The sequence below is a fragment of the Cupriavidus sp. 05N38 genome, from assembly GCF_056397345.1.
Genome location: NZ_JBFTNF010000002.1, coordinates 111,936 through 166,365, shown reverse-complemented (window position 1 = coordinate 166,365; position 54,430 = coordinate 111,936). Strand labels below are relative to the sequence as shown.

Annotated in this window: 57 protein-coding genes (2 of these 57 only partly in view); 37 read left to right on the top strand and 20 right to left on the bottom strand. The window is 67.4% G+C overall.

From position 1 onward, the window contains the following. Positions 1-1,065: the 3' portion of a DUF1501 domain-containing protein gene (locus AC1DK4_RS01730; RefSeq protein ID WP_441612091.1), read on the top strand. Its footprint begins 285 nt before the window's first position; the window shows 1,065 of its 1,350 coding nt (coding positions 286-1,350); its start codon lies beyond the left edge, outside the window; its stop codon occupies positions 1,063-1,065. Between the two features lie 103 nt (positions 1,066-1,168). On the opposite strand, the gene AC1DK4_RS01725 is transcribed toward AC1DK4_RS01730, so the two are convergent. Then, a complete protein-coding gene (locus AC1DK4_RS01725; RefSeq protein WP_441612092.1) occupies positions 1,169-1,753 on the bottom strand; it encodes a gamma carbonic anhydrase family protein in 585 nt (194 codons plus the stop codon). 131 nt (positions 1,754-1,884) lie between these two features. Between AC1DK4_RS01725 and AC1DK4_RS01720 the strand changes: the two genes are divergently transcribed. The 12 genes from AC1DK4_RS01720 (at position 1,885) to AC1DK4_RS01665 (ending at position 13,100) form a co-directional block, all read left to right on the top strand. Next, positions 1,885-2,433, top strand: a complete 549-nt coding sequence (locus AC1DK4_RS01720; protein ID WP_441612093.1) for a BON domain-containing protein — start codon at positions 1,885-1,887, stop codon at positions 2,431-2,433. An 85-nt stretch (positions 2,434-2,518) separates the two neighbouring features. Next, positions 2,519-3,442, top strand: coding sequence for a hypothetical protein (locus AC1DK4_RS01715; protein WP_477115705.1), 924 nt, complete (start codon positions 2,519-2,521; stop codon positions 3,440-3,442). Between the two features lie 84 nt (positions 3,443-3,526). Continuing rightward, the gene (locus AC1DK4_RS01710) at positions 3,527-4,021 is read left to right on the top strand and encodes a MarR family winged helix-turn-helix transcriptional regulator (protein ID WP_441612095.1); all 495 of its coding nucleotides are present in this window, start codon (positions 3,527-3,529) and stop codon (positions 4,019-4,021) included. 272 nt (positions 4,022-4,293) lie between these two features. Next, complete coding sequence (locus AC1DK4_RS01705) at positions 4,294-4,719, top strand: organic hydroperoxide resistance protein (protein WP_441612096.1); 426 nt, start codon at positions 4,294-4,296, stop codon at positions 4,717-4,719. 82 nt (positions 4,720-4,801) lie between these two features. After that, positions 4,802-5,716 carry a LysR substrate-binding domain-containing protein gene (locus tag AC1DK4_RS01700; RefSeq protein WP_441612097.1) on the top strand — a complete coding sequence of 305 codons (915 nt, stop codon included), beginning with the start codon at positions 4,802-4,804 and terminating at the stop codon, positions 5,714-5,716. Positions 5,717-5,867: 151 nt separating this feature from the next. Continuing rightward, complete coding sequence (locus tag AC1DK4_RS01695) at positions 5,868-6,254, top strand: CzcE family metal-binding protein (RefSeq protein ID WP_441612098.1); 387 nt, start codon at positions 5,868-5,870, stop codon at positions 6,252-6,254. 363 nt (positions 6,255-6,617) lie between these two features. Beyond that, the gene (locus AC1DK4_RS01690; protein WP_441612099.1) at positions 6,618-7,622 is read left to right on the top strand and encodes a tripartite tricarboxylate transporter substrate binding protein; all 1,005 of its coding nucleotides are present in this window, start codon (positions 6,618-6,620) and stop codon (positions 7,620-7,622) included. Further along, positions 7,619-8,065: a Zn-ribbon domain-containing OB-fold protein gene (locus tag AC1DK4_RS01685; protein ID WP_441612100.1), complete on the top strand. Its 447-nt coding sequence runs from the start codon at positions 7,619-7,621 to the stop codon at positions 8,063-8,065. The genes AC1DK4_RS01690 and AC1DK4_RS01685 overlap by 4 nt, the downstream gene beginning before the upstream one ends. Continuing rightward, positions 8,062-9,234, top strand: coding sequence for a thiolase (locus AC1DK4_RS01680; protein ID WP_441612101.1), 1,173 nt, complete (start codon positions 8,062-8,064; stop codon positions 9,232-9,234). The genes AC1DK4_RS01685 and AC1DK4_RS01680 overlap by 4 nt, the downstream gene beginning before the upstream one ends. 28 nt (positions 9,235-9,262) lie before the next feature. Then, complete coding sequence (locus AC1DK4_RS01675) at positions 9,263-11,422, top strand: 3-hydroxyacyl-CoA dehydrogenase NAD-binding domain-containing protein (RefSeq protein ID WP_441612102.1); 2,160 nt, start codon at positions 9,263-9,265, stop codon at positions 11,420-11,422. Positions 11,423-11,612: 190 nt separating this feature from the next. Then, complete coding sequence (locus AC1DK4_RS01670) at positions 11,613-11,993, top strand: DUF1090 domain-containing protein (RefSeq protein ID WP_441612103.1); 381 nt, start codon at positions 11,613-11,615, stop codon at positions 11,991-11,993. A gap of 33 nt (positions 11,994-12,026) precedes the next feature. Beyond that, positions 12,027-13,100 carry an FUSC family protein gene (locus AC1DK4_RS01665; protein WP_441612104.1) on the top strand — a complete coding sequence of 358 codons (1,074 nt, stop codon included), beginning with the start codon at positions 12,027-12,029 and terminating at the stop codon, positions 13,098-13,100. A 13-nt stretch (positions 13,101-13,113) separates the two neighbouring features. Here AC1DK4_RS01665 and AC1DK4_RS01660 read toward each other — a convergent pair whose 3' ends face one another. Beyond that, positions 13,114-14,016: a LysR family transcriptional regulator gene (locus AC1DK4_RS01660; RefSeq protein WP_441612105.1), complete on the bottom strand. Its 903-nt coding sequence runs from the start codon at positions 14,014-14,016 to the stop codon at positions 13,114-13,116. Positions 14,017-14,149: 133 nt separating this feature from the next. Here AC1DK4_RS01660 and AC1DK4_RS01655 point away from each other — a divergent pair, with 133 nt between their 5' ends. The 5 genes from AC1DK4_RS01655 (at position 14,150) to AC1DK4_RS01635 (ending at position 19,446) form a co-directional block, all read left to right on the top strand. Continuing rightward, complete coding sequence (locus tag AC1DK4_RS01655) at positions 14,150-15,145, top strand: hydroxyacid dehydrogenase (RefSeq protein WP_441612106.1); 996 nt, start codon at positions 14,150-14,152, stop codon at positions 15,143-15,145. Positions 15,146-15,194: 49 nt separating this feature from the next. After that, positions 15,195-15,899 carry an RraA family protein gene (locus AC1DK4_RS01650; RefSeq protein ID WP_441612107.1) on the top strand — a complete coding sequence of 235 codons (705 nt, stop codon included), beginning with the start codon at positions 15,195-15,197 and terminating at the stop codon, positions 15,897-15,899. Between the two features lie 50 nt (positions 15,900-15,949). Next, positions 15,950-16,924 carry a Bug family tripartite tricarboxylate transporter substrate binding protein gene (locus AC1DK4_RS01645; RefSeq protein WP_441612108.1) on the top strand — a complete coding sequence of 325 codons (975 nt, stop codon included), beginning with the start codon at positions 15,950-15,952 and terminating at the stop codon, positions 16,922-16,924. A gap of 60 nt (positions 16,925-16,984) precedes the next feature. After that, positions 16,985-18,199, top strand: a complete 1,215-nt coding sequence (locus AC1DK4_RS01640) for an SMP-30/gluconolactonase/LRE family protein (RefSeq protein WP_441612109.1) — start codon at positions 16,985-16,987, stop codon at positions 18,197-18,199. Positions 18,200-18,330: 131 nt separating this feature from the next. Next, the gene (locus tag AC1DK4_RS01635) at positions 18,331-19,446 is read left to right on the top strand and encodes an NAD(P)/FAD-dependent oxidoreductase (protein ID WP_441612110.1); all 1,116 of its coding nucleotides are present in this window, start codon (positions 18,331-18,333) and stop codon (positions 19,444-19,446) included. A 59-nt stretch (positions 19,447-19,505) separates the two neighbouring features. Here the strand turns inward: AC1DK4_RS01635 and AC1DK4_RS01630 are convergent, their stop codons facing one another. From AC1DK4_RS01630 to AC1DK4_RS01620, 3 genes are all read right to left on the bottom strand, one after another. Beyond that, positions 19,506-20,300 (bottom strand): enoyl-CoA hydratase, encoded by a 795-nt coding sequence (locus AC1DK4_RS01630; protein ID WP_441612111.1) that lies wholly within the window; start codon positions 20,298-20,300, stop codon positions 19,506-19,508. 9 nt (positions 20,301-20,309) lie between these two features. Then, on the bottom strand, positions 20,310-21,281 hold the full coding sequence (locus AC1DK4_RS01625) for a Bug family tripartite tricarboxylate transporter substrate binding protein (RefSeq protein WP_441612112.1): 972 nt from the start codon (positions 21,279-21,281) through the stop codon (positions 20,310-20,312). Positions 21,282-21,361: 80 nt separating this feature from the next. Continuing rightward, entirely contained in the window at positions 21,362-22,525 is a 1,164-nt protein-coding gene (locus AC1DK4_RS01620) for a CaiB/BaiF CoA transferase family protein (protein WP_441612113.1), read from the bottom strand. Between the two features lie 273 nt (positions 22,526-22,798). Between AC1DK4_RS01620 and AC1DK4_RS01615 the strand changes: the two genes are divergently transcribed. Next, positions 22,799-23,218 (top strand): phasin family protein, encoded by a 420-nt coding sequence (locus AC1DK4_RS01615; protein WP_441612114.1) that lies wholly within the window; start codon positions 22,799-22,801, stop codon positions 23,216-23,218. Between the two features lie 291 nt (positions 23,219-23,509). Here AC1DK4_RS01615 and AC1DK4_RS01610 read toward each other — a convergent pair whose 3' ends face one another. Continuing rightward, positions 23,510-23,944: an ester cyclase gene (locus AC1DK4_RS01610; RefSeq protein WP_441612115.1), complete on the bottom strand. Its 435-nt coding sequence runs from the start codon at positions 23,942-23,944 to the stop codon at positions 23,510-23,512. 130 nt (positions 23,945-24,074) lie between these two features. Continuing rightward, positions 24,075-24,854 carry an SDR family NAD(P)-dependent oxidoreductase gene (locus AC1DK4_RS01605; protein ID WP_441612116.1) on the bottom strand — a complete coding sequence of 260 codons (780 nt, stop codon included), beginning with the start codon at positions 24,852-24,854 and terminating at the stop codon, positions 24,075-24,077. Positions 24,855-25,078: 224 nt separating this feature from the next. On the opposite strand from AC1DK4_RS01605, the gene AC1DK4_RS01600 reads away from it, so the two are divergent. From AC1DK4_RS01600 to AC1DK4_RS01570, 7 genes are all read left to right on the top strand, one after another. After that, a complete protein-coding gene (locus AC1DK4_RS01600) occupies positions 25,079-25,621 on the top strand; it encodes a VOC family protein (protein ID WP_441612117.1) in 543 nt (180 codons plus the stop codon). Positions 25,622-25,928: 307 nt separating this feature from the next. Beyond that, the gene (locus AC1DK4_RS01595; RefSeq protein ID WP_441612118.1) at positions 25,929-26,963 is read left to right on the top strand and encodes a LacI family DNA-binding transcriptional regulator; all 1,035 of its coding nucleotides are present in this window, start codon (positions 25,929-25,931) and stop codon (positions 26,961-26,963) included. A 170-nt stretch (positions 26,964-27,133) separates the two neighbouring features. Further along, the gene (locus AC1DK4_RS01590; RefSeq protein ID WP_477116119.1) at positions 27,134-28,111 is read left to right on the top strand and encodes a quinone oxidoreductase family protein; all 978 of its coding nucleotides are present in this window, start codon (positions 27,134-27,136) and stop codon (positions 28,109-28,111) included. Between the two features lie 176 nt (positions 28,112-28,287). Then, the gene (locus AC1DK4_RS01585) at positions 28,288-29,364 is read left to right on the top strand and encodes a Bug family tripartite tricarboxylate transporter substrate binding protein (RefSeq protein WP_441650033.1); all 1,077 of its coding nucleotides are present in this window, start codon (positions 28,288-28,290) and stop codon (positions 29,362-29,364) included. Between the two features lie 89 nt (positions 29,365-29,453). Further along, positions 29,454-29,960 carry a 2,4'-dihydroxyacetophenone dioxygenase family protein gene (locus tag AC1DK4_RS01580; protein ID WP_441612121.1) on the top strand — a complete coding sequence of 169 codons (507 nt, stop codon included), beginning with the start codon at positions 29,454-29,456 and terminating at the stop codon, positions 29,958-29,960. A 125-nt stretch (positions 29,961-30,085) separates the two neighbouring features. Beyond that, positions 30,086-31,057: a Bug family tripartite tricarboxylate transporter substrate binding protein gene (locus AC1DK4_RS01575; protein WP_441612122.1), complete on the top strand. Its 972-nt coding sequence runs from the start codon at positions 30,086-30,088 to the stop codon at positions 31,055-31,057. Between the two features lie 163 nt (positions 31,058-31,220). Next, the gene (locus AC1DK4_RS01570) at positions 31,221-32,246 is read left to right on the top strand and encodes a LacI family DNA-binding transcriptional regulator (protein WP_441612123.1); all 1,026 of its coding nucleotides are present in this window, start codon (positions 31,221-31,223) and stop codon (positions 32,244-32,246) included. Here AC1DK4_RS01570 and AC1DK4_RS01565 read toward each other — a convergent pair. Further along, positions 32,234-33,034 carry an SDR family NAD(P)-dependent oxidoreductase gene (locus AC1DK4_RS01565; protein WP_441612124.1) on the bottom strand — a complete coding sequence of 267 codons (801 nt, stop codon included), beginning with the start codon at positions 33,032-33,034 and terminating at the stop codon, positions 32,234-32,236. The genes AC1DK4_RS01570 and AC1DK4_RS01565 overlap by 13 nt on opposite strands. A 24-nt stretch (positions 33,035-33,058) precedes the next feature. Then, the gene (locus AC1DK4_RS01560; RefSeq protein ID WP_441612125.1) at positions 33,059-34,315 is read right to left on the bottom strand and encodes an MFS transporter; all 1,257 of its coding nucleotides are present in this window, start codon (positions 34,313-34,315) and stop codon (positions 33,059-33,061) included. Between the two features lie 463 nt (positions 34,316-34,778). Between AC1DK4_RS01560 and AC1DK4_RS01555 the strand changes: the two genes are divergently transcribed. From AC1DK4_RS01555 to AC1DK4_RS01540, 4 genes are all read left to right on the top strand, one after another. Further along, positions 34,779-35,342, top strand: a complete 564-nt coding sequence (locus AC1DK4_RS01555; protein WP_441612126.1) for a VOC family protein — start codon at positions 34,779-34,781, stop codon at positions 35,340-35,342. 4 nt (positions 35,343-35,346) lie between these two features. Then, positions 35,347-36,948, top strand: a complete 1,602-nt coding sequence (locus AC1DK4_RS01550; RefSeq protein WP_441612127.1) for an AMP-binding protein — start codon at positions 35,347-35,349, stop codon at positions 36,946-36,948. A gap of 98 nt (positions 36,949-37,046) precedes the next feature. Beyond that, the gene (locus tag AC1DK4_RS01545) at positions 37,047-38,018 is read left to right on the top strand and encodes a quinone oxidoreductase family protein (RefSeq protein WP_441612128.1); all 972 of its coding nucleotides are present in this window, start codon (positions 37,047-37,049) and stop codon (positions 38,016-38,018) included. Positions 38,019-38,050: 32 nt separating this feature from the next. Next, complete coding sequence (locus tag AC1DK4_RS01540; protein ID WP_441612129.1) at positions 38,051-39,289, top strand: thiolase family protein; 1,239 nt, start codon at positions 38,051-38,053, stop codon at positions 39,287-39,289. A gap of 172 nt (positions 39,290-39,461) precedes the next feature. On the opposite strand, the gene phaP is transcribed toward AC1DK4_RS01540, so the two are convergent. Next, on the bottom strand, positions 39,462-40,022 hold the full coding sequence (phaP, locus tag AC1DK4_RS01535; RefSeq protein WP_441612130.1) for a TIGR01841 family phasin: 561 nt from the start codon (positions 40,020-40,022) through the stop codon (positions 39,462-39,464). Between the two features lie 320 nt (positions 40,023-40,342). On the opposite strand from phaP, the gene AC1DK4_RS01530 reads away from it, so the two are divergent. Further along, positions 40,343-41,551: a GNAT family N-acetyltransferase gene (locus AC1DK4_RS01530; RefSeq protein WP_441612132.1), complete on the top strand. Its 1,209-nt coding sequence runs from the start codon at positions 40,343-40,345 to the stop codon at positions 41,549-41,551. A 37-nt stretch (positions 41,552-41,588) separates the two neighbouring features. Here the strand turns inward: AC1DK4_RS01530 and AC1DK4_RS01525 are convergent, their stop codons facing one another. The 3 genes from AC1DK4_RS01525 to AC1DK4_RS01515 form a co-directional block, all read right to left on the bottom strand. Next, entirely contained in the window at positions 41,589-43,244 is a 1,656-nt protein-coding gene (locus AC1DK4_RS01525) for an AMP-binding protein (protein ID WP_441612133.1), read from the bottom strand. 158 nt (positions 43,245-43,402) lie between these two features. Continuing rightward, entirely contained in the window at positions 43,403-44,182 is a 780-nt protein-coding gene (locus AC1DK4_RS01520; protein WP_477131376.1) for an SH3 domain-containing protein, read from the bottom strand. A gap of 107 nt (positions 44,183-44,289) precedes the next feature. Further along, a complete protein-coding gene (locus AC1DK4_RS01515) occupies positions 44,290-44,457 on the bottom strand; it encodes a hypothetical protein (RefSeq protein WP_441612135.1) in 168 nt (55 codons plus the stop codon). A gap of 324 nt (positions 44,458-44,781) precedes the next feature. Here AC1DK4_RS01515 and AC1DK4_RS01510 point away from each other — a divergent pair, with 324 nt between their 5' ends. After that, the gene (locus AC1DK4_RS01510; protein WP_441612278.1) at positions 44,782-45,255 is read left to right on the top strand and encodes a YbhB/YbcL family Raf kinase inhibitor-like protein; all 474 of its coding nucleotides are present in this window, start codon (positions 44,782-44,784) and stop codon (positions 45,253-45,255) included. 62 nt (positions 45,256-45,317) lie between these two features. On the opposite strand, the gene AC1DK4_RS01505 is transcribed toward AC1DK4_RS01510, so the two are convergent. Beyond that, positions 45,318-45,569: a hypothetical protein gene (locus tag AC1DK4_RS01505; protein ID WP_441612136.1), complete on the bottom strand. Its 252-nt coding sequence runs from the start codon at positions 45,567-45,569 to the stop codon at positions 45,318-45,320. A 62-nt stretch (positions 45,570-45,631) separates the two neighbouring features. Here AC1DK4_RS01505 and AC1DK4_RS01500 point away from each other — a divergent pair, with 62 nt between their 5' ends. Continuing rightward, a complete protein-coding gene (locus AC1DK4_RS01500; RefSeq protein WP_441612137.1) occupies positions 45,632-45,886 on the top strand; it encodes a DUF3175 domain-containing protein in 255 nt (84 codons plus the stop codon). Positions 45,887-45,910: 24 nt separating this feature from the next. Here the strand turns inward: AC1DK4_RS01500 and AC1DK4_RS01495 are convergent, their stop codons facing one another. Continuing rightward, entirely contained in the window at positions 45,911-46,306 is a 396-nt protein-coding gene (locus AC1DK4_RS01495; protein WP_441612138.1) for a copper resistance protein CopQ, read from the bottom strand. Between the two features lie 108 nt (positions 46,307-46,414). Next, positions 46,415-46,864, bottom strand: a complete 450-nt coding sequence (locus AC1DK4_RS01490) for a cupin domain-containing protein (protein WP_441612139.1) — start codon at positions 46,862-46,864, stop codon at positions 46,415-46,417. Positions 46,865-47,307: 443 nt separating this feature from the next. Here AC1DK4_RS01490 and AC1DK4_RS01485 point away from each other — a divergent pair, with 443 nt between their 5' ends. Then, positions 47,308-48,513, top strand: coding sequence for an NAD(P)/FAD-dependent oxidoreductase (locus tag AC1DK4_RS01485; protein WP_441612140.1), 1,206 nt, complete (start codon positions 47,308-47,310; stop codon positions 48,511-48,513). A 199-nt stretch (positions 48,514-48,712) separates the two neighbouring features. Here AC1DK4_RS01485 and AC1DK4_RS01480 read toward each other — a convergent pair whose 3' ends face one another. From AC1DK4_RS01480 to AC1DK4_RS01470, 3 genes are all read right to left on the bottom strand, one after another. After that, positions 48,713-49,264 (bottom strand): RrF2 family transcriptional regulator, encoded by a 552-nt coding sequence (locus AC1DK4_RS01480; RefSeq protein ID WP_441612141.1) that lies wholly within the window; start codon positions 49,262-49,264, stop codon positions 48,713-48,715. 221 nt (positions 49,265-49,485) lie between these two features. Further along, positions 49,486-50,007, bottom strand: a complete 522-nt coding sequence (locus AC1DK4_RS01475) for a LysR family transcriptional regulator (RefSeq protein ID WP_441612142.1) — start codon at positions 50,005-50,007, stop codon at positions 49,486-49,488. A 91-nt stretch (positions 50,008-50,098) separates the two neighbouring features. Then, positions 50,099-50,893, bottom strand: a complete 795-nt coding sequence (locus AC1DK4_RS01470; RefSeq protein WP_441612144.1) for an SDR family NAD(P)-dependent oxidoreductase — start codon at positions 50,891-50,893, stop codon at positions 50,099-50,101. Positions 50,894-51,190: 297 nt separating this feature from the next. Here AC1DK4_RS01470 and purT point away from each other — a divergent pair, with 297 nt between their 5' ends. Further along, entirely contained in the window at positions 51,191-52,396 is a 1,206-nt protein-coding gene (gene purT / locus AC1DK4_RS01465; RefSeq protein WP_441612145.1) for a formate-dependent phosphoribosylglycinamide formyltransferase, read from the top strand. Positions 52,397-52,474: 78 nt separating this feature from the next. Next, positions 52,475-53,191: an aspartate/glutamate racemase family protein gene (locus tag AC1DK4_RS01460; RefSeq protein ID WP_441612146.1), complete on the top strand. Its 717-nt coding sequence runs from the start codon at positions 52,475-52,477 to the stop codon at positions 53,189-53,191. Positions 53,192-53,260: 69 nt separating this feature from the next. Here the strand turns inward: AC1DK4_RS01460 and AC1DK4_RS01455 are convergent, their stop codons facing one another. Beyond that, positions 53,261-54,064, bottom strand: coding sequence for a GntR family transcriptional regulator (locus AC1DK4_RS01455; protein WP_441612147.1), 804 nt, complete (start codon positions 54,062-54,064; stop codon positions 53,261-53,263). Positions 54,065-54,229: 165 nt separating this feature from the next. Here AC1DK4_RS01455 and AC1DK4_RS01450 point away from each other — a divergent pair, with 165 nt between their 5' ends. Then, a protein-coding gene (locus tag AC1DK4_RS01450) for an isocitrate lyase/PEP mutase family protein (protein WP_441612148.1) crosses the window boundary here: on the top strand, positions 54,230-54,430 show its 5' portion. Its footprint extends 699 nt past the window's final position; the window shows 201 of its 900 coding nt (coding positions 1-201); it begins with the start codon at positions 54,230-54,232; its stop codon lies off the right edge, out of view.

Genomic DNA, 54,430 nt, shown 5'->3' with positions numbered 1-54,430 from the left:
AGGGGCATCGACACCTGGGCGCTGCATCCCGCGCTCAGGGACAGCATGCTGCCGCTGTGGCAGAGCCAGCAGCTTGCCTTCGTGCCGTTCGCCGGCACCGATGATCTCTCGCGCAGCCACTTCGAAACGCAGGATGGCATGGAGGCGGGCCTGCCGCAGCCCGGCGGCAAGGGCGTGCGTATCGACGCATCGCTGCGCGGCACGGGCTTCCTCAACCGGCTGGCCGTGGCCATGGGCGGGCGCGCCGCGCCGGTGGCTTTCACCGATGGCTTGCCGGTGGTGCTCGGCGGCTCGCTCGGCGTGCCCAATGTCTCGCTCAAAGGCACCGGACGCACGCCCTTCGATGAACGCCAGGCGCGCGTGCTGGCGCAGATGTACCGCGGCACGCGTTTCGAGTCGCTGATCGACGAGGGTTTCGAGCTGCGCCAGACCGTGGCGCAGGAGGCCGAGGCCATGCAGCACCGCGACAGCATGCAGAGCGCCGGCATGGCGGCGCAGGGCGACGCCGACCCAGCCACGGCCGGGCGCATGCAGGAGATGCAGGCCGCCAGCCGCCGCGCGCTCAGCGCCAGGGGCTTCGAGCTGGAAGCGCGCCGCATGGCAGGCCTGATGCGCGAGCGCTTCAACCTGGGCTTCATCGATGTGGGCGGCTGGGATACGCACGTCAACCAGGGCGGCGCGCAAGGGCAGATGGCCAGCCTGCTCGACAACCTCGGACGCGGCATTGCCGGTTTTGCCGGGGAGATGGGCCCGGCATGGAGCAAGACCACGCTGGTGGTGGTATCCGAGTTCGGCCGCACCTTTCGCGAGAACGGCACGCGTGGCACCGACCATGGCCACGGCACGGTGTACTGGGTGGCCGGCGGCACGGTGCGCGGCGGGCGCATTGCGGGCGAGCAGGTGGCGGTGGAGCAGCGCACGCTGAACCAGAACCGGGACTGGCCGGTGCTCAACGAATACCGCGCGGTGCTCGGCGGCATCTTCAGGCGTCTCTACGGGCTGGACGATGCGCGCCTGGCGCAGGTGTTTCCCGGCACGCGCGCGCTGGACATCGGGCTGGTCTAGCGATTGCGGGAGCCGGGGCCCGATCCCCCGCGAACGCGAATCGCCCCCCGGTTCGCACCGCTTGGCCGATCTGGACGCGCTGCGCCGCCGGTACGAGCGGATGTCAGTCGCCTGGCGCCGCCAGTTCCGCCCGCAGCTTTTCCATCTCCCGCGTCACCTCTGCGGTAAATGCCGGACCGTCCCACGCGCGGTAGTTCTGCTGCGCGTAGGCCAGCGCGTTCTTGTAGTACAGGAAGGCGTTGAGGCGGTTGCGCACGTAGTTGTTCTGCGTGCGCGTGACCTTGCCGGGGCTGCCCATCACGATGGAGTTGGGCGGGATCACGGTGCCTTCCTTGAGGAAGGCATGGCCGGCGACGATGCTGTTGTCCCCGATCACGCAGCCGTCCATGATGGTCGCGTTGATGCCGATCAGGCAGTTGTCGCCGATCGTGCAGCCGTGGATGGTGCAGTGATGGGTGATGGAGCAATGGCTGCCGATGATGGTCGGCGTACGGTCGCCGACATGCAGCATGGCGAAGTCCTGGATGTTGGTGTACGCGCCGATCACGATTTCCGTGTGCTCGGCGCGCGCGGCCGCGTTGATCCAGATCGAGGCGTTCTCATGCACCGTGATCTTGCCGTAGAGGTAGGCCGATTCGTGCACGTAAGCGCTCGGGTGCAGGCTCACGTCCGGTCCGATCACTGCCATCGCTGTCTCCTTGGGGTTATGGTTGGCATCGGCCGATTGTAAGCGCCCCGCCTGGCCGCGCGGGCAGCCTTCATCTCGCCCCGCGCAGCGCCTATGCTGGGCGCAGGTCACCGCGATTTCCGGAGCCCGCCATGCCTGAGCCGCTCTTGCCTGCCGCCGCCAATGCCGTGTCGGTCGTGTTCGCCTGCGCCGTGCTTGCGGCCGCGCCTGCCGGCGCCGCCGACGCCAGCGCCGCTGCCGGCCGCTATCAGAACCGCGACAACGATCCGTTCTTCCAGGTCTCCGCGAAGATCGCCAATTGCCCCGAGCCGCTGGGCCCGCGCGTGGACGAGGCCGAATGGCTGCGCGATTCGCACCACCGCATCGAGCACGGCAACCACTGCTGGCTGGAGGGGCGCTGCCGCCTGCCCAGTGCCTACCAGTACGACCGGGAGATTGCCGAAGGCGCGCGGCGGCGCCTGCAGGCGATATCGACCGCCATGCCGGGCTGGCGGGATTCGACGCTGTGGTTCACGGTGCGGCAGCGCTGGCTGCTGGTGCAGGGCTGCGTGGGACGCGGGTTCGCGCGCGAGGACTTCTTCAAGGCGCTGCGCGAGGTGGCTGACGTGGAACGCGTGATCGACCAGACCACGGCGGACCCGGCGCGCGGGGTGCCGTATCCCGTTTTCGGCGGGCCCTAGTTGTGCGGCCCGCGCAGCAGTGCTACCTTGCGTGCAGACCGGCGGCAGGTGCCGCCATAGCCCGCTTGCCCGCTTGCGATACGACATGACTGTTCACCCCCACCGGCCGGCGCCCGCCAGCGGAAGGCCTGGCGCATTGCGACTGGCGTGCCTGTCGGCGCTGCTGCTGTGCGGCACCCCGCAGGCCGCGCAGGCACAGGCGCCCGTGCCGGCCGATGCGGCGGCAATACCCGCCGCCGCAACCCCCGCCGAGCCGCCGCCGCGCGCGCCCGGCACCATCTGCGACACCGACTGGTTCCAGTCCGGCGCGCGCACGCAGATGGAGGCCAGCGGCGACATGCCGATGTCCATCACCATGGTCATCCGGCATCCGGTACGAACCGAGACCGGCTGCAGCGCCTGGCTGTCGATCCACTCGAAATCGGCGCTGGCAGCCATGATGGGCCCGCCCGTGGTGATGGATCAGGTGCACCGCATGAACTTCGACCGCGACGCCAGCGGCACCGGCGGCTCGGTGAGCAGCCAGCGCGCCACCATCAACGCGCAGGCGCGCTATACCAGGCTGTTCGGCGAAGCTTCGTTCCAGGGCCACGGCGTGCTCAGCTATGCCGGGCTGACCGTGCGCGAGGGCATCGTTCTGCCGGGCCAGACGCTCACCTCCAGCCTCGACCTGGAGATCCACAGCCTGGCCACCGGCGAGTTCGTCACCACCATCCGCGCACCGGCGGCCTCTGTGACCATCGGCGAGCGGCGCGTCGGGCGCGCGCGGTCCATCGAGACCGTGATGGGCCGCCGCCAGTGCATGCCGATCACTTATCAGAAGCGCAGCGCGCTCGGACCGCTGATGATGGGCGACGACGTGATCCAGACGGAACCCGCCGTCATGGAAATCACCGACTGGTACTGCCCGACGGAGGCGTTCGTGATGCGCACCGAGGTGCGCCAGAAGGGCAAGGTCGAGCGGATCGACACCACTGCGCTCGGCGACCAGGGCGAGGATCCTCCCTGAGGCCTGCGCATGCCGTTGCGGCAACATCTTGTGCCGGTAAAAAATAGCTTGCAATTAAATCGCGCACAATCTAAATTACGGCCCATGGACACGAAACGCACCTCCCGGAACAAGCAGGCAGCGCCCGGCGCCGGCATCGACAGCGCCTCCTCGCTGTTGCTGGACCACCAGTTCTGCTTTTCCGTGTATGCCACTTCGCTGGCCCTGAACAAGCTTTACCGCAAGTTGCTGGCACCGCTGGGCCTGACGTATCCGCAATACCTCGTGATGATGGTGTTGTGGGAGGCCGATGGCCTGACTGTGTCGGATATCGGCGCGCGCCTGCATCTGGATTCGGCCACGCTGACGCCGCTGCTCAAGCGCATGGAGGCCCAGCAACTGCTGCGCCGCGAGCGCGCCGTGGAGGACGAGCGTCAGGTCATCGTCACGCTGACCGCGCAGGGGCGCGCGCTGCGCCAGCAGGCGGAGGCCGTGCCGCGCGCGGTCTTGTGCGCGGCGGATTGCGGCATTGACGAGATCGTGTCGGTCAAGGCGGAACTGGACAAGCTGCGCGGGCGGTTCGCCGACGCGGGCGGCTGAAGCGGAACAAGGCGCGGCCGCACGGGCGGCATGTGCGTGATCCGTGTGATCCGTGTGATCCGTGTGATCCGTGTGATCCGTGCGATTCGTGCGATTGGTTCGAGTCGCGGGTCAAATGAATAGTGTGCTATTTAATAGATCGCGATGCAAAATGCAACGCGAGGAGCAGGCAGCAGCAAAGTCGCAAAGCCGGAAACACGCAGTAGGCAGCAACCCCAAAAAGGCTCCATGAGCCGGCATTTCCACTCTCATCACCAAACCGGAGAATCAACATGTCGATCGAACAAGTCCTCTATCGTGCCAGCGCCACCGCCACCGGAGGCCGCGACGGCCGCGCGGTGTCTTCCGACAACGTGCTCGACGTCAAGCTGGCCACCCCGCGCGAGCTGGGCGGCGCAGGCGGTGCCGGCACCAACCCCGAGCAACTCTTCGCCGCCGGCTACTCGGCTTGCTTCATTGGCGCAATGAAGTTTGTCGCCGCGCGCGACAAGATCGCGCTGCCCGCCGATACCAGCATCACCGGCCAGGTCGGCATCGGCCCCATCCCCAATGGCTTCGGCATCGAGGTGGAGCTGACCATCGCGCTGCCCGGCATGGACCGTGCCGCCGCGCAGTCGCTGGTGGACAAGGCCCACATCGTCTGCCCGTACTCGAACGCCACGCGCGGCAATATCGACGTGCGCCTCACGCTGGCCTGAGGCAGGCAGCGGGGTTGTTCTAGAATCGTGGCGCGGCCTTGCCGGATGGCGGGCCGCGCCACGAAAACAGAACGGAGACACCTTGCGCTACGAATTGACCGACCTGCGCCTGTTCCAGGCCATCGCCGAAGCGCAGAACCTGTCCAACGGGGCATCTGCCGTCCATATCACCGCCTCCGCCGCCAGCTATCGCCTGAAGAACCTCGAGCATGCGATGGGCACGCCGCTGTTCGTGCGCAACGCGCGCGGCATGGAGCTCACGCCCGCCGGCGAGACGCTGCTGACCCATGTGCGCGAACTGCTGCAGGGCGTGGAGCGCATGCACGGCGAAGTGGGGCGCTTCTCGGCGGGGTTGAAAGGCCATATCCGGCTGCTGGCCAACAGCAGCTCGCTCAACGGCTTCATCATTCCCAGCGTCAGCCGCTTCCTGGCGGGCAACCCTGACGTCAACATCGATCTCGAAGAGCGCGCCAGCCAGGCCATACCTTCCGCGGTGGCGGCGCAGGAAGCCGACATCGGCATTCTCGCGGGCGACATCGACGCGCGCGGCGTGCGCATCGAACGCTATGCCGTGGACGAGTTGATCCTGGCCGTGCCCGCGGACCATCCGCTCGCCAGGCAGGACGAACTGCGCTTCGGCGCGGCGCTGGATTTCGATTTTGTCTGCATGAGCCGCGCCAGCAGCAACTTCCTGTTCCTGCGCGACATGGCGCAGCGCGCCGGCAAGAGCCCCAACGTGCGCCTGCACGCACACAGCTTCGAGGCCGCGCTATCGCTGGTGGAGGCCGGCGTTGGCGTGGCGCTGGTGCCGCGCAGCGTCGCCGCGCAGGCCTTGCGCGAAGCCCGCGTGGCGGGCGTGCGGCTGGCCGAGCCGTGGGCGCGCCGCGAACTGAACCTGATCGTGCGCGCGGACCGCAAGCTGCCGTCCTTCACTGCCGCCTTCGTGCAGTTCCTGCTCGATGACCCGCGGGTGGCCGCCACGCGCGAGCGTGTTTGAGCCGGGCGCATGGCCGATGCGCCCGTGGCAGCCTGGGGTCATGAAAAAAACGACTTGATATTTAGCTTATATATCATTTTTAGAATGCCATGGGCATGGCTACACTTTCCTCGTGTACCCAGGACGACACGGGTAGGCACAAGGAAAAGCAATGATCACGAAGCAAAAGCTGGCCGCCGCGCTGGCTCTCTCCCTCCTCAGCATGTCGCCGGCGTGGAGCGCCGGCATCCCCGCATCCGCCTCTGCGCCAGCCACCGCGCCCACCGCCATTGCCAGCCGGGTCGCGGCCTTGTTCGGCAGCCCCGCCGAGTTGCGTACCACCACCCGCACCGTGACGCTGACGCCGGGCATGAACTACATCGAGGTCGCCTCGGGCGAGTCGGTGGCCTTCCGCGCCGGCGACAAGACGGTTGGCTGGACCTTCCTGCAGGCGATCGGGGGCACCTCGCTCGACCTCAGCCTGATCGCTCCCGAACTGGCGCAAGCCAGGGGCATCCGCGTGTACGTGGGCGCCAGCGAAATCTTCAAGGGAGGCTGAAGACGGCGGCGCGCCATGCGCCGCAAGCCTGTTCCCCGCCTCGCCCCGGCCCGTCAGGGCCGGGCACCCGCGCCATCCAGCCTGCCCGCAGGCGACCGATGGCCGCCCGCCGATAGCACCCGCCGATAGCCCCCATCGATAGCCCCCATCGATAGCCCGCGACAGCGCCTCGCGATGGCGCGCATTTCCCGCGGCACCAGGGCAGCGTTCCAATTCCGCGAACCGCCGGTTCGAATTTTTCGGATGGCCTGACGCGCGCGGCCAAAAATATACTGGCCCCCAGCCTCAGGCTGTCGGTGGCGGATCCTTCGTCTCGCGACGGTCCTTCGGCGACATACAAAAACGAACGATCCGGAGACCGCCATGAATTCCATCCAGGGCCGCGTGCGCCTGCCCGTCTTGTGTTGCAGTGTCCTTGCTTGCCTCCTGGCCGCCGGCCACGCGCACGCGCAACCGGCCAAGGCCGACGCCTATCCGGCCAAGCCGGTCACCATCGTGGTGGCATTCGCGCCCGGCGGCATGACGGATATCGTGGGGCGGCTGCTGGCGGCGGAATTGTCGCAGGCGTTCAAGCAGAGCTTCGTGGTGGAGAACCGCCCCGGCGCGGCCGGGCAGGTCGCGACCGAGTACGTGGCACGCAGGCCCAATGACGGCTACACGCTGCTGCTCAGCGCCACGGGCCATGTGATCGGGCCGGCGGTGCAGAAGAGCGTGCGCTACCAGCCGGTGAAGGATTTCGAGCCGATCGCCCTGATCGCCAAGGCGCCGAACATGCTGGTCGTGAATCCTTCGGTGCCGGCCAGGACCTTGCCGGAGTTCATCAAGTGGGCCAGGGCGCAGCCGAGCGTGCCGTACGGGTCCGCCGGCGTGGGCGGCTCCACCCACCTGGCCGGCGAACTGTTCCGGCAAGTGGCGGGCGTGCCGCTGGTGCATGTGCCGTACAAGGGCGCATCGCCCTCCACCAACGACGTGGTGGCCGGGCAGATCCCGATGGTGTTCCAGGATTCCATGAGCGTGTCCGCCTTCATTGCCGCCGGCAAGCTGCGGCCCCTTGCGGTCACCAGCGCCGAGCGCAGCAAGCTGTTCCCCGACCTGCCCGCCATCGCCGAAGCGGGCTTCAAGAACTACGACCTCTACACCTGGCTCGGCCTGTACGCGCCTGCCGGCACCGCGCCGGAGATCGTGGCGCGCCTGAACCACGAGGCCAACCGCATCATGGGCTCGCCCGAGATGGCCGCCAAGCTGCGCAAGCAGAGCGCCGAGCCCGGCGGCACGCTGGACCCGGCGGCATTCCGCCAGTACGTGGAGGCCGAAGTGGCCAAGTGGCAGCGCACGGTACAGGTCACGGGCGTGAAGGTGGACGAATGACGCCGGCGGAAAACACCAATCGCGCAGCGAATGCCCTGCGTGACGATCCGAATGGCCCCGGCGCCCCTGCAAGCGAGGCGGCCCAGGGCGCGGACGCCTTCTATTTCGGCAAGCTGGCCCAGGGCAGCTTTGTCATTCCCCGCTGCGAGGACTGCCGCCGCTGGCATTTCTTCCCGCGCGTGCTGTGCCCGCACTGCGGCTCGGACGCGCTGGCCTGGCACGCGCCCGCAGGCAGCGGCACGGTCTATTCCACCACCACGGTGCGCCGGCCGGAAGGCGACTACAACGTCAGCCTGGTCGATCTCGACGAAGGGCCGCGCATGATGAGCCGGGTTGCCGGCGTTGCGCCGGATGCCGTCAGGATCGGCTTGCGCGTGCAGGCGCGCGTCGCGCAGGAGGCGGCCGGGCCGCTGCTGGAGTTCATTCCCATGGAGTCGCAATGACGGGCAGCACACAAGCGAAGCGGCGCGGCGCCATCGCCATTCTCGGCACCGGGCTGGCGGGCATGGGCCACGCCGGCGGCCGCACCGAGCAGGAGATCATCGCGCAGGCGGCGCGCGCGGCGGTGACAGCCAGCGGCCTGCGCATGCGGGATATCGACGGCATCATCACCTCCAGCCTGACATCGCCCTGGTGGGTGATGCGCATGGCCGAGTATCTCGGCATCCGGCCGCGCTTCTCCGACAGCACCATGTTCGGCGGCTCCTCCTTCATCGCCGACCTGAACGTCGCGGCGATGGCCATCGAAGCCGGCCAGTGCGACAACGTGCTGATCTGCTACGGCAGCACGCCGCGCAGCGTGCCGAGCAGCTCGCGCATCAACCAGATGCGCGCCGAGCTGGACCCGCAGCCCTACGAGCATCCGTACAAGCCCTTCAACCCGGCGAGCAGCTACGCGCTGGCGGCGGCGCGCCACATGCACCAGTACGGCACCACGCGCACCCAGCTGGCGGAGGTGGCGGTGGCCGCGCGCAAGTGGGCCCGGCTCAACCCGGATGCCTTCTCGCGCGGGCCGCTGAGCGTGGACGACGTGATCAGCGCCAAAATGATTTCCGACCCGCTCACGGTGCGCGATTGCTGCCTGGTCACCGACGGCGCGGGGGCTTTCGTGGTCGCGCGCGCCGACCGCGCGCGCGGCCTGCATGCCAGCCCGGTCTACGTGCTCGGCTGCGGCCATGCGCACTGGCACCGCCAGATCTCCTGCATGGATGACCTGACCGTGACCCCGGCCGCGGCATCGGGGCGCACCGCCTTCGCCGAAGCCGGGCTGACGCCGGCCGATATCGACGTGGTGGAACTGTACGACGCCTTCACCATCAACCCGATCCTGTTCCTGGAGGACCTCGGCTTCTGCGCCAAGGGCGAGGGAGGCGCCTTCGTTTCCGGCGGGCGCATCGAGCCGGGCGGGGCCTTGCCGATGAACACCAACGGCGGCGGGCTGTCCTGCACGCACCCGGGCATGTACAGCATCTTCCTGGTGATCGAGGCAGTCACGCAACTGCGCCGCGAAGCCGGTGCCCGCCAGGTGCGGGACGCCGAGGTCGCCCTGGTCCATGGCAATGGCGGCGTGCTGTCGAGCCAGGCCACGGCCATTCTTTCCACCGCCCTCTGATCTCTCCCTGGGTCTTTCCGAGCCTGACATGACTTCGCATTCCGCCGGTACCACAGCCCCCGCCGTCCTTGCCCCGAGCCCGGACTTCCTCGCCCTGACCCCCGCCGTGCGCTACGGGCGCCATGGCCGCGTGGCGGTATTGCTGATCGACAACCCGCCGGTCAATGGCCTGGGCGACACCGTGCGGCGCGGGCTGTTCGAGGGCCTCGGCATGGCCGCGCAGGACGAAGCCGTCGCGGCGGTGGTCATCCTCGGGGCCGGCAAGGTCTTCTGCGGCGGCGCCGATATCCGCCAGTTCAACACGCCTGCCGCCGCGGCACGGCCCACACTGCGCGAGGTCATCGCGCGCATCGAGGCGTGCGCCAAGCCGGTGGTGGCGGCCATCCACGGCGTGGCGCTGGGTGGGGGCATGGAGCTTGCCCTCGGCTGCCACTACCGCATCGCCACCGCCGATGCCAGCCTGGGCCTGCCCGAAGTCAACCTCGGCCTGGTGCCGGGCGGCGGCGGCACGCAGCGGCTGCCGCGCCTGATCGGCGTGGCCGCGGCGCTGGCGCTGATCCAGTCCGGCCAGCCGGTGCGCGGCGACAAGGCCGTGGCGCTGGGCATGGCCGACGCACTGATCGCGGGCGAGCCCCTGCCTGCCGCCGTGGCGTTTGCCGGGCGCGTGGCGGGTTTGCCGGGCGCCCATCTCGTGATCTCGCGCAAGCCGTGCGCCGATGCCGCGGGCGTGGACTTTGCCGCGTGCCTGGCGGCGGTGAGCCCCAGGGCGCGCAATGCACGGGCGCAGCGCGCCGCCATCGCCTGCGTGGAGGCGGCGGCGCGCTTGCCGGTGGAAGCGGGGCTGGATGCGGAACGCGCGCATTTCGACGAACTGGTGGCGGGGCAGGAATCGAAGGCGCTGCGCCATCTGTTCTTTGCCGAGCGCACGGCGCCCAAGGTCGCCGCCCTGCCTGCCGGAGTCGCCCCGCGCGTGGTGGCGCGCGTGGGCATCCTGGGGGCCGGCACCATGGGCGCGGGTATCGCCATGGCCTTCGCCAACGCCGGCTTCCCGGTGGTCCTGTGCGAGCAGCAGCAGGCCGCGCTGGAGCGCGGGCTGGCACTGATCCGCCACAACTACGGGGTCAGCGCCGCCAGGGGCAAGCTCACGGAGCAGGAGGTCGCGCAGCGCATGGCGCTGATCACGCCAACGCTCGCCGACACGGACCTGGCGCATGCCGACCTGGTCATCGAGGCCGTGTTCGAGGACATGGCCGTCAAGCAGGCCGTGTTCAGCCGGCTCGATGCCATCTGCAAGCCGGGCGCGATCCTGGCCACCAATACCTCCCGCCTGAACATCGATGTCATCGCGGTGGCCACCGCGCGCCCGCAGGACGTGATCGGGCTGCACTTCTTCAGCCCGGCCAACGTGATGAAGCTGCTGGAGGTGGTGCAGGGCAAGCGCACCGCGCCAGAGGTGATCGCTGCCTGCATGACGCTGGCCCGGGCGGTCGGGAAGATTCCAGTGCTGGTGGGCGTATGCGAGGGCTTCGTCGGCAACCGCATGCTCACGCCATACTGGCGCGAAGCCGGCTTCCTGCTGGAGGAAGGTGCTTCGCCGCAGCAGGTGGACGGCGCGCTCACGCGCTTCGGCATGGCCATGGGCCCGCTGGCCATGGCGGACCTGGCCGGCATGGATATCAACTGGGCCACGCGCAAGCGGCTGGCGCCCGCGCGGCCCGCGCACTTGCGCTATTCCAGCGTGGCCGACCGCATCTGCGAGATGGGCCGCTTTGGCCAGAAGACCGCTGCCGGCTACTATCGCTACGAACCGGGCAGCCGCGTGCCGCTGCCCGATCCGGTGGTCGACGAGATCATTCGTGGCTGCGCCGCCGAGGCCGGCATCCGGCGCCGCGATATCAGCGACGAGGAGATCGTGGAGCGCTGCATGCTGGCGCTGGTCAACGAAGGCGCGCGCATCCTGGAGGAGGGAATCGCGCGCTGCGCGGCGGATATCGACGTGGTCTACGTGCACGGCTACGGCTTCCCGGCATGGCGCGGTGGCCCGATGTTCCATGCGCAGTCCGCCGGCCTGGCGCCGACGCTGGAGAAGATCCGCGCGCTCGAGGCCGCCCATGGCGCGCACTGGGCGCCGGCACCCTTGCTGGCAAGGCTGGTAGCGCAGGAACAGCGTGCGTTCGACGCCGGCTGACGGCCTGCCGCGGCGATACCGCGCCCATACCGCGCCCATACCGCGCCGCGCCTGGCTGCTGACCGATCCCCGCGGCCGGGAGCGCTGGCGCGTGCGCGGCGCCGGCCTTCGGTGGCCGGGTTGCCTTCCCGCGCAAGGCGCGCGACACTAGCAGGCATCTTGCTGGTTCATCGTCGTCCGGGGAGACACAATGCAGCGCGCCGCCATGACCGTGGTCCTCTGCCTGTTCGCAGGCATCGCCTCAGCGCAGTCCACCGGCGAGTCGTGCCGGGACAAGATGCAGCGCATCAGCCGCCAGATCGACGCCGCGCGGGCGCATGGCAACCAGGAGCAGCTCGCCGGGCTGGAAACGGCGCTGGCGCAGACCAGGAAGCACTGCACCGACGCCGCGCAGGAACACAAGCACCAGCAGAAGATCGCCCGGCTGCGCGCCAAGGTAGGCGAGCGGGAGGCTGACCTGCAGAAGGCCCAGGACAACCACAGCAGCGCATCCAAGATCGCCTCGCGCCAGCGCAAGCTCGACGATGCGCGCGCGGAGCTGGCCCGCGCCGAGGCGCCCGGTGCGCATTGATCCGCGGCGCGCGGGCCGTTGCCGCGTGCCGGCATGACGGCGTCGCCGCTGCACTCGCGCCTGCCGCCGCCGCTGCGCCGGCTGCTGCGCCCCTTGCTCGATCCGGCCAGGCGCTACCGCCATGCCCGCCTGATCCACGCGGTGCGCGTGGCGCTCGGGCTGCTGGCGTCCATCGTGCTGACCACCGGCATGCGCATCCCGCACGGCGAGTGGGCATCGATCACCCTGCTGGTGGTCATCGGTGGCCTGCAGCACCACGGCAATATCCGCCGCAAGGCGGCTGAGCGCGCCCTCGGCACGCTGATCGGCGCGGCCGGGGGGCTGGCGATCATCGTGCAGCAATCCTATTTCCACATGCCGGTGCTCAGCTATGCGCTGATCGTGATCGCCTGCTCCGTCTGCGCGTATCACGCGATCGGCAAGGGCGGCTATGTCGCGCTGCTGTCGGCCATCACCATTTTCATCGTCGCCGGCCACGGCGAGAACGCCGTCGCCGACGGCCTGTGGCGCGCGGGCGATGTGCTGATCGGCATCGCGGTGGCGCTGCTGTTCTCCTTTGCCTTGCCGCTGCATGCCACCTATACCTGGCGCTACCAGCTGGCCGAGGTGCTGCGCAGCTGCGCGCGCATGCATGGCGCCATCGCCACGGATGCATGCCTGGACCAGGCCGCCCTGCAACGTGCGATGGTCCTGCAGGGCGGCTTGCTGGTGCAGCTGCGCTCGCTGATGCCATCGGTGGCCAAGGAGACCAGGATGCCGATGGCACAGCTGGAGTCGATCCAGCATGCGCTGCGGGTGTGCATCAGCCTGCTCGAGGTGCTGGCGGCGGTCCGCCCGCCGCTGGACGGGGGCGCCGATGACGCGGCCGCGGTCCGGCGCCAGCTGCGCGCGCGGGCGCGGCGCATGCAAGCCATGCTGATCGGGATGGCGCGTGCCCTGGCCTACGGGGTGACCGGGCGGCTGGAGGCGCGGGGCAAGGCCGTGCGCGAAGCGCCGGAAGCAGCGGGCCCGTGGGCGGGCTATATGTCGCTGAACTCGCGGCTGGAGCAGGAGTTTGCGTTGCTCAGGGACGCGCTGGCGGCGGACGCGGACAAATGGAATATCTGAGCGCGGCCGGCGCTCAGTCCACCTGGTCGAACAGCAGCTTCCCGTGCTCGTGCAGCAGTCCCACCAGCCGGTCCGCCACCGGAGAGAGCGCGATGTCCTTGCGGTAGGTGATGCCGAAATTGCGCACCAGCGTGGCAGCCCCCAGCCTGACTTCGACGAGGTCGCCGCCGCTGGCGCGCAGGGTGCGCCGGGAGACGAAGGTCAGCAGCTCGGTGTCCGCCACCACGCGCGGAATCAACGGAATCGAGTTGGTTTCGATCTGCACCACGGGCCGCGGCAGGCTGCGCGATTCCAGCGCATGGTCGAGCCAGGCACGGCTTGCCACGGCCCGGTTCGGCAGCGCCCACCGGTAGCCGGTCAGCGACTCGGGCACCGGCTTGCGGATCCGGAAGATCGGATGCCCCTTGACCGCCGCGACCACCACGGTGTCTTCGAGCAAGGTCTCGCAGTGGAACTCGTCTTCCTGTTCGGGAACGAAGCCGAGCACCACGTCGAGCCGGCCTTCGCGCAATTCGTCGCGCAATTCGTAGTTGTTGCGAATGGTCAGTTGCAGCACCACGTCGGGGGCCTGGCCGAGCAGCATCTTGCAGATGCGCGGCAGCAGGTACTCCGCGCCCAGCGGCCCGCTGCCCAGCCTCACCGTGCCGGCCACGCCACGGGCGATGGCGCCCACCTCGTCGCGCAGCAGGTCCGCTTCCTGCAGCAGGGAGGCCGCGCGGGCGCGCAGCGCGATGCCGGCGGCGCTCAGCTTCTGGCCGCGGCCCTCACGCTCGAACAGCGCCGCCCCAAGGGACGATTCGAGCCGGTCGACGGCCTTGGTCAGGGTTGGCTGGCTGCGATGCACCAGCTCGGCGGCGCGGCGGAAATTGCCGGCATTGGCCACGGCAAGAAAGTACTTCAGGTCGCGCAGATCCATCTCGGCACCTCGGTTGCAGCCGCGGGGGCGATACCCCAACTGATTACTTTTATTTAACAAACGACAAAAATTATAAGCTGGACGGCATCGGTCTGCGGGACAAGAATTCAGCATCGATCCAACGTTCGCTGCCATGTCCTACACCATCCTTGTCACCGCAACCCGTCTCGCACCCGCCGGCGTGCGCCTGCTGGAGGCCGCAGATGCCCGCGTGCACTACCTGGCCAATGCCGACGATGCAGGCGAGGTCGAACGCTTGCTCGCCAGTCTTCCCGTCGACGCCGTCATCTCCCGCACCGTCACGCTCGGCAGGGCTGCCATCCGTTCCTGTCCCACGCTCAAGGTGATCTCCAAGCATGGCGTCGGCGTCAGCAATATCGACGTCGATGCCGCCACGGAGCTGGGCATCCCGGTCTATGTCACGCCCGGCGCCAACGCGCAGTCCGTCGCGGAGCTGACGCTTGGCCTGATGTTCGCCGCGGCGCGTCGCCTCGCGTGGATGGACCGCGAGCTGCACGCCGGCCGCTGGTCGCGTGCGCAGGACGGGATGGAGCTGCACGGCCGCACCATCGGCCTGGTCGGGTTTGGCCAGGTCGCGCAGCGGGTCGCCCGCGTGTGCCTGGCGCTCGGCATGCAGGTCGCTACCTTCGATCCGGGCCTGGTCCGGGGCCCGCTTCCTGTCGGCGACGTGGTGCGCTGCGAGGCGCTCGATGCGCTGCTCGACATCAGCGACGTGGTGAGCCTGCACGTTCCCCTGAACCGCCACACGCGCAATATGCTCGGCGCGCCGCAGTTCTCCCGCATGAAGCGCGGCGGCATTCTCATCAATACCGCGCGTGGCGAAGTCGTCGACGAAGCGGCGCTGGTCCACGCGCTGCGCGGCGGCCAGCTCCATGCGGCCGGGCTGGACACCATGGCCGTCGAGCCGTTGCCCGCCGACAGCGCGCTGCTGACGCTCGACAACGTGGTGCTCACGCCCCACGTGGGCGGCTCCACGCCGGCGGCGCTGGCCGCGATGGCCAGTGAAGCGGCGCGCAATGTACTCGGCTTCCTGCAGGGCACCCCGCCGCCGATCCACGCCTGCGTCAACCCGGGCGCGCTCGACCCGCAAGACCTGCTTTCCGCATGAGGCCGCCGCCTCTGCCAATCCCCACGCAATGCATTCCAAGGAGACCCCGATGAACGCCGAACAGAACCCCACGCCGTCATGGCCGGCCGGATACCGCATCAACCCGGTTGCCGATGGCCCCGCGCCCGCGCTCGTCGCGGCCTTCCGCGAGATGCCGGTGGCAGCCATCGGCGATGCCATGAGCCGCCATATCGGCACCATCGGCCTGCGCCCCTATCACCGGCGCCCGGAGACTGTGCTGTGCGGCCCCGCCGTGACCGTGCGCGTGCGCCCCGGCGACAACCTGATGATCCACAAGGCCCTGATGATGGTCCGGCCGGGCGACGTGCTCGTCATCGACGGCGGCGCGGATGTGACGCAGGCGCTGGTCGGCGGCCTGATGCGCACCACCTGCCTGGCAAAGAAGCTCGGCGGACTGGTCATCGACGGCGCGATCCGCGATGTCCTCGAATGGGCAGAGGACGGCATGCCGGTCTTCGCGCGCGGCAACACGCATCGCGGCCCGAGCAAGGACGGCCCCGGCGAAATCAACGTGCCGGTCTCGTGCGCGGGCATGGCGGTCATGCCGGGCGACCTGATCGTGGGCGACGCGGACGGCGTGATTGCCGTGCCGGCGGCGCAGGCCGCCGACATCCTGCTGCGCACGCGTGCCCACCTGGAGAAGGAGGCGAAGATCCGCGCCGGCAATGCCGCCGGTACGTCGGACCCCGAGCGCTTCGACGCCACCTTGCGCGCCAAGGGCTTGCCGGTCTGAAGGCAGTCCGCCCCCGCAGAGGGGCGCATCCAACACAAGCGGAGACACTCATGCAACGCCGTCGATTTCTTCAAGCAGGCGCCGCGGTCGCGCTGGCCGCCGCGGGCCTGGCTCGCGCGCAAGGCCCCTGGCCGCAGAAGCCCCTTCGCCTGGTGGTGCCGTTCCCGCCGGGCGGCGGCACCGATGCCACTTCGCGCCTGATCGCCGAGAAGCTGACCGTGCTGGAGCGCTGGACCCTGGTGGTCGACAACAAGCCCGGCGCCGGCGGCAACATCGGACTGGACGCGGTCGCCAAGGCGGCAGCCGATGGCTACACGATCGGCATGGGCCAGGCGGCCAACCTCGCCATCAATCCGGCGCTCTATCCGAAGATGCCCTTCGACCCGCTCAAGGACTTCACGCCCATCGTCGGCGTGGCGGCGCAGCCCGTGGTCCTGGTGGTGCGCCAGGACTCGCCGCTGCGCACGCTGGCCGATTTCGTCAAGGCCGCGAAGGCGCGCAATGGCGAGATGGGCGTTGCCCAGGCCGGCAACGGCACGGTCGGGCATCTTGCCGGGGAGATGCTGGCACGGCGCGCCGGGGTGCGGGTCCTGCAGGTGCCATACAAGGGGGCGGGCCCCGCCATGACCGACCTGCTCGGCGGGCAGGTGGACGCGTACTTCGGCAATACCGTGTCGGTGATGCCGCAGCTGCTGGCAGGCAAGATCCGCGCGATCGCGGTCACCTCCGCGCAGCGCCTGCCTGCGCTGCCGTCGGCTCCCACGATCGCCGAGCAGGGCTTCGCCGGCTTCGAGGCGACCACATGGCTGGGGCTGGTCGGCCCCTCGGGCCTGCCGGCCGAAATCACCGCAAGGCTTTCCGCGTCGACCATCAAGGTGCTGGCACGCCCCGATGTGCAGCAGAAGCTGGCGCAGGAGGGCAGCATCGCCACGCCCACCACGTCGTCGCAGTTCGCCGCCCATATCCGCGCGGAACACGCCAAATGGGGCGCGCTGATCCGCGAGGCACAGATCAAGCTCACCTGAAGCGGATGCCGGCGACACGGCACCACAAGGCAATTGAAGAAGCCAGAAAGGAGACAGACCATGCAACGCACACACGCCAACGCACCGACGCCGCAGCGCCACGCGCCTGCCCGCATCGGCGCCGCCCTGCGCCGGTTCTTGCTGGGCGCGATGCTCGCCGGTCCGGTATTCGGCGCCGCGGCCGCGACGGATCCGATGCCCACCGCGCAGGACCCGCGGCTGGTCGAGGTGGCCAGCTCGGACCGCGTCGTCAACGCCGTGGCGACCACGCCGGATGGCCGCCTGTTCGTGTCGATGCCGCAGGTGGAGGGACCCGGCGCGCAGGTCGCGGAGCTGAAGGACGGCAAGTTCCTGCCCTACCCGAACCTGGAATGGAGCCTGTGGAAGGACGCCGCGGATCCCCGCACTACGCTGCTGCACGTCAACACGGTGCGCATCGGCCCCGACGGCGACCTGTGGGTGGTGGACGCCGGCGGCCCGCGCGTAGGCGGCAAGGCCGTGCCCGGGGCCGCGAAGATCGTGCAGATCGACGTCGGGACCAACCGCATCCGCCGCATCTACCAGGCCGACCCCGCCGTGGTCCGCGAATACAGCTACTTCAACGACATCCGCTTCAACGGCAACACGGCTTATATCAGCGATGCCGCCGCCATCCATCCCGCCGTCGTCGTGCTGGACCTGGCCAGCGGCAAAATGCACCGCACGCTGGAAGATCATCCGTCCACCGTGGCCGCGCACGCGATGATCGCGGACGGCGGGCGCGTGATCACGCTGAAGGACCCGATCCCGGACAGCACCGGCAAGCCTACCAGCAGCAAGTACGTCAACATCGACCAGCTCGAAGTCAGCCCCGACGGCAAGTGGCTGTACTTCCAGCCGATCGGCGGCCCGCTGGCACGGGTGCCGACCGCGCTGCTCGACGATCCGGGCGCGCCCAAGGCGGCCGTTGCCGCGGCCGTGGAAAAGGTGGCCGACACATGGATGGCGGCGGGCAGCGCGATCGATGCCGCCGGCAACATCTATATGTCGAAGGTCACCAACCGCAGCGTGATGAAGATCGCGCCGGACGGCACGGTTTCCACGCTGGTCGCGGACCCGCGGCTGACCTGGATCGATGCCATGTGGGTTTCCAACGACGGTGACCTCTACATGCCGGCGGCCCAGCTCGACCGCACCTCGGCGAACCTGGCGGGCGCCCCGGCGCAGATCACGTATCCGGTGAAGATCTACCGCCTGGCCATCCGGCAGAAGCCGGCCGGCAACGACCACAAATAGCAAGCCGCCGGACTGCGGACTGCAGATTGCAGACAGCAGATTGCAGGCAGCGGCATGGCGGCCCGGCGCGAGATGCACCATGCGCGCGCCGGGCCGAAGCACCGAAGCACCGAAGCAGGAGATCCCTATCCATGGACAGAATCGATTGCGCCGTCATCGGCGCCGGCGTGGCGGGCCTCGCCATCGCCAGGGCCCTGGCGGCCGCGGGGCGTGAGGTCGTCATCCTCGAAGCGGAGGCGGCCTTTGGCACCCACACCAGCGCGCGCAACTCGGAAGTCATTCACGCCGGCATCTCGTATGCGCCCGGATCGCTCAAGGGGCGGCTCTGCGTGGCCGGCAAGGCCGCGCTCTACGCGTATTGCCGCGAGCGCGGCATCGGGCATCGGCAGATCGGCAAGCTGATCGTCGCGGTGGAGCCGCAGGACCTGGGCGAACTGCCGAAGTACGTGGAGCTCGGCCGCGCGCAAGGCGTGACCGACCTGCGCATCATCGGGGCCAGCGAGGCGCGCGACCTGGAAGCGGAAGTCCGCTGCGCCGGCGCATTGCTGTCACCCTCGACCGGCATTGTCGACAGCCATGGGCTGATGCTCTCGTACCTGGGCGATGCGCAGGGCGACGGCGCCGCGCTGGCGCTCAACAGCCCCGTGCAGGGCGGCGAAAGCACGCGCGACGGCATCGTGTTGCGGGTGGGCGGCGCCGAGCCGATGGAGGTGCTGTGCAGCACGGTGATCAATGCCGCCGGGCTCGGCGCCCAGCGCGTTGCCGCCGCCATCGCGCAGATGCCTGCGGAGCGGATTCCCCGCCTGTACTACGCCATCGGTCATTACTTCACGCTGGCGGGCAGGTCGCCGTTCCGGCGCCTGGTCTATCCCACGGGCAGGGAGGGCGCGCTGCGCGCCCATGTCACGCTCGACCTGGGCGGCCAGTGCAAGTTCGGCCCTGACCTCGACTGGCGCGACGGGGTGGACTACCGCTTCGACGAGAGCCGCAAGCCGCGCTTCCTGGAGGCCGTGCGCCACTACTACCCGGGCCTGCGCGACGAGGACCTGCAGCCCGGCTACACGGGCATCCGTGCGCGCCTGGCAGGGCCCGGCTCGTCCATGCACAACACCGCGACGGACTTCGTCATCCAGGACGCATCGGCGCACGGCGTCCGCGGGCTGGTCAACCTGTTCGGCATCGAGTCCCCCGGGCTGACCGCCTCGCTGGCGCTCGGCGACCATGTCCGGGAGCTGGCGGGCGCGTGACGGGGGCCTGGCCACCGTGGTGCCGGCAGGCCGGCCCCGCGCGCATATGTTGGCGCTGCCTACCGCTTGCGCTGCAGGAATTCGTTCATGAAGCGCTGCGGCTCCCCGGTATCGAAGGCGCTGCCGAACTCGCCCACGCTGTCGTTGATGGAGACATCCAGCGGGGCGTCTTCCCATGCGCGCAGCAGGCGCTTCTGCTGGCGCACCGCGGTCGGACCGAAGCTGGCAAGCAGCGAGGCGACGCGCTGCACTTCAGCATCCAGCTCCGCCAGCGGCACGACCTTGCTGACCAGGCCCCAGGCCAGGGCTTCCTTCGCATCCGATATCTCGCCGGTCAGCAGCATCCATGCGGCGCGCGCGTTGCCGATCAGGCGCGGCATGAGGGCGGCGTGGATCACCGAGGGGATGCCCACCTTGACCTCGGGCATGCCGAGCTGGGCGTTGTCCGCGGCGATGCGGATATCGCAGGCCAGCGCCAGCTCCAGGCCGCCGCCCAGGCACCAGCCCGGCATGCGGGCGATCACGGGCGCGGGAAAGTGCCGCAGCGCGTCGCACAGGCCGCGCAGGCCGCTGATGAAGGCCTCGCCGCTGGCGCGCGTCAGGCTGGCCATTTCCTTGATGTCGGCGCCGCCGATAAAGCCTTTTTCTCCCGCGCCCTGCACGATCAGCACGCGGATATCGGCGCGGCCGGCGAGCGTGCCGACGGCTTGCGTGAGCGCCGCGATCACCGGCGTGCCGAGGATGTTCAGCGAGCCGGCTTCGCGGATGGTGAGGGTGGCGATGCCGCGCTCGTCGACCTCGACGCCGGCGTGCTTGCCGGTGGTCTTGTCCTGGGTGGTGTCTGTCTGTGTCATGGGTCCGGCTTACTGGAGTTTGGTGAAATGGATCTCTTCGACGACCTTTTTCCAGTGCGCGTTCTGGCCGCGGATCAGGTCGCCGAAGGCCTTGCGGGTCATCGGGCTGGGGATGGCGCCCTGTTTTTCGATGGCGGTGACGACTTCCGGATCGGCCAGCACGCGGCGCACCGCGTCGTTAAGCTGGTCCAGGATCGGCGCGGGCGTGCCCGCGGGCGCGCCGAGGCCGAACCACGACGGGTTGTTCATCGCCGGCAGCCCGGCCTCGGCATAGGTCGGCACATTGGGCAGCGCCTTGAGGCGCTGCTTTGCCGCCACCGCCAGCGGGCGCAGGCGGCCGCCCTGGATCAGGCTGGAAGAGGAAGGGATGTTGTCGAACACCACCTGGATCTGTCCCGCCACCGCATCGTTGAGCGCGGGGCCCAGGCCCTTGTAGGGCACGTGGAGCATCGTGGTGCCGGTCTCGTTCATGAACAGCTCGCCGTTCATGTGGCTCAGGCCGCCGTTGCCGGAGGAGCCGAACGAGTATTTGCCCGGGTTGGCCTTGAGCAGCCTGACGAAGGCGGGCAGGTCGGCGGCCGGGAAGGCGGGATTGACCACCAGCACGTTGGGCACGTCGGCCAGGTTGCTGATGGGGTCGAAGTCCCTGACCGGATCGTAGGCGTTCTTCGCGTACACATTGGGATTGACCGCGTGCGAGCTTTCCACCTCCATCACCAGGGTATAGCCGTCCGCCGCTTGCTTGGCGGCGTAGGCGCTGCCTACCGCGCCGCCTGCGCCGGGACGGTTTTCCACCACCACGGGCTGCCTGAGCACGGCGCCGAGGCGGGTGCCGACGATGCGCGCGATGATGTCGGTGGTGCCGCCGGCGGCGTAGGGCACGATCAGCTTGACGGGCTTGTCGGGATACGTGGAGGCGCCGGCGCCGCTGGCGAGGGCAAGGCCGCCGACCAGGGTGGCGGCGAGGATATGTGTGTTCAAGCGTTGTCTCCGGATAAGGGTGTGTCTTGGTGTTGTGGCGCCGGTGTCCGGCGTTGCCCGCTGCCGCGCGGTGTCGCGCATCATGCGTGGGCCGGCATGTCGTGCTCGCCGAGCAGGGGAGGTGCCGCGCGCGCAGGTGCGCCGTCACTGGCCAGCATGGGATTGCGGATCATCGGCACGGGCCCGAGCGTGGGGTGCTCGGCGGTCTGCACCAGCCGGCGGTGCACTACCTGCGGATGGGCGAAGACCTCCTCCATCGAGTTGATCGGTCCCCACGGCACGCCGGCGGCGTCGAACGCATCGGTCCAGGCCTGGCGTTCGCGCGTCGGGAAGACATCGGTGAGGACCTGGCGCAGCGCGGGCAGGTTGGCGATGCGCGCGGAGTTGGTGGCGTAGCGATCGTCCGTCGCCAGCGCGCCGAGCCCGGCCACTTCGCAGAAGCGGGCGAACTGGGCATCGTTGCCGATGGCCAGGATGAGATAGCCGTCGGCGCAGCGGAACACTTCGTACGGTGCGCAGTTGGGGTGGGAATTGCCGCTGCGCCGCGGTGCGCGACCCGACACCAGGTAGTTCGAAGCCTGGTTGGCATTGAGCGCCACGGCGACATCCAGTAGCGCGATGTCCAGGTATTCGCCCGCGCCGGTGGCGTGCCGGCGAAACAGCGCCGCCAGCACGGCCGAGGTGGCGTACATGCCGGTGGTCAGGTCCACCACCGCCACGCCGGTGCGCAGCGGGCCGGCGCCGGGCTGGCCGTCGGGGTGGCCGGTATAGCTCATCAGGCCGCCCATGCCCTGGAAGACGTAGTCGTAGCCGGGCTTGTCGGCCATCGGGCCACTCTGGCCGAAACCGGTGATCGACAGGTACACCAGGCGCGGATTGAGTGCCCTGAGCGTTTCGTAGTCCAGCCCGTAGCGGCGCAGCGTGCCGACCTTGTAGTTCTCCACCAGCACGTCCGCTTCCAGCGCGAGCTGGCGGATCTGCGCGGCGCCCTCGGGCGTGGTGTAGTCGATGGCAACGGAGCGCTTGCCGCGGTTGCAGCAGATGAAGTAAGCGGAGAGGCTGTCGTCGCCGGCGGGATCCTGCAGGTAGGGCGGCCCCCAGCCGCGCGTGTCGTCGCCGTGGCCGGGGCGTTCCACCTTGGTGACTTCTGCGCCGAGGTCGGCGAGGTTCTGCGTGCACCAGGGGCCGGCCAGTATCCGGGACAAATCCAGCACCTTGATGCCGGCCAAAGCCTGATGAAGCATGGGTTCTCCGCAAGACTGATGGTGATGATGCGGGCGAGTGTAGCGACGGCCCCGCGGGCGGGCCAGTTCATAGTTTTGAAAGAAGCGTTCGCGGAATTCGAAGGAAGGCGCGCCTGCAACCGGGCACAGCCGGGCGCCCCGGACGCATTCATTTCCTAGCCTTGTGCGGCACGCGCTACACTTGAGCTGCCGCGCCCGCGATCTGGGTGCGGCAAGCCTGCGCCTGGCGCGGCTCATTTCCCGACCTCACCCCCCCTTGCGAGGAGATGCACCATGGCTACGACCTCAAATCCGTTTACCGATTTCAGCAAGTTGCTAGAGCAGTTCAAGCTTCCCGGCGTCGACATGACCTCGGTGATCGAAGCCCGGCGCAAGGATATCGATGCGCTGACGGAAGCGAACAAGGTTGCCTACCAGGGCATGCAGGCGCTGGTGCAGAAACAGACGGAGATCCTGAGCAAGACCATGCAGGAGATCCAGACGGCCGCGCAGCATATGTCCACGGGCGGCAATCCGGCGGAAGCCATGGCCAAGCAGGGCGAGTTCGTGCAGCAGGGACTGCAGAAGGCCTTCAACAATATGCGCGAGCTGGCCGAGATGGCGCAGAAGTCGCAGGCCGAAGCGCTGGCGGTGATCACCAAGCGCGCCGAGCAGAATATCGAAGAAGCCAAGAACCTGATGAAGGGCAAGTAAGCACGGGCGGATGCCGGCGGGCGCGAACCAGGTTCCCGCCCGGCGCCTGCCGCCGTGTCCCGCGCACGGCCTTCCCGGCGCGGATCGCGCCGGCCCCGGCGGGCCGGTCCGCGTGCTCAAGGAAAGGCAAGCCACATGCTCGCGATTACTGGTGCCGACCCCCGATGGGGCTGGGCGCTGGCATCCTGATCACGCCGCGATTGCCGGGCTACACCGTGGCGGTCTGCCTGAGCGTGACCGGTCTGCCGGGTTTGTCCGGCGGCCGCGGGCCAGGGCAGTCGAAGCAATTCCTCAGACCAGGCCAAGAGCGCGCAGCTTTGCGTCCGCCGCCGAGTAGGGCCGTTCGCAGATGATCTTGTCCGAGTTCGCGGCAAACTCGAACGTCGCCGCCATTCGCACGCGGAACTTCCGGCCGGTTGGCTCGAAGACCTTGCCGTTCGCCTTCAGCGGGCCGAGGTGCGTGCCAGATAGCCAGAATTCAACGAGAACAGTGTCATCGTCCGCGGCGATGGCGATGATCTCATTGGCAAGGTCGGGGAAGGGGATGCGCGAGGAATCGAAGTAACCCCGGACCTGCTCCTCGCCGTCAAACACGACCCCCGTAGCGTGCATTTCATACCGGGGGTGCTGGAATGTGTTGATCACGGCGTCCCACTCGTGGGTGCATTCCAGTGCCATGTGGTCGCGCACGGTCTGAATGCGCGCGGCGCTCAAAGTATCGGTCATCCTTGTTCTCCGTCGGATATGTCTAGGGTAATGATGGGCGGCTCGAGTCGGGCCGCCGCGAGAATTGGTGCTGAACTGCCCGGGCGTTGCCTGTCGGCCGATCGCGCGACGGCATGGCCCTGTCCGGCTTTTAGCGAAGCAGACGCCACCCGCCATCCACGGTGAACTCCCCGCCGGTGATATAGCCTGCTTCGTCCGATGCCAGGAATGCGATCAGATTGGCGACATCCTCGGCCCGTCCCTGGTCGCCGAGCGGAATCTGGCGTCCGTTCGGCCTGGGGTCTGCGCCGCCCGCGGCCTGGCGTTGCTGGTATTGGGTGAAGATGCTCTCAAGCATCGGCGTGGACGTCTTCCCGGGATGCACTGAGTTGCAGCGGATCTTGTTGCCGTTTTCCGCGCCGGCCAGGGCAACCGTCTTGGTCAGCTGTGTGACCGCCCCTTTGCTGGCGCCGTACGCGACACTTTGCGTTGTCGGGTAGTAGGCACCCACTGAAGCCAGGTTGATGATCGAGCCTGCACCGGTCTGCCGCATCGCGGCCATCGCCTCGCGGCATCCCAGGAAGGTCCCGTCGAGGTTGACCGAAAGCACGCGGCGCCAGTCGTCGAGCGTGGTCTTGGCCAAGGTGCCATTGACGACGTCGCCAACGATGCCTGCCGCGTTGACCAGCACATCAAGCCTGCCATGCCGGTGCAGAATGGCTTGGACGGTGTGCGCCCAGCTCGATTCGCTGGTCACGTCGAGCGGCACGAACTCGCCGCCAATTTCCGCGGCGACCTTTGCACCGTTGCTGCTGGCCAGGTCGGCAATCACCACTGTTGCCGCGCGCTGGGCCAGCAAGCGCGCCGTGGCGGCTCCGATGCCGGACGCGCCACCAGTGATCAGGGCTACTTTCTCCGCGAACTGCGCCATTTTCCTGTCTCCTGTTTGTTGTTCTGCAGTCTCTTTCCAGTTTGCGAGCCTCGTTTTCGTCAAACTGAAGAAACGTTTCCACAGATGGATTGCATTGTTGTTCCGGGTTTAAATCGCAACAATCATGGTAAACACTAGCCTTGTTGGCGGGCCTGTTGATGATATATTGTAAAAACGTTTCTGCAAGGGCAGGGCAGACTTTTCAAGATCACTAGGAGACACCGATGAGTTATCTGTTTGGCGCGGTTCGGCAGCTTGGTTACGTCGTGAACGACATTGAGAAAGCAATGGCGCACTGGACGGAGAAGCTCGGTGTCGGGCCCTGGTTCTACAAGGAAGACGTTGGTACGACCGAGTTTCGCTACTACGGCAAGAATTCGACGCCGCCCAAGCTCTCCATCGCCCTGGCAAACTCGGGGGATCTGCAGATCGAACTGATCCAGCAGCGAGATGACGCGCCCTCGCTCTACCTGGACTCATTGAAGCGAAGCGGCGAGGGCGCGCAGCACATCGCGTACTGGACGGAAGACCGCTTCGACGAGATCGTCGGCCGGCTTCTGGACGCCGGCTACGTGGAGGGGCATGGCGGCCGCATGGGGTCGCGGGGTCGCTTTGCCTATTTCGTCAACCCCGACCTGCCTAGCGGGATGTTCGAGATCTCGGAAATGGCCGGCGGCAAGGCCGAATATTTTGCCGAGGTGAGGCGTGCCGGCCTCGCCTGGGACGGCAAGGGCGAGGCCATCCGGCTGATCGGCGCCCCGCGATAGTTGCCATCCGGGGCTGGAGCGTTCCGCGAGGGGCGCTCTGACCTCGGGGCGGGACGATCTCTGCCTCCACGAGTGCGCGTCATCCGGTGAGCTAGAATGCTCGGCATTCATATAAGACGTTACTCAGCCTGAACCCGCTGCCTCGCGGCGCACGTTGGGGCAAAAGGAGAGAATCGATGTTGCAGTCCCGTGCACTGCCTGAACATGTGTGGCGCAGCGTGTCGCACCAGACTGTGTCGGGTGTTTGGTCGAGCATGCGCGTGGCCCCGGGCGCTTTGGCCAGCCAGCGCACAACGATGCACGCCAAATGAAGCCGCGCATCACGATCCGGGAGGTGGCAAAGGAAGCGGGCGTCTCCATTGGCACGGCTTCGCGCGCGCTCAATCGTGCAGGGCGGGTGAGCGAAGCCGCCATTGCCGCTGTCACCAAGGCCGCGACCCGCCTGGGGTATGAGCCGGACGCCATTGCCCAGAGCATGCGCACGCGCTCGTCGGGAGCCATCGGCATCCTGGTCTCCGATCTGTCGAACCCGCTTTACGCACGCATCATCATCTCCATCGAGGCGTCCCTGCAGGCCGCGGGCTACGCGCTGCTGATCGCGAGTACGCATAACGATGGCAAGCGCGAGAAGAACCTGATCGACCTCTTTCGCCGGCGACGGGTGGACGGGCTGATCCTTGCCCCTTGCGATGCAGAGAATCCAAGGATGCTGGAGCAGCTTTCGCAGGAAATGCCGGTCATCGCCCTTGACCGGGACCTTTCCGTGGTCGGAACCGGTGTTCATGTCGATCACTATGGCGGTGCCATGCAGGCGACCCGCTATCTGCTGAACCTGGGGCATACGCGCATCGCGTTATTGACGCCTGGGAGTGCGCTTCGACCCGGGCGGGAGCGGATTGCCGGATTCACGGATGCGTACAAGGAGCGCGGGCTCAAGCCCGCGCCCAAGCTCATCCGTTCGGAGAAATCGGCGATGGAATTCGCTTTCAGCGAAGCGCTGTCGCTATTGTCCGGTCCGGATGCCCCCACCGCATTCCTGTGTCTCGGGACGCGGATCCTGTCGGGCGTGCTCCAGGCGCTGCGGCACACCGGCAGGGTTGTGCCGGATGACGTGAGCGTGATCAGTATCGGCGATACCGATCTCTCGCAACTGTTCAGCCCATCGATCACCTCGTTGACCTGGGACCTCGACGTAGTCGGCACGGTCCTCTCCCAGATCATGCTCAAGCGCCTGGAGAAGGATGCGGAGGTCGAGCCGGAGACGATCGCCATCACGACCCAGCTCGTTCTCAGAGAGTCTTGCGGGCCCGTTGCCGCCAGCCGCAAGAAGACCACGGCATAGACATTCCCGACCCCGACGGAACCCGGACAGCGCCGCTTCGAACTGAAGCGGTTTTTTTGTCCTGCATCCACTTGCCCAAACGGTAGAAACGTTTCTACAATGATCATGCCAACGGCGTCGTAGCCTTCGGACACGAGGTCGCGCCAGAACTATTTCGACAGGAGACATGCATGAAAGCTGCGATTCGCAACGAGACCGGACTGGTCATTGCAGATATCGAGATCCCTCGCCCCAAAGCCACCGAAATCCTTGTGAAGGTGCGGGCGAGTTCCCTGAATCGCGCAGACCTGTCGCTCGTCGATGGCAAGTCGCACGGCTCCGTCGGGGGCCCCGGCACGGTCCTGGGTCTTGAGTGGTCTGGTGACGTGGTCGAAGTGGGAGAGGCGGTCACCGCATACAAAGCCGGCGACAAGGTCATGTGCTCCGGCATCGGCGGGTTCGCCGAGTATGCCGTCACGGACTGGCGTCGCGCTTTCCCGTTTCCGGCGGCCGACATGGACTATGAAACCGCCGCCTGTCTCTGTGTCGCGCTGCGAACGACGCACACGGCGATGCGGCAGACCGCGCAACTGGAAGCGGGCCAGTCGGTCATGGTGCTGGGGGCATCGTCCGGCGTCGGCCTGATGAGTCTCCAGGTGGCCAGGCACTTCGGCGCGAGCCTGGTGATCGGCACCTCGACCAAAGCGGACCGGCGTGATCGGCTGGCCGGGTTCGGTGCCGATGTCGCGCTCGACAGCAACGATCCGGGCTGGGTGAAAAAGGTGCTCGAGCTCACGGACGGCCGCGGCGTCGACCTTCTCGTCGACTTCCTGGCGGGGCCGCTGATCAACGACAGCATGCGCGCCGTGGCCATAGTAGGGCGGATCGTCAATATCGGCCGGATGGCGGGAGAGAGCGGAACCTTCGATTTCGATCTTCACTCGATGCGCCGGATCCAGTATCTCGGCATGACGTTCAGGACCCGCTCGGTCGAAGACGTGGGGGCGATCGCAGAGCGCGTGCGCAAGGACTTCTGGCCCGCACTCGCGCGTGGGGAGCTGCGCCTTCCCATCGATGTGCGGCTGCCGCTCGATCGCGTGGCGCAGGCGTGCGAAATGATGCGCGAGAACACACATTTCGGGAAGATCGTCCTCACCCAGGATTCCTGAGCGACCTGGCTGGCAGACGTCCCGAATGCCGGTCCGCCGCCGATAGTCTCCGGACCCAGGCCGGGCGGGGATACCGGATCTCCCTGGCCGCCTGCACCGGAGTGCCTTTGCGCACCCGGCATCAAATTCCCCGCGGGTTTACCACCATTTGATCGTAAAGGCTGTCACCGCAAAATATGTGGAAACGTTTTACCTTGTTCCATCGACATGATAAGTGCCACGATCAGAAGTCTGATCAGAAATCTGAAAAGAGTGGTGCACCGCCCCACAAGTTGGAGACAGAAATGAAGAAGCTCAGCGCCCTCACCTTGCTCACTGCGATCACCCTGTCCGTTGCGGCTCAAGCACAGGGCGAAGTGGCGTATCCCAGCAAGCCGATCCGCCTGATTGTTCCCACGGCGCCAGGCGGCGGTGGCGATGTGTTTGCCCGCATCCTGGCGGACCAGGTCGGCCGTCGCCTGAAGCAGCCACTGGTGGTCGAGAACAATGCCGGCGCCGGCGGCACGATCGCCATCGGGCAACTGGCGCGCGCCACCCCGGATGGCTACACGATCGGCCTTGGCACGATGACCACGACCACGCTCGCGCCCGCCGTGTACCAGGCCTTGCCATACGACCCGGTCAAGGACCTGACCACGATCGCTCGCGTTGGCACATCGCCAATCATCCTGGTCGCCACCAAGGACTTTCCCGCCAACAACCTGAGGGAATTCGTGGCGGTAGCGAAAAAGAGCCCGACACCCATCCAGTTCGGCACGTGGGGGCCCGGCTCCACCGGGCACTTCTGTGCCGAGGTCCTTGCCCAGAAGACTGGCATCAAGCTCGACCATATTCCGTTCAAGGGGACCTCCCCGGTGGTTACCGCAATGCTCGGCGGCATCGTGAAGGTGGGCTGGCTGGACATTGGCAGCGGCACTTCCGCGGTCAGGTCCGGGAAGATCAAGGCGCTGGCCATGTGCACCCGCCGCAGCGCGAATTTCCCCAACGTCGCGACGTACAAGGAGCAGGGCGTCGATTTCGACCAATGGACCGGCTGGGCCATGTTTGCTCCGGCGGGCCTGCCCAGGGCGATCGCAGACAAGCTTGCCGCAGCGGTTCAGCAAGCGCTGAAGGATCCGGCCGTGACCAGCAAGATGGCCGATCTCGGCATTACGCCGGACTTCGTGCCAGGCAGCGAGCAAGCCGCGATCAACGCCCGCGATATCGAGGTCTGGAAGCGGATCGCGCGCGAAGCAAATATCACGCTGGAGTAGGCAGGCGCCGGATGCGGTGGCCGGGCCGCCGGGTGGCTGGCCACCGCCATGTGCTGCACCAGCAGGCGATCATTCCATAGGAGGTTGAGATGGCACTACCGAAGGTTGTTACGCATCAGGACCGTTTGCTGACGGTCAATATCCATGAGTCGCAAGAGTTCCCGGGATCCGAACCGGGCTCCACGATCATCCCCTTGTTTCTCGACCGCGAGAACGGCGTCTGGGTGCTGTATGGCAAGTTCGAGCCGGGCACGACGCTGCCGCCGCACTTCCACACCGGCACCGTGCATTTCTTTACGACCAAGGGGCAGTGGAACTATGTAGAGTACCCGGCCGACCCGCAAACCGCGGGTAGCTACCTTTACGAGCCCGGTGGCTCGGCGCATACGTTTTCAGTGCCGGCCGATGCCAAGGAGCCGGCCGAGGGCTTCATGGTGGTGTACGGCGCCAACGTCATCTTCTCCGACGGGGAATACCAGAGTGTCCGGGATGCCGGAGCCATCGAAGAAGGCATTCTTGCCGCGGCCCGGCAGGCAGGCCTCCCCGTGCCCCGCTATATCCGGCCCAAGGGCGGCGCGGAGTTTTCGCGGGACTGACTCTCGATAGTTCGAAATGCGCTTCCCCATGCGTGCCCTGGGACAGGGCATGCGCGGTCGGCGCACGCTGCGCAAGGCGTGGTCGATCGATCCTCACCGATAAGAAAACAACGGAGACAAGTGTCATGAAGAAGTCCCTCTGCTTGGGTCTCTTGGCCTTATGCGCGGCGTTCGCTGGCACTGCCATGGCCGAAACCCCCGATGAATACCCGGCGCGTCCCGTCAAGCTGATCGTGCCGTCGGCGGCGGGCGGCGGCGCGGATGCGTTCGGTCGGCTGCTCGGCGAGCAGCTCGGCAAGCGACTCAGGCAGTCGTTCGTGGTGGAGAACATCGCAGGGGCCGCAGGCACGATCGCGATCGCGCAGCTCGCTCATGCCAAGCCGGATGGCTACACGATTGCGCTGGGGACGATGACCACTACCACGCTAGCGCCCGCGGTCTATCATCAGCTGCCCTACGATCCCGTCAAGAGCCTCACCACGCTGGCGCGGGTTGGCACGTCGCCGATCATTCTCGTGGCGACAAATGATCTGCCTGCAAACAACCTCAAGGAGTTCATCGAGCTGGCCAGGAAGAGTCCCAGGCCCATTCAGTTCGGTACCTGGGGTGCGGGCTCGACCGGCCATTTCTGCGCGGAGGTGCTTGCGCAAAAGACCGGCATCAAGCTCGATCACATTCCGTTCAAGGGCGGCGCCGCCGTCATGACGGCGATGATGGGCGATGTCGTGAAGGTGGGCTGGCTCGATATCGGCTCGGGAACCGCGGCAGTGAAGACCGGCAAGATCAAGGCGCTTGCCATGTGCACCCGGCGTACGTCGAACTTCCCGAACGTGGCGACGTACAAGGAGCAGGGGGTTGATTTCGACCAGTGGACCGGCTGGGCCATGTACGCCCCCGCAGGCGTCCCGAAGCCGTTCGTCGAAAAGCTCTCGGCTGCGCTCAGGGATGCGCTGCAGGACCCCGCCGTCAAGGCCAGGATGCTTGACTGGGGCATTACCCCGGACTACCTGGCCGGCGAAGAGCAGGCAGCCGTCAATGCCCGCGAGATCGAAGTCTGGAAGCGGGTTGCCAGGGAAGCGAATATCACGCTCGATTGATCGACATCGGCAGGCGCAAGTCAGGCCGGAAATCAGGCCGGAAATCAGGGCGAAAATCAGGTCGAAGACGCCGGATCGACCACAAGCGGGCCGCAGCTCTCCGGGGGTGCGGCCCTATGCTTTGCGGCGCGTTCCAGTCAGTGCGCTGGGGTATACTTTCGGCATGAAGCGACCTGTCCAAATCCGCGATGTGGCCAAGCTAGCCGGGGTATCGGCGAGCAGCGTGTCGCGCGCCCTGAATCGTGACCGCTACGCCAGCGAAGAACTCCGCGCCCGGGTTGCGGACGCCGTGGCAACGCTGGGGTACGAGCCGAATTCGCTGGCCCAGAGCCTGCGCAACCAGTCCAGTCGTACCATCGCATGCATGGTTTCCGACGTGACCAATCCAATGTACGCGGAGATCGTCGGCGCGGCGGAGCTTCGGTTCCAGGAAGCCGGATACCTGATGATCGTGGCGAATTCGCGCAATGGCACGAAGGAACTCGAACTCCTGAACATGTTCAGGCGCCGGCGCATGGATGGCCTGCTGCTGACCGTGGATGACGATACGCGTGAGGATGTGCTCGATGCCATGCGGGGTGCGGAAGCGCCCCTTGTGCTGCTGGATCGCGACAGTCCCCTGTCTTGCGATCGCGTCACGGTGGATCATCGGCAAGGCGCGCGTTCAGCGATCGCGTTTCTTCTCAGCCTCGGGCACCGGCATATCCTGCTGGAGACGCCGCCGGCGAGTGTCCGGCCGGGCCGCGAGCGCATCGCGGGCGCGCAAGAGGCAGTTCAGGCGGCCGGCCTGCCGTTGTCGGTACTCACGGTCATCGAGCATGCCGACCCTTCGCAGACGCGCGTATTCAGCGACGTTCTGCACGAGTTGTCGAAGCCAGCGCGGCCGACCGCCATCGTTTCGCTCGGCACGGAGATGCTCGCGGGTGCCCTGGCGGCAGTGGAAGCGAGTCGCCTCAGGATTCCGGAGGATATCTCGGTCATCAGTATCGGCGACACCGTCCTGGCACAGTTTGCCGCGCCCGGCATCACCGCGCTGCGCTGGGACTTGAAGCAGTTCGGCCGCACGGCGGCGGAACTGCTGCTGGATCGCATCGAGGGCCGCGGCGGCGACAGCAGGACGGTGATGTTCCCGACCGAACTCCTGCTGCGACGCTCGTGCATGCCGCCGCCGGAAGCTCAGCGCATATAGGCGCCCCCGTTCACATCGAGCGTGCTGCCGGTCATGTACGACGACAGGTCCGAGGCAAGGAACAGGCACGCGCCCGCGATCTCGCCGGCGCTCCCGGCGCGGCCGAGCGGCCAGCTCCCCGCCGCGGCATGCAGGACATCCTCCGGCGTATTGGTGCGAGAGAAGTCGGTGACGATCAGCCCAGGCGTGATCGCATTCGCGCGGATGCCGTCGGGACCCAGTTCCCGGGCGAGTGCACGGATGTAGCCGAGCACGCCGGCCTTCGCCGCGCAGTAGTGCGCGCCGCCAAATACCCCGCCGCCTTGCTGCGCCGACATTGACGACACGGCGATGATCGAGCTGGCCTTCTGGCTCCGCATGGCCGGGATCGCCGCCTGGGAGAGCTGCATGGTGCCTCTGAGCACAACGTCGGTGACCCGCAGGTAGTCCTGCAGCGTGATGTCGGCCGCGCAGACCTTCTGCGTGAGGCCGGCGTTGTTGATCAGGACATCGATGTGCCCGCCCGAAGCACCCCATTCCCGCACCTCGCTGATAGCGGCGAGGCAGGATTCCATGCTCGTAACGTCGCAACGAACCCCCAGGGCCACCGGCTCGCCCCGGGCGACATCGCGCGCGGCCTCCCTGACCTCGTCCTCGTCGAGGTCGAGCAGCGCCACCCGCGCGCCGTGTTCGATGAAGAGCCTGGCAGTTGCCCGTCCGATTCCCTTGGCGCGGCCCGCGCCGGAGATCACGGCGGTCTTCCCGGCAAGCAGTTTCCCGGTCATGGTTCTGGTTTCAATGCGGTTCATGCTGGTCTCTGGCTGTTCAAATACTTAGCGGTGGCCGGCGGGGACGCCCATGGAGGCGGCGATCCGTTTCGACGGCCACAGGATGATCTGCATCACGACGCACGCCAGGAGCAGGGTGCAGGACAAGATGACGAGGCTCCATCCGAATCCGCCCGTGGCCTGGCGGATGGTCGCCACCAGCAGCGGTCCGACCAGGCCGGAGCAGTTCGAGCAGGTGGTGATCAGCGCGATGGAAGCCGCGAGCCCCTCGCGCGGCAGCACTTCCCCGACGCTCGCCCATACCAGCGTGAGTGCGCTTGCCAGGCCGGCACCTGCAAACACCAGGCCCACCATGGCGATGAACAGGTGCTGTTGCATCAGCGCCGCCGTCGTCAGGCCCGCCGCGCCCACCAGCGCCGCAACCGCGAAATGTCCGCGGCGCTCGCGCGTTTTGTCGGAGTGGGAGGCCATCCAGAACGAGGCTGTCGCGCCGGCGATGGCGGGCAGCGACGACAGCAGGCCGATTTCCATCAATGACAAGCCCATGCTTTTCAGCAGCGTCGGCTGCCAGAAGGCAAGGGCATAGATGCCCAGGACGGTCAGGAAGCAGACCAGGCCGAAGCCCCAGGCCCTCGGCTGCCGCAGTGCGGTGCCAAGGTGGCCGGCGGCCCGGCCTTCGTTGCCGGAGCGCGCCAATGCCTGCACGCGCGACTTCTCCTCCGGCGCAAGCCAGTGCGCGCGGCCGGGATGGTCGTCAAAGCGCAGCAGGGTGACCGTGGCGAGGGCGAACGCCGGGAGGCTTTCCAGCGCGAACAGCCACTGCCACCCTTCGAGCCCGCCTTTGCCGTGCAGCCAGGTCATGACGCCGCCGGCAATCGGCCCGGAAAGGATCGGCGCAAAGCCGGCGCCCATCAGGAAGATGGCGTTGGCGCGGCCCCTGCGTTCCGGCGGATACCAGAGCGTCAGGTAGTAGAGCGCGCCCGGCACGAGCCCGGCCTCGAACATGCCGAGGAAGAATCGCGCCACGTAGAACTGGGTGGGTGTGGTGACGAACGCCGTCGCCGCGGACGCCACCCCCCACAGGACCATGATCCGGACCAGCGTGCGCTTTGCCCCGATACGCGTCAGCAGCAAGTTGCTGGGAATCTCGAACAGCACGTAGCCGAGAAAGAGCACGGTCGCGCCCAGCCCGAAGACGGTGTCCGCGAACCTGAGCGTTTCCTGCATCTGCAGTTGCGCGTACCCGATGTTCGTGCGGTCCAGGTAGTTGATGAAGTACGCCAGGAACAGCAGCGGCAGCAATCGCCAGGATATGCGCCGGAAGAGCGCGTCGTCTGCGGATGGCGTCGAAGCGCTTGCCGCTTCGCTGGGGCCGGCGCCCGATGTTGAGTGCATGAATTGTCTCCTCGTTTTGGTACCAGCCCGCACTGTCGGGGGCTTGTCCGAGGCAAGTGTAGTTCGACTGGAATCGATTGCACATAGGGATAACCATGGGCGCGCATCGGACGAACCGATCTGCGGTCGCCGGATGCGTGCTCATGTCTCGATGGCGGCCAAAACCCACAAAAATGCGGCGTATTTCGCAATCGCTGCACTATCCGTTCGCCAGCGAGAGGAATGCCGGTCTCTCATCCTAGGGTTATCCCTATTGGGAATCGATTCCAGAAACGAACTAAACTCGCCTCACTTCGAGCGGCAACGGCGGGCGGTCAGGGCCGGCCGGTGCGTGCCGGGGGCGAATCAACGAGGATCGAGGAGACAAGGAATGAGTCAGAAATTCGGCGGCGTCCGCCAGGTCGGGTACGTCGTGCGCGACATCAAGGCCGCGATGGCGCATTGGGTCAACCTGGGGATCGGGCCCTGGTTCTACATGGACGACGTCGGCACCAGGGAGTTTCGCTACTTCGGCGAGAACTCCCGCTTGCCGAAACTCTCGATCGCGCTGGCGAACTCGGGCGACCTGCAGATCGAACTGATCCAGCAAAGGGACGATGCGCCGTCGCTGTATAACGATTCCCTGAAGCGCAACGGGGAAATCGCGCAGCACGTCGCCTACTGGACGGAGGACCGCTACGACGAGATCGTCGCAACCTTGCTCGGACTTGGCTATGTGGAGGGGCATGGCGGTCGCATGGGTGGCGCCGGCCGCTTTGCGTACTTCGTGCACCCGGACTTTCCGAGCGGGATGTTCGAGATCTCGGAGATGGCGGGCGGGAAGGCGCAGTACTTCGAGGCGATCAGGCAGGCCGGGCTGGCGTGGGACGGATCCGATCCGGTGCGCATCGTCGAGGTTCCGCCGGCAGCGGCGCAGACCGGTGCGGGGGACTGATCCCGTGGATGCGCTCTCACTCAAGAACGAGCAACGGACGCTGGGCGCGTGCCTCGCCATGCAGGCGGCACTGCGCCCCGACAAGGTATTCCTTGTCTTCGAAGACCGGACCTATACCTACGGCGAGTTCGATGCCTGGGTGACCCGCCTGGCGCGCGGACTGACCGGGCTCGGCCTGCGCAAGGGGGACAAGCTCGCGATCATGCTGCCCAACTGCGCCGAGTTCATGGGCTTGTGGTTCGCGTGCGCGCGTCTCGGGCTGCTGGAGGTGACCGTCAACACGGCCTACCGTGGCCCGCTGCTGCGGCACGTGATCGAGCACTCGGATGCGCGCATGGCCGTGGTCTCGAAAGCGTTTGTCGAACGCTTCCAGGATGCGCACGTCGGCTTCGGCAAGCTCGAGGCCATGATCGTGCCGCGGGCGGACGGCGAAGCGCTCCCGGACTTGCCGATCCCGGGCGTCCGCTTCGAAACGCTGGAATCGTCCGGCGTGCCCCTGCCCGATGTGCACGTCTCGAACCGGGACCCGCTGGCAATCATGTACTCGTCGGGGACGACAGGGCCATCGAAGGGCATCCAGCTCTGCCACAACTACTTCTGGTGGCATGGCAGCAAGACCGCCGACGGGCGGCACATCGGCGACGATGACCGCCTCTACACCTGCCTGCCGCTGTTCCACGCCAATGCCCAGCTGGTGACGGTCACGCCGGCGCTGATGGCCGGCGCCACGCTGATCGTGGACGATCGCTTCAGCGCGTCGAATTTCTGGGAGCGTCTCAAGGGCTTCGGCGCAACGCAGATCAACTACATCGGCGGCATGATCCCGATCCTGATGAAGCAGCCCGACAGCCCCGCCGATCGCGACCACGCCGTCAGGTTTGCCTCGGGCGGCGGTGCGCCCAGGGACCTGTGGGAAGCATTCGAGCAGCGCTTCGGCCTGAAGCTCTACGAGGGGTATGGCCAGACCGAGAACTGTGTCGCGCTCGCAAGCCCCATCGACGCGCCGCGCGTGGGTTCGGTGGGATTGCCGATCTGCGGCTATGACGTCGATCTTGTCGACGGCAACGACGAGCCGGTTGGCGTGGATGCGATCGGCGAGCTCGTGTTCCGGCCCCAGGAGCCGTACATCATGATGGACGGCTACTACAAGAATCCCGAGGCGACGCTGGCGCAGAGCCAGAACCTGTGGTTCCACACCGGCGACCTGATGAAGCGGGACAGCGACGGCTACTTCTACTTCGTCGACCGCAAGAAGGATGCGATCCGCCGTCGCGGCGAGAACATCTCCGCATTCGAGGTCGAGATGGTCGTCAACGCGCACCCGGCGGTTCTCGAGTCCGCTGCCATTGCCGTGCCATCCGAGGTTGGCGAGGACGAGGTCATGGTTTGCGTGGTGCGCAAGGAGGGCTCGGCGCTATCCGCGCTCGAGCTGATCCAGCACTGCGAGAAGCTCATGCCGTATTTCTCGGTGCCTCGTTTTGTCGACTTCCGCAGCGACTTTCCCAAGACGCCGACGCATCGCGTTGAAAAGTATCGCTTGCGCGAAGAAGGGATCACGCCTTCGACCTGGGACCGGGAAAAGGCGGGCTATACGCTGCGCCGCTAGCCGGCGCGGGCCGGCCCGGATCGTGTGGATTGCCGGCATGGCCATGCGCGGCATAGCCCGGGCCAAGGCAATCGGAACTTCATGTCACAAGGAAAACCATGCGTGCATTTTTATCTGACGGCGACAGTGTCGTCCCGGCCGACGTGCCTCGCCCTTCGCCGGCCGACGGGCAAGTGCTCGTCAAGGTCCGCGCCAGCGCGTTGAATCGTATCGACCTGACGATGGCCAAGGGCAAACGGCATGGCGCGGCGGGTGGCCAGGGCGTGCCTCTGGGTGTCGAATGGGCCGGCGAAGTCGTCGCTGTCGGCAGCCAGGTCAAGGCCTGGCAAATCGGTGACCGGGTGATGGGCGCCGGCATCGGCGCATTCGCGGAGTACACGCTGGCCCATCCGGCCATGATGTACGCCATCCCGCAGGGCATGCCCTTCGAAGAGGCCGCGGCATTGCCCGTAGCCATGCAGACCATGCACGACGCCATCTCGACGCACGGCGCCATGCAGGCCGGCCAGTCGGTCCTGATCCAGGGGGCGAGTTCAGGGATGGGGCTGATGGGGATGCAGATTGCCAGGCTGCTTGGCGCGGGCCTGGTGCTGGGCTCCTCGACCTCCGCGGCGCGCCGGCAAAGGCTGCGCGACTACGGTGCGAACCTGCCGGTCGACACCGGCAGGAGCGACTGGGTCCAGGAGGTGACCAAGGCCACCGCAGGGATGGGCGTCGACCTGCTGGTCGATCTGATCGGTGGGCCGTTCGTGAATGGCGGGATGTCCGCAACCCGCGTGGGCGGCCGCATGGTGAATGTCGGGCGGGTCGCCGGCGAGAGCGGCGACTTCGACTTCGACCTGCATTCGATGCGCAGGATCACCTACATCGGCGTGAGCTTCCGCACCCGGACCCCGGCCGAGGTGGCCGCCGTCGTGGCGCGCGCCAGGCACGACCTGGAGCCGGCATTGAAGCTGGGCAAGATCAGCATGCCGGTGGACAAGGTGTATCCGCTCGCCGACCTCGCCGGCGCGCTGGAGCACATGGCGCAGAACGGGCATTTCGGAAAGATTGTCGTCACCGCCGGCTAGCGCGGTGACCGGGACGAGAAACAGGAGACAACATGGAAAACGTATATGTCATTGGCGTCGGGATGACGCCATTCGGCCGCTTGCTGGATCTGAGCATCAAGCAGATGGCAAGCGCAGCCGTCGACGCGGCGCTCAAGGATGCCGGCGTTGAAAAGGAAAGACTGCAGGCGGCATTCTTTGCGAATTGCGTGCAGGGCCATATGGAAGGGCAGCATATGATCCGCGGCCCCGTGGCACTGCGCCATATGGGTATCGGTGGCATCCCGGTCACCAGCGTCGAGAATGCCTGTGCCAGCGGCAGTACCGCGCTGAACCTGGCGTACAACTTCGTCAGGTCGGGGGAGGGGGATATCGCGCTCGCCGTCGGCGCCGAGAAGATGTATTCGCAGGACCGGGAGCGCATGTTCTCTGCGTTCGACAGCGGCTGGGACATCGCAGAGGTCGAGGCCGCCAGGGAGCGGCTGCTCAAGCTCGGCCGGGGCGTCGAAGTCCCGCCGGGCAGCACCTCTGCAAAGCCGTACAGTGTGTTCATGGACATCTATGCGGCTTCGGCACGCGAGCACATGAAGCGCTACGGCACCACCCAGCGCCAGATCGCAGCCGTCGCGTCCAAGAACCACAAGCACTCGCAGTACAACCCGCTCTCCCAGTACCGGAACCCGTACTCCGTCGAGGAGATCCTGGCGGCGCCCCCGATCGTCTATCCGCTGACCGCGCCGATGTGCTCGCCCGTGTCGGACGGTGCGGCCGCGGCGATCGTCTGCAGCGAGAGCGTCTTGCGAAGGCTCGGCCTGAGCCGCTCCCGGGCGGTGCGCATCGCCGCGTCGGTCGTACGCACCGGGGCCGATCGGGATGTGAACGATGTCGAGAACGCCTGCACCGCGATCGCGGCCAGGCTAGCTTACGAAAAGGCCGGCATCGCTCCGTCGGACGTATCGGTGGCCGAAGTTCACGACGCCACCGCGATGGGCGAGATTGTCCAGACCGAGAACCTTGGCCTCTGCGCGTTCGGCGAGGGCGGGGCGCTGGCGGAGCGCGGCGACACGGCGCTCGGCGGACGGATCCCTGTGAATCCCTCCGGCGGACTGGAGTCCAAAGGGCACCCCATTGGCGCGACAGGCCTGGCACAGATACACGAACTGGTGCTCCAGCTTCGTGGCGAGGCGCAGGGGCGGCAGGTTGAACATGCCGCGGTGGGCATTGCCGAGAATGGTGGCGGACTGATCGGCGTGGAAGAGGCAGTTGCCTGCGTGACGATTCTTTCGCGCTGAGTCCGAAGGGCTCTTCTTCTTTCTCGTCCAGGAGAAGGATGACAACAGGAACGCTGCGCGTTCCTGTTGTTCCCGGCAGGACGATCAGGCGGGTCGCGGCGTCGTCGCGCGACGCCTGCCACCTGAGCGTCTGCTGCCGCGCGGCACGAGAGCTGTGCCGCGCGATGCGCCGTCAGGCTACCTTGACGGCGCGGCGGGCGCCTTGCTGCACGGCGCCGGAGGCTACCGCGGTCGAGGCCTCGAAGTTCGACTTGACCGTCTCGGCGGCTTGCTTGGTTGCCTTCTGCACCGATTCATAGGTGTTGTTGGCGGCCGCGACCGTCGACTGCAGGAGCGCGGTGAGGGCTTCCGAGCCGGCCGGCGCGTTCTTCACGAAGGTGTCGACGAAAGCCTGCACGCGGCGGGTGTGTTGTTCGTACTGCGCTTCCACGGCCTTGGCGAGTTCGGTCTGCGTGTCGGAGGCGATCTCGTACACGTGTTGCACGTACGACAGCGCCTTGTCGGCCGCCGGTTGCGCCAGCGTGCCTCGCGTGGTGAAGACGTCGCGCAGGTCGCGGCCCGACAGGGCGGCCTGGATATTATCCTGGCTTTCGGCGATCGACGATTTGACTGCCTGCAGGTTCAGCTCGGCCAGTTTCTGGAAACCGTCGAAGGCCGTATTCGTCAGCGCGAACAGGTTGGCGAAATGGGCTTTCTGGGCTTCTGCGAACTGGTCGGACGAAAAAACGAACATGCGTGCTCTCCTGTGAATCGCCCGGCCGCTTGGCCGACTCAGGGCCGGCATGCACTGGATGTGGATGCCGTGCGGATCGGGTCGAGGGTCTGGTTCGGAAGGGATGGGCGTCACCGGTTTGCGCAGTGCACCATCCAAGGGCAGATTCTAGAGGGGGCTATTTGGATAGCCCCTAGGGACATACCCGGACATCTGGCGCTTATCGCTGTTGCTGTGCAGCATGGTCGACATCAAGCGCACCCCCGTGACGTGGGGAGCGGTTTCAACCGGCGGGCTTATGTTGGCTACCGCACGTCGCGCTGGCGGAATCGGCGGCTACCATGCCGCTGTTCTTCCCGACGCACGGACCTGCCATGCGCCACTGCGCCGTCCAGCACGAAGTGATCAGCGATACCCAGGCCTTTCACGCGCTCGCGCCGGAATGGGATGCGCTGTGGCAGAGGGCCAATGGCGCGCATTTCCAGTCGTTTGCCTATTGCGCAAGCAGCCTAGGGGTGGCCGCCACCATGGCGGGCCGCAAGCTGCAGTGCCTGGCCGGACGCTCGCAGGGCCGGCTCGTGGTGCTATGGCCGCTGGTCGTCTACCGCAGGGCGGGCTGGCGTTTCATGCAGCCGCTGGGGCCCGGCTACAACCCGCCTCACGACATCCTGGTCGAACCCGGCGCCGATGCCGCGGCGATCGTGTCTGCCGCCTGGCACGCCATGCTCGCCAGTGCCAGGCCGGACCTCGTCTACCTGCCGCGCGTGCGCAGCAGCTCGCTGCTGCACCGCTGCGCAAGCGAAAGCGGCCGGGTTGCCTATCGCCTGGACGAGATCACCCCCGTGGCGCGGATGCGCGAGCAGGCCGGGTGGACCGCATTCTGCCGTTCGCGCACCGGCCGCTCGCGCAATCCGCCGGACTACCTGCTGCGGCGATTCGAGGGGCAGGGCAAGGCCGAGGTCCTGATCGTCGATCACAACGACAGCCGGGCCGCCTTCTTCGTCGACTGGTTGCTGCTGCACAAGCGGCGCTGGGCCGAGCGCGGCGAGATAGAAAGCGCGTGGCTGTTCTCCGACGACAGCCACGCGTTCCTGATGCGCCTGATGGCGGTCGGCGACATGCATGCCAGCCGGCATGCCCAGCCCTTCCGCTTCTTTGTGCTGACGCTCGACGGCGTGCCGGTAGCGCTCAACCTGCTCGCCATCCAGAACCATTGCGTCGACCTCGTCATCAACACCTACGACGCCGCGTACGCGAAGTTGTCGCCGGGCACGGTGCTGATCGACTGGTGCGTGAAATGGGCCTTCGACCATCGCTTCGATTTCGACTTCGGCTCCGGACGGCAGCACTACAAGCAGTTCTGGAGCAATGGTGTCGCTTACGCCACGGCCAGCCTCCATGTCGCGCATACGCAATGGGGGCTGGCGGGCTACAGGCTGCTGCAGGGCGCGCGCTGGGCGCGCGGGCGCATCGCCCGGCTGCGCGGGCATGCAGAGGATGAGGACGGCCGCGACGGCAGCGCGTCCGCTCGCGCCACCCGGTCCGCGTGAGCCCTCTTGCAGATGGACGGCGCGGGCCGGTGCGCTGCTAGGCGTGCGTTCCGGCTTCGCGCAGCTTGGCCACTTCCTGGTTGCGCAGGATGAAGCGCTGGACCTTGCCGCTCGGCGTCTTGGGCAGTTCGGCTACGAACTCGATCTCGCGCGGATAGGCGTGGGCCGCCAGGCGGTTGCGCACATGCAGGCGCAGTTGCTCGGCCAGTTCGGGTCCCGCGCGGTATTGCGGGTCCAGCACGACGAAGGCCTTGATCAGCTCCGTGCGTTCCGGATCGGGTTTGCCGATCACCGCGGTCTCGATCACGGCCGGGTGCTCGATCAGCGCGCTCTCCACGTCGAAGGGGCCGACGCGGTAGCCCGAGGTGGTGATGACATCGTCGTTGCGGCCGATGAAGCTGATGCTGTTGTCCTCGTTCAGCTCCGCCGTGTCGCCGGTCAGGTAGTACTTGCCGACGAAGGCGCTGGTGTGCGTTTCGTGATAGCCGCCGAACCAGCACATCGGCGACTGCGCCAGGTCCAGCGCCAGCGTGCCTGGCTGGCCCGCCGGCAGTTCGCGCGCTTCGTCGTCGAGCACGACCACGCGATGGCCGGGGCTGGCGAAGCCGGCCGCGCCCAGGTGGACCGGATGACGCAAGGCGTGGTGATTGCATAGCACCATGCCAAGCTCGGTCTGGCCGTAGTGGTCGTGGATGGTGACGCCGAGCTGGTCGGCGAACCAGCGGATGACCTCGGGGTTGAGCGGCTCGCCGGCGCTGCTGACCGCGCGCAGCTTGCCGCGCAACGGACCGGACACCGCCTGCCCGGCGGCGATCAGCAGCCGGTATGCGGTGGGCGAGCCGGCGAGGTTGGTGATGCCGTATTTGTTGATGACGCGGCAGGTGCTTTCGATGCTGAACGGGCCGTCGTAGAAGGTGGTCGGATGGCCCAGGGCCAGCGGGCCGGTGACCGCGTAGTACAGGCCGTATGCCCAGCCGGGATCGGCCAGGTTCCAGAACGCGTCATCGGGGCGCAGGTCCACCGCGTCGCGCATATAGCCGGCGAATGCGGCCACGGCCTTGAGCGGCACCAGCAAGGGCTTGGCGGGGCCGGTGGTGCCGGAGGTGAACATCATCAGGAAAGGGTCGCTGCCCTTGCGCATGACCGGCGCGAAGTCCGCCGGCTGGCGGTCCAGCTCGGCCCAGAAGCTGAAGTCCCCGCGCACCAGGCCGCGGCCCTTGGCGCCGGCCACGGTGAGCACCGCGGGGCAGCCCTGCACGTCGTCGAGCTTGCCGCGGTTGGCGCCGTCGGTGACGACCAGGCGCGCTCCCGATGCCTGCAGGCGGTGCTCGATGGCTTTTGGCCCGAAGGCGGTAAACAGCGGCTGGTAGACCGCGCCTGCGCGCCACGTGCCGAGGATGGTGGCCAGCAGCTCCGGCGTGCGCGGCAGCAGCCCCGCGACCCGGTCTCCGGGGCCGATGCCCTGCGCCTTGAGGAACCCGGCGAACTGCGCCGAGAGCTTTTGCAACTGGGCGAAGGTGTAGGTTTCGCTGCTACCGTCGCGGCCTTCCCAGAACAGCGCGATGCGTCCGGGCAGCGCATGGCGGTCGCAACATTCGACGCAGGCGTTGAGGGCGTCCGGCGTGCCGCTCAGGCGCTCCGCCAGCGATGCCTCATAGGAAAAGCCTGCGATGGCCTCGGCGTAATCGCGCATGGTGGTCTCCTTGGTGTCTCTCGTGATTGGCGGGCGTGCGTGCGGACCGCGTCTGGCGAAATTCTGGGCCAGGCCCGCGTGCGCGGCAATGGCCTCGCCGCGCACGCTGACTGAACCCGTTTGCCAGTGCGCGTTTGCCGCGCCGCCGTCGGACGAGACTAGTGGCTGCCGCCGTGACCGTTGCCGTGGCCGTTGCCGTGGCCACCGCCGCCACCGCCGCCACCGCCGCCACCGCCGCCACCGCCGCCACCGCCGCCACCGCCGCCACCGCCGCCACCGCCGCCACCGTGGCCGCCACCACCTCCGTTGCCACCGCCGTGACCGCCACCGCCTCCGTTACCGCCTCCGTTACCGCCGCCGTGGCCACCACCGTGACCACCACCGTGACCACCGCCGCTACCGCCGCCGTGACCACCTCCGCCGCCACCATGCCCGCCGCCGTAGCCCGGCGGACGCTCTCCGTGCGGAGGACCGCCGGGCGGGCGCGCATGCGGCGGCGCATAGCCGGGGCCATGTCCGTACGGTGACGGGCGCGGCGCCCAGCGTCCCTGGTCGTGATACCAGGGACGATTGCGATAGTAGTTACCCCAATACGAACCGATGGTGAAGCTGACGATGGGCAAGCCGATCATGGTGCCGTAGTTGAGCACCGGTACCTGGCTGCCCTGGTAGGGGTAGCTGAGCATGCCCGCATAGACCCAGCCACGCAGGTTGGGCAAGGCCACGTCGCACCAGGTGTACTGGGCGATGCAGCCCATGACCGAGAGTGGCGTGCCGCCCGCGAGTTGGGCAACCACCGGGTATTCCTGTCCCGGTCCGGCCAGCAGGTTGACGGGGCCGGCCGTGAATGCCCGCCCGGGTTGCGCATGGACCGCGCCGGGCAAGGCCGCCGCGGTGGCGAATACCGCCAGGGCGCATTGCACTATGCTGCGGTGCATTGTGTGTCTCCTGCTCGAAGCCGGGCGCAGGCGAAGACCGCGGCATGGATCATGCCGCTGCAGTGCAGCGGACAGCGAATCGGGGCCGTGCTAACGGCTTGCCCCGTTCACCCCATGGTGTGCCATGGCGAGACCGAGAACGCGACCATCAGGGCCGAGACGATGGCGGGGGCGCCGAATTTGATGGCGCGGGATTGCGCGAGCGTGCCGAGCAGGACATAGAGGCACACCAGGACAATAGCGCACACGAAGACAAGGCTTTGATAATCTTGCATTTGATGTCTCCCTTAGCCGTTATATCTTTAACGTTATATCTAATGACACCGTCCGTACGCAGAGCTGCCTTGAGCACGTTCGAGTTCATGGTATGCCTGTAACCTCCGCGCTGCAATCGGGACGGCCAGAGGGTATACGCGCACATTCCTCGCGCGCGCCGCACGAAATCACGCGCATTCCCGTTCGCGCGGATCCATGCATTTCACTTATCTGATCGGCAGGGGACACGAATGGAATTCAAATGCAGATGGCACGCGCCGGCCGCCGGCGCACTGATCGCGATTGGCCTCGCCTGCGGGCTCGGCAATGCTCGCGCGGCGGGAATGCAGGTGTCTTCTTCCTCGTATGCGGAAGGCACCTCCATACCCTCGCTGCATGCCAATGACACGCAGAATTGCGGCGGCAAGGGGGTGACACCGCAGGTCTCCTGGTCCAATCTTCCCGCCGGCGCGAAATCGGTCGCGGTGCTGTTGTTCGACCCCGATGGCGCAAACGGGCTCAGCGTCTCGCACTGGGTCGCGTACAACATCGCGGCCGAGCGCGGGCAGCTCAAGCAGGGCGAAGGGAGGAGCAGCGGGGATGGCATCACGGTGGGCAAGAACGTGACTGGCGACATGGCCTACCGGGGCCCCTGTCCGACGGTCGGCGACGTGCCGCATCACTATGTGCTGAGCGTGGTCGCCAGCGACCTCGCGCCTGGCGCGCTACCGCAGGGACTGAGCCGGGACGAATTGTTCTCTGCGCTCAAGGGGCACGCGCTCGGCGCACAGAGCGTGGTCGGCAGGTACGGGCGCTGAGTGCGCCGTCAGCGGGATATGGCGCCGGCACCGTGACACCAGGTGCCGGCGCCGGTTGCGCATCACAGCGGGACGACCTTGGGCGGCGGCGATTCCGCATGACCCATGCCGGGCAGGGTCACTGGCAGTGGCATCGACTTGAGCAAGTCGCGCATCTGCGGCGGCAGCCATGGAAAGCCACAGGACGCCGATGGCGGGGAAAAGCCGGGGTCGAGGTCGCGGTTGAGATAGGCGATGCCGCCACGCGTGGCGGCCATGGCGTGGCGGTCCATGCCATCGGCACGGGACAGGTCTCGGATCAACAGGGTTTGCATGACAGTCTCCAGACGGTTTGATTGCGAGCGGCAGAGGTGCGCTCACAGGCAAGACGCATGGAATGTGCCATCGGGAAATCGGCCGCACTGTGCGCCGCAGGCGGCAGCGCCGCGGCAAGGTGGTGGCTCGCGGCAGACATGGTGTGCCAGGGTGTTCGCGGGCTGCCGACGACGTGGCGGATGTGCCGTTGCAGCCGGCGATGTCGATGCCCGGCTTCTGCATCGATCGCGCAGCCCGCCAGTTGCCGATGGCACGCCGCGCCACGCTCAATCAAGCCAGCCGCAAGTTGCGCGAGCCATGCGGTCGTCCGGCCTGAAGGGCGGGCGCTTCCGGCATGGTGTCATGCGCCGGCGGGCCGGACCCGCGCATGTTCGGGTTGCGAAGAGGGCCAGGCAAGATCGCGCCCGGCAAGCAGGCGGCCGCCTTCGGCACCCCTCGTTCCCGGATGGCCGGCGGCGCCTTCGGCGGCCGGGCTCATGGTGCGCGCCGGCGCCGCCGACACGCCGCTCTGGTCCTGGCCGGCGACGATGCGTGCCGGGTCCGCGGCAGGTGCGGCCTTGCCGTCGTGCATCCTGTCGGTAAAGGCATCCGAGGCCGGCCGATGCAGGTTGTAGCCGTACCTGTCCCCGGGATGCGTGCTTTCGCGCGGGCCGGTGGCTTGTGCCGCGCCCGATAGACAGGCGGCCACGAGACTGCCCGCGATCAGCAGGTCCTTGAAAATGAGATGCTTGTTCATGATGAAGATACTCTCCTTGCTGCTATAGATCCGCCTTGCCGGCGGGGTTGCGGGCCCCGGAGAGGTCCGGGTTCCGTTTCAAAGTCCGCTGCCTTCGCTTCCGCTTCCCTACTTCTTCTTGCCGAACTTCACGAGGTCCGTTTCCTTGGTGTCGGCAATGAAGATGGCAAGCATCTTCGCCGGCTCGGTGTCGCTGGCGTTCTCGCTCATGCGGTGGTCCACGCCCGGTGTTTCCGTCCAGCTCTCGCCGGCGTGGAAGACGTGCTCCTTGCCGTCGTCGATCTTGCTGCGGATGGCGCCTTGCAGCACATAGCCCACCACGAAGGCACCGCCGTGGCGGTGGCCGGGCGTCTTGCCGCCCGGCGGGTAGTCCACCACGATGGTCGTGATGGTCTTGCCCTGCACGTTGGCGATCGGATAGCGGAACGCCGGGGCGATGGTCTCGCGCGGCGCGGCGACCTCCGGCGCGGCGGCCGCGGGCGCGGGCGTCCCGCCCAGGCCGTAGCCGGCCAGCACTATTGCCAGCACATTCGCCAGCGTCACGGGTTGGAATTTCATGGTCTCGGCTCCTTGCTGCAGCCTTGAAGCGGGTTCGGCTGCTCCATAACTACGACTCGAGGTATCGTAGTTATGGAGCGTAGTCCGTTTCTGCGGACCGCGCAAGGCGATTTTCTTGCGTGCTGTCGGCGCGTGGGCCCACCGGATCACCGGGATCGCGAGCAGGACGCGCCACCTTCATGCGGGGTGCAAAAAAATTCTTGAATCTTTAAACTACGACAATTAGAATCGGAGTTATGGAAGGGCCCGCGGCAAAGCAGTGTTCCGGGCCAGAGTCCGAAGGGCGGCCGGCGCACCGGCTGCCCGGACGAGGGAAGGCTACGGACGCAGGCGCGAAACCGGTGCGGCCCATCCCCAACACCCTTCCAAGGCGGATCGGGCATGCGCGAGGCGCGGCTGCAGGTCCGGCGCAGTGACACTTGCAAACATCAATGGAGATGCATATGAGCAAACGTATCCTGGTAATTGGCGCCGGCTTCGCCGGCATGTGGGCCGCACTGAGCGCGGCGCGTCTGCTCGACCAGCAGAAGCGGACGGACGTCGAAGTCGCGCTGATCGCGCCGGCGCCGGAACTGCACGTCCGCCCGCGCCTGTATGAGGAAGCCCCCGGCCAGATGAAAGCCCCGCTGATGGATATCTTCAACTCGGTTGGCGTGAGCTTCATCCAGGGCACGGTGGAACGCGTCCACCACGATCGCAACGAAGTCGAAGTCGTCGGCGCGGATCAGGCGAAGTCGGTCCTGGCCTACGATCGCCTGGTGCTGGCCACCGGCAGCCGCCTGTTCCGCCCGGGCATCCCCGGCCTGAAGGAGCATGCGTTCAGCGTGGACCAGGTCGATGAAGCGGCGGAGCTCGAAGCCCATATCAAGGCCCTCGGCGAACAACCTGACACGCCGGCGCGCAACACCATCGTGGTGGCCGGCGGCGGCTTCACCGGCATCGAGACCGCGGCGGAAATGCCGGCGCGCCTGCGTGCCGCGCTGGGCGCAAGCGCCGACGTGAACGTGATCGTGGTCGACCGCAATACCGAAGTCGCCGCCGAACTCGGCGCCGGCCCGCGACCCGTCATCTCGCAAGCGCTGGAAGCGCTCGGCGTGAAGTGGAAGCTCGGCTCCGCGGTGGCGTCGGTCGATGCCACCGGCCTGACCACGGCCGACGGCGAGCGCATCGACGCCAGCACCGTGATCTGGACGGCCGGCGTGCGTGCCAGCTCGCTGACCGAGCAGATCCCCGCGCAGCGCGACAACTTCGGTCGCCTGCACGTGGACCGCAACCTGCAGGTCAAGGGTGTGAAGAACATCTTCGCCACCGGCGACGTGGCCTACGCCGCCACCGATGACGAGGGCAACTACGCCGCCATGTCGTGCCAGCACGCCATGAACCTCGGACGCTCGGCAGGTCACAACGTGACCGCCGACCTGCTCGGTGTCGAGCCGATTCCCTACAGCCAGCCGAAGTACGTGACCTGCCTGGACCTGGGCCCGTGGGGGGCGGTCTATACCGAAGGATGGGAGCGCGAGGTGAAGATGGCCGGCGCCGACGCCAAGCAACTCAAGACCAGGATCAACACCGAATGGATCTACCCGCCCAGCGCCAACCGCGCCGACGTGTTCGAGGCGGCGGATCCCCTGCGCATCGTGGTTGCCTGAGCGCGGGTGCTTGTGTAGCGGGTTGGGTGTTCGCCCGCGGCGGTGCGCAGAGCCTTCGCGCCGCCGCGGGCGAAGCAAGTAGAAAAGCCGGCCGGTCCATTTGCGTGGACTGGCCGGCTTTCGTGTTCATGGCGCTTTCGCCGCGTAGCGGCAGCGGGGTGTGCGGGCCGGCCCTTGCCGGCGCCGCACCAAGCGGGTCTTACTTCCTTGCCTTGGGGGCCGCTTCCGCGCGGTCCCCCCGCCGGTTGACCGAGCGGTCGGTCAACCACTGCACCACATGCGGGCCGAAGCCGGCCGATGCCTTGGCCAGCGTCTTGTCGGCAAGATCCGCGAGCGTGTGCCTGGCCAGCTCCTGCCGCATGGTTTTTTCCGCGGACTGCATGACCGCGTGAATGGAGCAGACCCCGCGGGTCGCCCACGCAGGCGGCGCATCGGGGTCGAACAGGGCGCAGCGGGAGCGGATCTCGCGGCAGTCGAACAGCGGCTTGTCGCCGTCGATGGCTTCCACGACGTCCTGGACCGTGATCCTGGACGCGGGCCGGGCCAGCGCGAAGCCGCCCCGTATGCCTTCCGTGGCGACCACCAGCTCGGCCTTGGCCAGCTTGGTGAAGAGCTTGGCCAGGTACTCGACCGGCACGCCCTGCAACTCGGCGAGGTCGCGCACGCTGGCTTCCTTCACGCCGGCGGGGGTATCGGCAAGAAAGAGCATGCAATGCAGCCCGTACTCGACCCCTGTGCTGATGAATGACATGGCTTAACTAAGATGAATTGAATCGTAGTTTAAGCCTATACGGAATCGGGGCAAAGGGCAAGACCGCAGGCGACAAGGGGCCTGCCCGAGCACAGCGATGTGCGGCGCGCTCCGCCGGGCGAAACACATCGAGTCCGTTTGCGCAACGCGCCGGGACGGGGATCCGCCCTGGCCGGATGCGACGGGCCTCTAGCCCGCCAGCCCGGCGGCCAGGAAGTCGATCAGGGCCGCCACGCGCCGGCTCGGCGCGGTGCCGGGATACACGGCATAGAGATCCACGCGCTCGGCGATAAACTCGTCGAGCGCGCTTTCCAGTTCGCCGGACGCGAGTTCGCGGTGTCGATCAGGTCGACCACGCTGTCGTCGAACAGCAGGGTGATGCTGACCGCAGGGTGCAGTTCGAGGAAGCGGTCCAGCAGGGGAACGACGTGCGCGCGGCCGAAATCATTGGTGGCGGTCAGGCGGATAGGCCCGCGCAACGGGCCATCTTCATGCATGGCGCTGACCGAGGCATCCCAGTCCGCCAGCAGGCGGCGGGCATGCGCGAGGAAGCGCTCGCCTTCGTGGGTGAAGGCCAGGCGGCGGGTGGAGCGGGTGATCAGGCTGGCGCCGAGCTCATCCTCGAGTTGCTGCACCGCCAGCGTCACGGTGGACGTGGCGAGCGTGCGCTTGCGTGCCGCAGCCGAGAAGCTGCCAGCCTCCGCTACGTCCACCAGCAGGCGCAGCGCGTCCAGTCTGTCCATGGTTTCTTCGCCGGAATCCGAGTCCATGATGGTAGCGGATTCCCGGCAGGCATCCCCGGCGCAAGCGCACCGGGCCCCTCGTCGATACTTGTCAGGCGATGGTGTCCACCACGCCGCCATCGACGCGCAGCGCGGCGCCGGTGGTGGCGGAAGCCTGCGGCGAGCAGACATAGACGATCATGTTGGCGACTTCTTCCACGGTCGCCGCGCGCTGGATGATCGACGTCGAGCGGTGCGCCTTGACGAAATCCGCGGCGACCTGCTCGGGCGAATGGCCGGTCTTCTGCACCTCGTCCTTGAGCATCTGCGCGACGCCTTCGGACAGGGTCGGGCCCGGGAGCACGGCGTTGACCGTCACGCCGGTGCCGGCCAGCCGCTTGGCCAGGCCACGCGAGACGGCCAGTTGCGCGGTCTTGGAGAAACCGTAGTGGATCATGTCGGCGGGGATGTTCAGGCCCGATTCCGACGAGATGAACACGATCCGTCCCCATTTGTGCGCGACCATGGAAGGCGCGTAGGCGCGCGACAGCCGCACGCCGGACAATACGTTGACTTCAAAGAAACGCGTCCATTCGCTGTCCGGCGTTTCGAAGAAGTCCTGCAACTGGAAGATGCCCAGGTTGTTGACCAGCACATCGACGTGCGGCTGTTGCGCCACCAGCCGTGCGCACACGTCCGCGTCCGCGAGGTCGCCCGCGAAGCCGGTGACGTCCGCGCCGGCCACCGCGCCGCGCAAGGCTACCAGCGCCTTGTCGACGCCGGCCTCGCTGCGGCCATTGATAATGACGCGGGCACCCGCCTCGGCGAGCCCCTTGGCCGCGGCGAAGCCGATGCCGGCGGTCGAGCCAGAAACAAGGGCGATCTTGCCCGAAAGGTCGATCTTCATGGAAACTCCTGGTCTGGTGGCGTCCGGGTTGGAAGCCGTCTGACACAGTGTATTTGCCACATGCCCTTCCTCCAAGGCAGCGCCGGACAAAGCACCTTTCGGCTGCGTTGAACGATGGCTGGCCATGCGGCGTGCATGCGGGGCCGGGGCTACGTCACGCCGCTCGGTCCGGCGAACCCGTCCGGGTGCGGCGAGCCATCCTGGCAGCAGGAAGTCCGCAAGCGCATCCGCAGATCGGCGGGCGCCGGCCCACGCCGACGTACAATTCCGCTTTTGACTCGCTTTCGACGCTCTCACATGACCACTCTCGGCACCCCTCTCTCGCCCAACGCGACCAAAGTCATGTTGCTGGGCTCCGGCGAACTCGGCAAGGAAGTCCTGATCGCGCTGCAACGGCTCGGCGTCGAGACCATTGCGGTGGACCGCTACGACAACGCCCCCGGGCAGCAGGTGGCCCACCACGCCCGCACCATCGCGATGAGCGATCCGGAGCAGCTCAAGGCGCTGATCGAAGCCGAGAAGCCTGACCTGGTGGTGCCGGAGATCGAAGCCATCGCCACGCCGATGCTCGAGGCGCTGGAGGCCGGCGGCGCGGTGCGCGTGATTCCCACCGCCCGCGCCGCGCGCCTGACCATGGACCGCGAAGGCATCCGCCGCCTGGCCGCGGAAACCCTTGGCGTACCGACCAGCCCCTACAAGTTCTGCGACTCGCTGGAAGAGCTGCAGGCCGCCATCGACGGCGGCATCGGCTACCCGTGCGTGGTCAAGCCCGTGATGAGCAGCTCCGGCAAGGGCCAGAGCAAGATCGACGGCCCTGAAGGCGTCAAGGCGGCATGGGACTACGCCATGGCCGGCGGCCGCGTCAGCCACGGCCGCGTGATCGTGGAAGGCTTCATCGATTTCGACTACGAGATCACGCTGCTGACGGTGCGCGCCGTCGGCGCCGGCGGCGAGGTCCAGACGCAGTTCTGCGAGCCCATCGGCCATGTGCAGGTGAGCGGCGACTATGTGGAGAGCTGGCAGCCGCATCCCATGCACCCGGCCGCGCTGGAGACCGCCCAGCAGATCGCGCAGGCCGTCACCGCCAACCTCGGCGGGCAGGGCCTGTTCGGCGTGGAGCTGTTCGTCAAGGGCGAGCAGGTCTGGTTCAGCGAGGTCAGCCCGCGCCCGCACGACACCGGCATGGTCACCATGATCACCCAGTGGCAGAACGAGTTCGAACTGCACGCGCGCGCCATCCTCGGCTTGCCGGTCAGCACCGCGCTCAAGAGCCCCGGCGCCAGCGCCGTGATCTATGGCGGCGTGGACGCCGCCGGCGTGGTCTTCGATGGCGTGGACGAGGCGCTGCGCGTGCCGCAGACCGAGCTGCGCCTGTTCGGCAAGCCGGAAAGCTTCGCCAAGCGCCGCATGGGCGTGGCGCTGGCCTACGACGCCGACGTGGAGACCGCCCGTGCCCGCGCCAAGGACGCGGCCAGCCGCGTCAAGCCCCGCATCGCCGGCTGACGGGCCGCACGCGCGACGCACCGCGCGCGGGCGCGCCGCGCACAGGATATGCCGCACCTTCCCACGGAGCCGATCCCCATGCCTGGCCATATCGGAATCGTCGCCTGCTCGGCCGAAGGCGCCGCGCTGTGCTACCGCACTATCTGCATGGAGGGCGCGGCCCTGCTCGGGCCGCACGCGCATCCCGAGATCTCGATGCACACGCCATCGCTGGCCGAATACGTCGGACACCTCGGGCGCGGCGACTGGGAGGCCGTGGGTGAGTTGATGCTCACCTCCGCCAGCAAGCTCGCCGGCATGGGCGCCGACTTCCTGATCTGCCCCGACAACACCATCCACCAGGCCATGGCGTACGTGGCGCCGCGCTCGCCGCTGCCCTGGCTGCATATCGCCGAGGTGGTCGCCGCCAGCGCGGCCGAGCGCGGCTTTTCCTGTCTGGGCATCACCGGCACCGCGTGGCTCATGGACAGCGAGGTCTACCCCGGGAAGCTCGCCGCGCGCGGCATGCGCCATATGCTGCCCGATGACGCCGAGCGCGACGAGATCGGCCGCATCATCATGGATGAACTGGTGAACGGCGTCGTCACGCCGCAAGCGCTCGCTTGCTTCCTGCGGGTGATCGCAAACATGAAGGCGAAGGGATGCGACGCGGTCGTGCTCGGCTGCACCGAGATCCCGCTGATCGTCAACGACGCCAACTCGCCGCTGCCCACGCTGGACTCGACACGCTTGCTCGCAAGGGCGGCGCTGCGGCGGGCGGTGGGTTGCCCGCAGCCTGCAAGCCCTGGACCCTGAACCCTTGCGTTCCTGAGTCCTTGATTCCTTGATTCCTTGGCGCCGCCAAGGCGCCAAGACGCCGGGGCGCTATTGCCCGGGCGCGTCGTGAACAAAGCGGCCGGCGCTGAGCGTGTTGACCTGGTCCGCCGAAATATCCATCAGGATCCGGCTTCGCTCAGGCGACATCTGCACCGTGATGTACAGGACCGGCCGCGACTCGGGATCATGCATCAGCCGCACCAGCTTTAGCAGCGGCGCTCCCACCTCGGTACGCAGCCAGCCGGCGAAGGCGGGATCGGCCGCCTGCGCCGTGATCTCCTGCACCACGCGGCCGAACTTCACGCCCTGGGCCTGCAGGATCTCGTAGAGCGCGTGCTTGCGCAGCGCCGCGGCCGTCACGCGCTTGCCCAGCGTGGCGGGCACCCAGGCATCGGTCAGCATGACCGGCGTGCCCGCCATGCTGCGCAGGCGCAGCGCGTGCACGGCGCTCTCGCCCGGCTGGAGTTGCAGCAGGCCGGCAATATCCGGCGGCGGCACGGCGGTGCTCACGCCGAGCACTTCCACATCGGTTTCCAGCGCGGCCTTGCGCAGGCCGTCGATCACGCTGAGGCTGGGGCTGCTGCGCCCCACCGGCGCATCGGGACGCACGAAGGTGCCCAGGCCGTGCCGGCGTTCGACGATACCCAGCGCGGCCAGGTCCGCCAGCGCGCGCCGCACGGTGATGCGCGATACCCCGAAGCGCTCGCACAGCGCTTCTTCCTTCGGCAGCGCGCCGGTCTGCGCATAGACGCCGCGCGTGATTTCGTCACGCAACACGATGAACAACTGGCGATGCAGCGAGGTGCCGGGCGCATGGCCCAGCGGCGAGGCGGTAGAGGTGGTGCGCGACATGGGATGGCGGATGGGTGGCGTGGGGAGCATAGCACAAGGACCTTGCGGGTTTTTCCCCTCCTTGACGCACCCGAGTAGTTGTATCTAGAATATAAACACATAAACACGAACCGGACAGCAGCCGCTGATCCGTCACCCACCGAACGGCAGAACAGGATCCACCCGATGACTCCCGCAGCCACCCTCCGCCAGCGCCTCCAGGCGCCCGGCATGATCATCGCCCCGGGCGCCTATGACGCCATCGGCGCACGCCTGATCGAGCAGGCCGGCTTTGCCGCCTGCTACATGACCGGCGCCGGCACCTCGGCCGCGCGCGGCTTTCCCGATTTTGGCCTGCTGACCATGAGCGAGATGGTCGAGAATGCC

Coding starts and splice junctions, on each gene's coding strand:
- AC1DK4_RS01725 (WP_441612092.1), bottom strand. CDS start 1,753: ATGGCAGTGATCGGACCGGACGTGAGCCTGCACCCGAGCGCTTACGTG.
- AC1DK4_RS01720 (WP_441612093.1), top strand. CDS start 1,885: ATGCCTGAGCCGCTCTTGCCTGCCGCCGCCAATGCCGTGTCGGTCGTG.
- AC1DK4_RS01715 (WP_477115705.1), top strand. CDS start 2,519: ATGACTGTTCACCCCCACCGGCCGGCGCCCGCCAGCGGAAGGCCTGGC.
- AC1DK4_RS01710 (WP_441612095.1), top strand. CDS start 3,527: ATGGACACGAAACGCACCTCCCGGAACAAGCAGGCAGCGCCCGGCGCC.
- AC1DK4_RS01705 (WP_441612096.1), top strand. CDS start 4,294: ATGTCGATCGAACAAGTCCTCTATCGTGCCAGCGCCACCGCCACCGGA.
- AC1DK4_RS01695 (WP_441612098.1), top strand. CDS start 5,868: ATGATCACGAAGCAAAAGCTGGCCGCCGCGCTGGCTCTCTCCCTCCTC.
- AC1DK4_RS01690 (WP_441612099.1), top strand. CDS start 6,618: ATGAATTCCATCCAGGGCCGCGTGCGCCTGCCCGTCTTGTGTTGCAGT.
- AC1DK4_RS01685 (WP_441612100.1), top strand. CDS start 7,619: ATGACGCCGGCGGAAAACACCAATCGCGCAGCGAATGCCCTGCGTGAC.
- AC1DK4_RS01680 (WP_441612101.1), top strand. CDS start 8,062: ATGACGGGCAGCACACAAGCGAAGCGGCGCGGCGCCATCGCCATTCTC.
- AC1DK4_RS01675 (WP_441612102.1), top strand. CDS start 9,263: ATGACTTCGCATTCCGCCGGTACCACAGCCCCCGCCGTCCTTGCCCCG.
- AC1DK4_RS01670 (WP_441612103.1), top strand. CDS start 11,613: ATGCAGCGCGCCGCCATGACCGTGGTCCTCTGCCTGTTCGCAGGCATC.
- AC1DK4_RS01665 (WP_441612104.1), top strand. CDS start 12,027: ATGACGGCGTCGCCGCTGCACTCGCGCCTGCCGCCGCCGCTGCGCCGG.
- AC1DK4_RS01660 (WP_441612105.1), bottom strand. CDS start 14,016: ATGGATCTGCGCGACCTGAAGTACTTTCTTGCCGTGGCCAATGCCGGC.
- AC1DK4_RS01655 (WP_441612106.1), top strand. CDS start 14,150: ATGTCCTACACCATCCTTGTCACCGCAACCCGTCTCGCACCCGCCGGC.
- AC1DK4_RS01650 (WP_441612107.1), top strand. CDS start 15,195: ATGAACGCCGAACAGAACCCCACGCCGTCATGGCCGGCCGGATACCGC.
- AC1DK4_RS01645 (WP_441612108.1), top strand. CDS start 15,950: ATGCAACGCCGTCGATTTCTTCAAGCAGGCGCCGCGGTCGCGCTGGCC.
- AC1DK4_RS01640 (WP_441612109.1), top strand. CDS start 16,985: ATGCAACGCACACACGCCAACGCACCGACGCCGCAGCGCCACGCGCCT.
- AC1DK4_RS01635 (WP_441612110.1), top strand. CDS start 18,331: ATGGACAGAATCGATTGCGCCGTCATCGGCGCCGGCGTGGCGGGCCTC.
- AC1DK4_RS01630 (WP_441612111.1), bottom strand. CDS start 20,300: ATGACACAGACAGACACCACCCAGGACAAGACCACCGGCAAGCACGCC.
- AC1DK4_RS01620 (WP_441612113.1), bottom strand. CDS start 22,525: ATGCTTCATCAGGCTTTGGCCGGCATCAAGGTGCTGGATTTGTCCCGG.
- AC1DK4_RS01615 (WP_441612114.1), top strand. CDS start 22,799: ATGGCTACGACCTCAAATCCGTTTACCGATTTCAGCAAGTTGCTAGAG.
- AC1DK4_RS01610 (WP_441612115.1), bottom strand. CDS start 23,944: ATGACCGATACTTTGAGCGCCGCGCGCATTCAGACCGTGCGCGACCAC.
- AC1DK4_RS01605 (WP_441612116.1), bottom strand. CDS start 24,854: ATGGCGCAGTTCGCGGAGAAAGTAGCCCTGATCACTGGTGGCGCGTCC.
- AC1DK4_RS01600 (WP_441612117.1), top strand. CDS start 25,079: ATGAGTTATCTGTTTGGCGCGGTTCGGCAGCTTGGTTACGTCGTGAAC.
- AC1DK4_RS01595 (WP_441612118.1), top strand. CDS start 25,929: ATGAAGCCGCGCATCACGATCCGGGAGGTGGCAAAGGAAGCGGGCGTC.
- AC1DK4_RS01590 (WP_477116119.1), top strand. CDS start 27,134: ATGAAAGCTGCGATTCGCAACGAGACCGGACTGGTCATTGCAGATATC.
- AC1DK4_RS01585 (WP_441650033.1), top strand. CDS start 28,288: ATGTGGAAACGTTTTACCTTGTTCCATCGACATGATAAGTGCCACGAT.
- AC1DK4_RS01580 (WP_441612121.1), top strand. CDS start 29,454: ATGGCACTACCGAAGGTTGTTACGCATCAGGACCGTTTGCTGACGGTC.
- AC1DK4_RS01575 (WP_441612122.1), top strand. CDS start 30,086: ATGAAGAAGTCCCTCTGCTTGGGTCTCTTGGCCTTATGCGCGGCGTTC.
- AC1DK4_RS01570 (WP_441612123.1), top strand. CDS start 31,221: ATGAAGCGACCTGTCCAAATCCGCGATGTGGCCAAGCTAGCCGGGGTA.
- AC1DK4_RS01565 (WP_441612124.1), bottom strand. CDS start 33,034: ATGAACCGCATTGAAACCAGAACCATGACCGGGAAACTGCTTGCCGGG.
- AC1DK4_RS01555 (WP_441612126.1), top strand. CDS start 34,779: ATGAGTCAGAAATTCGGCGGCGTCCGCCAGGTCGGGTACGTCGTGCGC.
- AC1DK4_RS01545 (WP_441612128.1), top strand. CDS start 37,047: ATGCGTGCATTTTTATCTGACGGCGACAGTGTCGTCCCGGCCGACGTG.
- AC1DK4_RS01540 (WP_441612129.1), top strand. CDS start 38,051: ATGGAAAACGTATATGTCATTGGCGTCGGGATGACGCCATTCGGCCGC.
- phaP (WP_441612130.1), bottom strand. CDS start 40,022: ATGTTCGTTTTTTCGTCCGACCAGTTCGCAGAAGCCCAGAAAGCCCAT.
- AC1DK4_RS01530 (WP_441612132.1), top strand. CDS start 40,343: ATGCCGCTGTTCTTCCCGACGCACGGACCTGCCATGCGCCACTGCGCC.
- AC1DK4_RS01525 (WP_441612133.1), bottom strand. CDS start 43,244: ATGCGCGATTACGCCGAGGCCATCGCAGGCTTTTCCTATGAGGCATCG.
- AC1DK4_RS01520 (WP_477131376.1), bottom strand. CDS start 44,182: ATGCACCGCAGCATAGTGCAATGCGCCCTGGCGGTATTCGCCACCGCG.
- AC1DK4_RS01515 (WP_441612135.1), bottom strand. CDS start 44,457: ATGCAAGATTATCAAAGCCTTGTCTTCGTGTGCGCTATTGTCCTGGTG.
- AC1DK4_RS01510 (WP_441612278.1), top strand. CDS start 44,782: ATGCAGGTGTCTTCTTCCTCGTATGCGGAAGGCACCTCCATACCCTCG.
- AC1DK4_RS01505 (WP_441612136.1), bottom strand. CDS start 45,569: ATGCAAACCCTGTTGATCCGAGACCTGTCCCGTGCCGATGGCATGGAC.
- AC1DK4_RS01500 (WP_441612137.1), top strand. CDS start 45,632: ATGTGCCATCGGGAAATCGGCCGCACTGTGCGCCGCAGGCGGCAGCGC.
- AC1DK4_RS01495 (WP_441612138.1), bottom strand. CDS start 46,306: ATGAACAAGCATCTCATTTTCAAGGACCTGCTGATCGCGGGCAGTCTC.
- AC1DK4_RS01490 (WP_441612139.1), bottom strand. CDS start 46,864: ATGAAATTCCAACCCGTGACGCTGGCGAATGTGCTGGCAATAGTGCTG.
- AC1DK4_RS01485 (WP_441612140.1), top strand. CDS start 47,308: ATGAGCAAACGTATCCTGGTAATTGGCGCCGGCTTCGCCGGCATGTGG.
- AC1DK4_RS01480 (WP_441612141.1), bottom strand. CDS start 49,264: ATGTCATTCATCAGCACAGGGGTCGAGTACGGGCTGCATTGCATGCTC.
- AC1DK4_RS01475 (WP_441612142.1), bottom strand. CDS start 50,007: ATGGACAGACTGGACGCGCTGCGCCTGCTGGTGGACGTAGCGGAGGCT.
- AC1DK4_RS01470 (WP_441612144.1), bottom strand. CDS start 50,893: ATGAAGATCGACCTTTCGGGCAAGATCGCCCTTGTTTCTGGCTCGACC.
- purT (WP_441612145.1), top strand. CDS start 51,191: ATGACCACTCTCGGCACCCCTCTCTCGCCCAACGCGACCAAAGTCATG.
- AC1DK4_RS01460 (WP_441612146.1), top strand. CDS start 52,475: ATGCCTGGCCATATCGGAATCGTCGCCTGCTCGGCCGAAGGCGCCGCG.
- AC1DK4_RS01455 (WP_441612147.1), bottom strand. CDS start 54,064: ATGTCGCGCACCACCTCTACCGCCTCGCCGCTGGGCCATGCGCCCGGC.